Source organism: Mesorhizobium sp. WSM4823 (genome assembly GCF_055811195.1).
Genome location: NZ_JBVVQL010000004.1, coordinates 196926 through 252981, shown reverse-complemented (window position 1 = coordinate 252981; position 56056 = coordinate 196926). Strand labels below are relative to the sequence as shown.

Genomic DNA, 56056 nt, shown 5'->3' with positions numbered 1-56056 from the left:
GATCGGCCCGCAGCCGGTCCTGCTGGACGCTGTCCTCGATCGCGTCGGCCAGCTTGCGCATATCGGCCGAATTCATGTCGGCATCGTCGTCCATGCCGACGCGCAAGGCATCGAGCACCGTGGTGATGCCGGCGGTCGCCACTTGCGCATCATGGGCGAGCACGGCGGCGATCGGGTTCCAGCGTACTTTCGGCCGTGGGGCGTAATGGCCTTCGAGATGGTCGGTATGGAGCTCGACCAGCCCGGGAATGATGAAATCGCCGCCCATGTCTTCGCCGCTCCGGCCGGCACCGGCATCGATCCCGGCGATCAAGCCGTCGCGCAGCACGATCGATCCTTCGACAATCTCGTCGGCAAGCACGATGCGGGCATTGTTGAGAACGGTTTCGGCGGTCATTTCAGGGCAGTCCTTGGAGCATCTTGCAGCCAGTTGGGATCAATTGGCGTCGGACAAATGCGGTTAAAACAAATGGTCATTTCAGGCAGTTTTTCTGGCCGGGCGACGTCCGAGCGCGTGATGGGACAGCACCATGAACGGGGCGCCAGGTTCGGTTTCGACAAACAGGGTCAGCGCGTCCACCGGCACCGGCTTTTGCAGGACCTGCGCGAACAGGCTGTCGATTGCTAAGCGAAGACGTGGGCTTTCCTGTGGCGAGGCACGGCCGGACAGGGTCATATGGAACCGAAAGGTCTCGAACACATAGGGGTAGCCCCACTGGCAGAGATTGCGGAATTCAGCCGGCTTCAGCGAATCGGGGCTGCGCCGCTCGATTTCCGCCTCGCTCAGCGGCGCGCGAAAACGGTCGAAGTTGCGCACGACGTCGTCGGCGAAGCGGTTGAGCGCCGGCAGCGGTCCTTCCGGCACCAGCGCGAAGAAGCCATCGATCTGGCTGACGACCAGACGCGGAATCGTCACCACCGGCGTCGTCTCGGCGAAATCGTCGAGGGCCGCGCGAAGCGAGGCCTCCGTCTCGTTCGAGGCCAGCCGGAAGGGCGCCTTCAGCGTCGCATGAAAGCCGTAGCGGCGCGCCGAAGCGGTATGAAAGGCCACCTCCGCCGCCGACAGCTCGCCCACGGCCTCGACCGGCCTTGTGGCGGCGCCGAATGGGTCGCGACCGAGCCAATTGGCGGCGATCCGCGCCAGCGGTTCGTCCTGCCGGGGGGTGAAATAGATGGCGTAGCGCATCGAAAGTCCTCGTCAACTCCCGCTGCCATAGGCGATTTGCATGACGAAATGACGAAGCTGATGATCGCTGCTGATAACAAAGTTGTTCAGGCGGGTCATTAGCCGACGATTTTTTCGCTTTGGGCCAGTTTGCCGACCCGGAAGAGCCGCGCGGTCAGCTCTTCATCAGCCATTCGTGCTCGGGCGCGTTGTGGAACTTCCACGTCCGCTTCGGCCCGGCCATGACGTTGAGATAGTAGAGGTCATAGCCATGGCAGGCGGCACAAGGGTGATAGCCCTTTGGCACCAGCACGACGTCGCCGTCCTCGATCGCCATCGTCTCATCGAGCGAACGAGCGCCATTCCTGTCGGCATCGGTATAGACGCGCTGAAAGGCAAAACCCTGCGGCGGGTTGAGCCGGTGATAGTAGGTCTCCTCGAGATAGGACTCATCAGGCAGATTGTCCTGGTCATGCTTGTGCGGCGGGTAGCTCGACGTATGGCCTCCCGGCGTGATGACCTCGACCACCAGCAAGGAATCGGCCGGCTTGCCCTCCGGCAGGATGTTGGTGACGTAGCGCGTGTTGGTGCCCTTGCCGCGAACCTCCTGCCCGAGATCCTTCGGCGCAATGACGCGGACCGGCAGGCCGCCGCCATGCCCAGGCGCCGAGCAGACGGCGAGTTCGAGATCGGTGTCGGCGGTCACTGACCAGTCAGAGCCCTGCGGCACATAGACCGACCACGGCTTGCCTTCGAAGGGCGACATGCGTTCGCCGAGCAGGCCGAGATCCTTGTCATCCGCCCTAGCCTTGCCCTTGCCGGTGACGAACACCAGACAGACTTCGCGATCCGCTGTTTGTCCGGAGGCTGTTTCGCCTGGCCGCAATCGATGCAGATCAAAACCGACATAGGTCCAGCCGGCGCTTTGCGGCGTCACATGGGCGACGCGGCCATGGCCCTTATCGGCTTTGACGAGCAGTTCTGACATTGTCGCTCTCCTATTCCTCGACACTCGATTGGCGCAGCCAAGATTTCGATGGATTGTCGCGAAACCTTGGAGAGATTGGCCGAGGCCTTCCAACTTCGTCATCCTAGGGCGAAGCAGGAGCGAAGCTCCGTCGCGAAGACCCTAGGATCCATGCCGTAACCTTGGCCGAAGGGCACAGCGGAGCAGAATTCTGCACCGTCATAACACTTCGAAGTCATGGCATGGATCCTAGGGTCTTCGCCGCGTCGCTGCGCTCCTTGCTCCGCCCTAGGATGACGAAGCGAGGGGTGTTCCGGCCAATCGCCGACGCATGCGATCTATCAGTCACGCGGTATCGATCCACAAAAACTTCAGCGCCATGGACTGCTTTATTCCTTCGGTTCGGTGTCGGCCGAAGCCTTGTCCCCAGCGGCCGGCTTGTAGAGATAGAAGAACTGCCACACGGCATAGCCGGCGAAGCCGAGCGCGATCGTGCCCCAGAATGGCGCGCCGGTGGCAAACTCGACCACGGCCCAGACCAGGCAGACCGCGACGATGGCAACGCGCCGCCACAGAGGCCGGAAGAACGGATGCTCAGAGTCCTTCATCGGATCAGCCCGCCCCCGGGAACACTGCATTCAAGCATTGGGGAAGCCCTGTGTTTCAACCGTGTATCCTGCCGCCGTCATCACCCGCATCAACTCCTTGTAGCCGACTTCAGCCATCTTGAACGGCGGATTCTTTTTGGGATCCTGCTCGGCCTCGACCACGAACCAGCCTTCATAGCCGTAGTTCGCCAGCCTTTCCACAATGGCGCCAAAATCTAGCGAGCCATCTCCCGGCACCGTGAAGGCGCCGAGCGCCACGGCATCGAGGAAGGATTGCTTCTGGCGGTCGAGTTTCTCGATCACCTCCATGCGCACGTCCTTCACATGCACGTGGTTGATGCGCCGGTGATGATTGTCGATGGCGCGCAGCACGTCGCCGCCGGCAAAAGCCAGATGGCCTGCATCGAGCAGCAGCGGAATGCCTTCGCCGGAGTAGCGCATGAACGCGTCGAGTTCGGGCTCCGTCTCGACGACCGCCGCCATATGATGGTGATAGGAGAGCGGCATGCCCTGCTCGGCGCACCATTCGCCGAACTGCGTGAGGCGCCTCGCATAGGCTTTCATCTCGTCGTCCGAAAGCCTCGGCTTGGTGGCGAGCGGTTTCGAGCGATCACCCTGGATCGAGCGGCCGACCTCGCCATAGACGATGCAAGGCGCGTTCACCGCCTTGAACAGATCGATCATCGGCTGGATACGATCCTTATTCCTGGCCATGTCTTCATCGACCAGTGTGCCGGAGAACCAGCCGCCGCAAAGCGTGACGTCGGCCTCTTTCAGGATCGGCAGCATGATTTTTGGATCACTGGGAAAACGGCGGCCCATTTCCATGCCGGTGAACCCCGCCGAACGCGACTGCGCCAGGCATTCCTCCAGCGACACATCATCGCTGAGTTCCGCAAGATCGTCGTTCCACCACGCAATTGGGGACATGCCCAGTTTGGCTTTCAAGTCATTACTCCAGTTCAAGCCTCGGGATCAGCTTCAGGGACGGCTTAAGGCCGCCCGCTCAGCGCTTCCTCGTATTTCTTGCGCGCCGCGTTCACTTGCGGGCGCACCGAGACTTCCGGCACGGCGACATCCCACCAGCTTCCACCGGCTTCGGTCGAGACCAGTGGGTCGGTGTCGATGACCAGCACAGTGGTCCTGGTATTCTTCTTCGCTTGCGCCAGCGCCGTTTCCAACCCTGCGATCGACGAGACTTTCTCGGCAACCGCACCAAGGCTCGCGGCATGCGCGGCGAAGTCGATATCGGGCAGAACTTCGTGACGGGCGTCCTTCAAGAGATTGTTGAAGTTGGCGCCGCCGGTCGCCATCTGCAGCCGGTTGATGCAGCCATAGCCTCTGTTGTCGAGCAGGACGACGGTCAGCTTGAGGCCAAGCATGACCGACGTTGCGATCTCGGAATTGAGCATCAGATAGGAGCCGTCGCCGATCATCACGATGACCTCCTCGTCGGGCTTCGCCATCTTGACGCCGAGCCCGCCTGCGATCTCGTAGCCCATGGTCGAGAAGCCGTATTCGGCGTGGTAGGAGCCGGGTGCGCCCGCCTGCCAGAGCTTGTGCAACTCGCCGGGCAGGCCACCGGCGGCATGAAGCAATATCACGTCGGAGCCCATGGCGCGCTGCACGGCGCCGATCACCTGCGCGTCGGAGGGATAGGCGGCATTGGTCGACGCCGTCACCTTGCCGGCATCGGCCTGCCAGTCCTTCTTGCCCTTGGCCGCATTGTCGGTCCAGGCAGGAGGCGCCTTCCAGCCCTTCAGCGCCGCTCCGAGTTCTGCGAGCCCTTCCGCGGCGTCTGCGACCAGCGGCAACGCCTGGTGCTTCCCCGCATCGAAAGGCTGAACGTTGAGCCCGATGATGGTTTTGCCGGAATCCTTGAACAGTGCCCAGGAGCCGGTGGTGAAATCCTGCAACCTGGTGCCGACGGCAAGCACGACATCGGCTTCTTCAGCCAGCCGGTTGGCCGCCGAAGTGCCGGTGACGCCGACCGCCGCCATATTGAGCGGATGATCGTGCGGCAGCGAGGATTTGCCGCCCTGCGTCTCACAGACCGGGATGCCGGTGCCTTGCACCAGCTTCGCCAATTCGTCGGAAGCCTGGGAATAAAGCACGCCGCCGCCGGCAATCACCAATGGTTTTTTCGCGCCCGTCAGCGCCGCCACCGCGGCCGCCAACTCTTTACGGTCGGGACGCGGACGGCGCTGATGCCAGACCCGTTCGGCAAAGAAGTTCTCGGGGTACTCATAGGCCTCGGCCTGCACGTCCTGGCAGAGCGACAGCGTCACCGGTCCGCATTCGGCCGGATCGGTCAGCACCTGCATGGCGCGATTGAGCGCCGGGATGATCTGCTCCGGCCTGGTGATGCGGTCGAAATAGCGCGACACCGGCCGGAAGCAGTCATTGACCGTCGCAGTACCGTCGGAGAAATCCTCTGCCTGCTGCAGGACGGGGTCGGGGATGCGATTGGCGAAGACGTCGCCGGGGAGAAACAGGACGGGCAGCCTGTTTACATGGGCCAATGCCGCCGCCGTCACCATGTTGAGCGCGCCGGGGCCGATCGAACTGGTCGCCGCCATGAACCGGCGCCGGAAATTGGCCTTGGCGTAGCCGATCGCCGCATGCGCCATCGCCTGCTCATTATGGGCACGGAAGGTCGGCAATTCGTCGCGCACCTGATAGAGCGCCTCGCCGACGCCGGCGACATTGCCATGGCCGAAGATCGCCCAGACGCCGCCGAAGATCGGCAGTTTCCGGCCGTCGATCTCGGTCATCTGGCGGGCAAGAAAGCGGGTCAGCGCCTGCGCCATCGTCAGGCGGATTGTCTTGGTCATGGTGTTTTCCTCCGCAGTCCTTATGCCGCGCCTTCTTATGCTGCTTTGCGGCCGCGCGCGGCAAGCCACGCCTCGGTCAGTCTCTCGAAGCGAGACGCCATGTCAGCCACTGCCTCCTCGTCCGACATCTTGCCGGCAAGCCACTGCTCAGCGGCGTTGATGAAGATGGTGCGGCCGACGGCAAAACCCTTGACGATGGGCGCGTTGGCAGTGGCAGCGAAAGCCGCTTCCAGTTCGTCCTGCGGCGCTTCGAGGCCGAGCAGCACAATCCCGCGGCACCACGGATCGTTCTTCAGGATCACCGCTTCGATCTTTGCCCACGCGCCGGCTGAAGCCTGCGGTTCGAGTTTCCACCAATCGGGCTTGATGCCGAGCGCATAGAGTTCCTCCAGCGCGCGCGGAATGGTGGTGTCGTCGAGCTCGCCATGCTTGCCGGCGATGATCTCGATGAGAAGTTCTCTCCCCACTTTCCGTGCGGCCTCGAACAGGCCTTTGAGCTTCTGCTGCTGCTCGGTCTTCAGCGGCTCCGGGTCGTCGGGGTGATAGAAGCACAGGCATTTGATGCAATGGTCGACCGGCCACTCGATCAATTGCGAACCGATATCCTGCGAGAATTCGAAACGAAGCGGCCGCGATCCCGGCAGTTCGACCGGCCGTCCGAGCCAGGCGAAGGAATGGCGGGCAAATTCGAACATCGCCTCGCGGCCGTATTTCTCGTCGAGCAGCATGCCGTAACCGGCGCGGCCGGCGGCAACCTTCGCCGCCGCCTTGACAGTCAGCACCTTGAACTCATGGATGCGCGACGGGTCGGCGCCGGCTTTCGCAGCGACATCGTCAAGCTGGATACGGTGGTCGCAGGCCAGCGCCATCAGCGAGGGAATGTCGCGCCTGCGCGTCGTCGCCCAATGGATATGGCTGATCGCCTCGTCCTTGCGCAGCGCCAGGTGCCTGCTGCCGTTCTTGAGGAAAAACTGCAATTCCTCGAAGGTCGGGTATTCCGGCGCGCAGAGCAGCCGCGACACGGCGAAAGCGCCGCAGGCATTGGCCCAGGTCGCCGCCGTCTCAAGGCTTTCCTCGCCGAGCCAGCCGCGCAGGAAGCCCGACATGAAGGCGTCGCCGGCGCCGAGCACATTGTAGACCTCGATCGGAAAGCCCTTGCCGACAATGCCGTCCTCGAGATCGTCGCTGATCGGCCCGTCATAGACGATGCAGCCCATGGCGCCGCGCTTCAAGACGATAGAGGCCTTGGACAGCGAGCGGATCGTCTTGAGCGCACTCAGGCAATCGTCAGTGCCGGAGGCGATCATGATCTCTTCTTCGGTGCCGACGATCAGGTCGCAGTCGGGCAGCACTGTCTTCAGCTGGGCGGAGACCCGGTCGGATTTTACGTAGCGTTCGAAGCCTTCGGCATGGCCGGCAAGGCCCCAGAGATTGGGGCGGTAGTCGATGTCGAACACCACCTTGCCGCCCTTGGCCTTGATAGTGCGGATCGCCTTGCGCTGTGCGGCATCGCTGTTGGGGCGCGAAAAATGTGTTCCGGTGACGACGATGGCACGCGCCGAAGCGATGAACGCTTCGTCGATATCGTCTTCCGAAAGTGCCATATCGGCGCAGTCAGTACGGTAGAAAATCATCGGCGAGACGCCTTCGTCCTCGACCGACAACAGCACCAGCGCCGTCAGCCGGTCCGGGTCGGTCCTGAGGCCGGCCACGGAGACGCCCTCGCGCGTCAGCTGCTCGCGGATGAAGCGGCCCATCTGCTCGTCGCCGACGCGGGTGAGCAGCGCCGAGCGCAAGCCGAGCCTCGCCGTGCCGACCGAAATGTTGGCCGGACAGCCGCCGACCGACTTGGCAAAGGAGGTGATGTCCTCCAGGCGCGAGCCGATCTGCTGGCCATAGAGATCGACGGAGGCGCGACCGATGGTGATAACGTCGAGCGGCGCATGTTTCGCGTCCACGGCTTCGCCCATTCGAACCTCCCATCAGCCTTGTTGTCTTGGGTAACACGCGCGAGCGGCAGCGTGGCGCCGGCAATATGAAATAATAATTCCAATCCATAGTCAAGATGGAACGCGCGTTCCTTTGCTGAAAAGGTGGCGCCTAGGTCTTGCGTTTGCGGCCGGCATCGCGCCGCTTCTCGCCAACCGCGACGGTCAGCGCCATGGCCAGCGCCATCGTCGCCGACAGCGAGCGGAAGCCGGCGAAATCGGCTTCGGCGACCTCGAACCAGACCTTGGCGAACTGGGCGAGCGGCGAGAACGAGCTGTCGGTGATCGCCACGATCGGCACGCCTTGCTCCGAGATGACGCGCGCTTCCTCGATGGCCGCCGGGGCATAGGGTGAGAAGCTGATGGCGATGACGGCATCCCTGGGCGAGGCAAAGCCGATCATCTCGGCGTTGAGGCCGGCGGCCGATTCGATCAGCTGGTTGCGGATCTTGAGCTTGCCCAGCGCATAGGCGATATAGGAGGCGACCGGATAGGAGCGGCGCTTGGCCAGCACATAAATGGTCTCCGCCTTTGCCAGCAAGGCGATCGCATCTTCGAAATGGCCTTCGTTCAACCTGCCTGAAATATCGTTGAGCGACGTGCTGGCCGCGGCGACGAAGCCGTCGAAGATCGCCCGGTGACCGGCGCCTTCCTCGGCCTTGGCGCGTAAGGCCGCCAGCCTTTCATCATAGGACGAATTGCGCTCGCGCAGGCGCTCGCGAAACACCAGCTGCAGGCTGGTGAAGCCGTCGAAGCCGAGCTGCTGGGCGAAGCGGATCAGGGTCGAGGGCTGGACGCCGGCGGAGGCAGCGATGCTGGCGGCGGTGCCGAAGGCAATATCGTCGGGATTGTCGAGCGCATAGGCGGCGATCTGCGCGATACGCTTGGGTAGGCTCTGCCGCCGCTCCAGGATCGTCCTACGCAGCGTCTCGAAATCGCGGGGCACCCGTTCGTCCATCGTCGCTCCGCCCAACCCCTCAGTCGATGCTGTGTGCCCCATCATAGCGGGCCTGTGCAAGAAGGCCATAAAAAATGAGGCATGCGTTCCATTTCTGGACAAAATGGACTAATTCATCCACACAAATCGTGCTGACAGCGGAGACAAGGGAAATGGTCGGAGTGGGCCTCATCGGCACAGGCTTCATGGGCAAGTGTCACGCCATCGCCTGGAACGCGGTCGGCACCGTCTTCCCCGACGTGGCCAAGCCAAGGCTGGTCCATCTCGGCGAGGTCGATGGGGAGCTTGCCAAACGCCGTGCCACCGAATTCGGTTTCGCCAAGGGCTCCGGCGACTGGCGCGCCGTTGTCAACGATCCGGACGTCGATATCGTCTCGTTGACCACGCCAAACCAGTTCCATCCGGAAATGGCCATCGCCATCCTCGAAGCCGGCAAGCATCTATGGTGTGAAAAGCCGATGGCGCCGAGCTTTGCGGAGGCGCAAGCGATGGCGGCGGCGGCCCAAAGGTCCGGCAAAGTGGCCGCTCTCGGCTACAACTACATCCAGAATCCCGCGATCCGCCATATCGGAGCGCTGCTCGACGAAAAGATCATCGGTGAGGTCAATCATCTGCGCATCGAGATGGACGAGGACTTCATGGCCGACCCGGAGGCGCCGTTCTTCTGGAAGCACGAGGCGGCGTCCGGTTACGGCGCGCTCGACGATTTCGCCGTGCATCCGCTGTCGCTGGTCGCCGTGTTGTTCGGCCGCGTCGCCCGCGTCATGTGCGACATGGCCAAGCCCTATGCCGACCGCAAACTCGCGTCCGGCGGACGCCGCGCGGTCGAGACCTACGACATCGCCAGCGTGCTGATGCATCTCGAAAACGGCATTGCCGGCACGCTTTTGGTCAACCGTTCGGCCTGGGGCCGCAAGGGCCGGATCGCCATCCAGATCTTCGGCTCTAAGGGCTCGATCCTGTACGACCAGGAACGAATGAACGAGTTCCAGCTCTATCTCACCGCCGACCGGCCGACCGAGCAGGGCTACCGCACCATCCTGGTGGCGCCGCATCACAGGCCCTATGACGCCTTCCTGCCGGCGCCCGGCCACGGGCTTGGCTTCAACGACCTCAAGATCATCGAATGCCGGGAACTGCTGACCAGGCTGGCCGGCAAGCCGGCGCGCATCATCGATTTCGACGAAGGCCTTGAGATCGAGCGCACGGTGCACGCCATGGCGCGTTCGTTCGAGGAGCAGCGCTGGGTCGATGTGCGGTAGAGGCTGCTTCCAGCCGGCCGCCGGCCGCGCTTTCGCGGCCAACGGCGTCCGCTGTCTCAGGCAGCGCCCGGACGGCTGGCGACCATGTCGCGTCGCGCCGACCGGCGCCGCTCGACGGCGTCGGCAAGGCCGTGCAGCACCGTTTCAGTGGTGGCCCAGTCGATGCAGCCATCGGTGATGCTCTGGCCGTAAACGAGCGGCTTGCCGGGTACGACGTCCTGCCGGCCGGCGACGAGGTTGCTCTCGATCATGACGCCGATGATGCGCTCGTCGCCTGCCGCAACCTGGCCCGCCACGTCAGCTGCTACCTTCGGCTGATTCTCAGGCTTCTTGTTGCTGTTGGCGTGGCTGACATCGATCATCAGCCGAGGTGCTACGCCGATCCTGGCGAGGTCCGCACTGGCCACCGCGACGCTTGCCGCGTCATAATTGGGCTGAATGCCACCGCGCAGGATGACGTGGCAGTCCTCGTTGCCGGTGGTCGTCGCGATGGCGCTGCGTCCGCCCTTCGTCACCGCCATGAAATGATGCGGCTGCGCGGCGGATTTCACTGCCTCGGCGGCGATCCGCAAATTGCCGTCGGTGCCGTTCTTGAAGCCGACCGGGCAGGACAGGCCGGATGCGAGTTCCCGATGGATCTGGCTCTCGGTCGTGCGCGCGCCGATCGCGCCCCAGGCGACGAGGTCTGCAATGTATTGCGGAGTGGCCATGTCGAGGAATTCGGTTGCCGCCGGCAGGCCGAGATTGTTGACCGCGGAGAGCACGGTGCGGGCCAGCCTCAGTCCCTTGTCGATGTTGAAGCTGCCGTCGAGGTCAGGATCGTTGATCAGGCCCTTCCAGCCGACCGTCGTGCGCGGCTTCTCGAAATAGACGCGCATCACGATCTCCAGCCGGTCCGACAGGCTCTCGCGCAGCGTCGCCAGGCGGCTGGCATAGTCCACGGCAGCGGCCGGGTCGTGGATCGAACAGGGGCCGACGACGACGATCAGCCGATCGTCAGTGCCGGTCAGTACGGCGTGGATCGCATTGCGTGATGCGGTAACGGTACGCGTCGCCGTCAGCGTGCGCGGTATCTCCCGCATCACCTGGTCCGGCGTACTCAGTTCTCGGATTTCCTTGACCCGAAGATCATCTGTGGTGGTCAACACGGCTTTCTGCTCCTGATTGGGAGACCTGCCGGCTGAAACAAAACAGCCGCCAGGTCTGGCGGCTGTTCGGATTTTGATGCTGCAATCTTCAGATCGAGCGCAATCCTCCCGCCGCCAGCGAGCTCCTAAAGTACCAATATTTGGCGGTCAGGTTGATCATGAGGCTCATATAGTCGAAGCGAAGGCGCTTGTCACGCGTCTGATATAGGGAACGTCTCAGCTTGAAATCTGACGGCCTGCCCCTCGCGATCCAGCCCAAGCTTCGATACGTTAGGAGTATGGACCCAAATCCTGAAGAACCGGTCGATGTTTATGCGCTGCTGCGAGCGGCGGCAGAGGCGCGCCTAAGAGCAGCCAAAGCCATGCTGAGCGCGTACGAGGCCAACGCCTTCCGGACGCCAGCTACGCCGGAGGATCTCGCCTACTGGAAACAAGAGTTGGCCGACGTTCAGGTTGAGTTGGCGGGGTTGCACGATGCACACAGGACCTAATCCCCCGCCGACGTTCCAAACTGACGCTGCCTGAAGCTACTCCGGCGAGGCCCCCGCAATATTCTGGTCATAGTCGACCAGCGAGCCGGTCATGACGCCCGACTGCGGGCTGACCATATAGCTGATCAGCCGCGCAAGCTGGTCCGGCTTCACCAACTGGCCCATCGGCTGCGCCGCCTCGGCCTTTTCCAGCCAGTTGTCAGGCGCGTCGTGCCATTTCTTCTGCACGATCGCCTCGCCCTCGGTGTCCATCCAGCCCGGCAAGACCGCATTGCAACGGATGCGATTGCCGCGATAGGCATTAGCGACATTCTTGGTCAGCGTCGCCAGCGCGCCCTTGCTCGAAGAATAGGGCGCCAGGAACGACTGGCCGCAATGCGCCGACATCGACAGGACATTAACGATGGAGCCAGGCGCCTTGCGGGCGAGCAGCTGCGCCACCACGCCCTGCATCAGGAAAAACGGACCACGCACATTGGTCTGGAAGATCTGGTCGAAAAGCTCTTCACTCGTCTCGACCAGTGAACCGCGCGCCGAGGTGGCGGCTGCGTTGACCAGCGCGTTTACGCTGCCGAAATGGCGGATCGCCGTGTCGACGGCGCGCTTGCAGTCGGCCACTTTGGAAACATCGGCGCTGATGAAGATGGCGTCGACGCCCGACTCCTTGAGGGTGGCGACGGCCTTGTCACCCTTCTCCTTCGAGCGGCCGATCAGCGCCAGCGCCCGGCAGCCCTCGTCGGCCAACGCCTCGGCGACGGCGAAGCCAATGCCTTGCGCGCCGCCGGTGACGATGGCGCGTGTTTCGGTATTGCGACCGGCGGAACCGTTCATCGCCTTGCTCCTGTGCTTGATCTTCAGATTGTCTTGTCGAGGCGGACGGTCTTGCCTTCCCTAGCCGATTTCAGCGCCGCGTTCGCTAGCCTCAGCGCGACGAGACCATCCTTGCCGCTCGGCGCCGCCTTGTTGCCTGATGTCGCCGCCGCGATGAAGGCGGCGATCTCGTTGGCATAGGCGTCGAGGTAGCGGGTCATGAAGAAGTCGTGCAGCGGCGGGCGCGTATAGCCCTTCTCGTTGGCCAATTCGATCGACACCGGCCGCTGGTTCTCAGCCGCAACCATGCCTTTCGAGCCATGCACCTCGATGCGCTGGTCGTAGCCATAGGTGGCCCGCCGCGAATTGGAGATGATGCACTGCTTGCCGGAAGCGGTTTCGAGGATGACGCTGACGCTGTCGAAGTCGCCGGCCTCGCCGATCTTCTTGTCGACCAGCACCGAGGCATGGGCGCTGACCGCCACCGGCTCCTCGCCGAGCAGGAAGCGCGCCATGTCGAAATCATGGATGGTCATGTCGCGAAAAATGCCGCCCGAGCGGCCGATATAGTCGAGCGGCGGCGGGCCGGGATCGCGCGACGTGATGGTGACCATCTCGACCGTACCGATGGCGCCATCGTCGATCGCCTTGCGCACGGCGGCGAAATGCGGATCGAAGCGGCGATTGAAGCCAACCATCAAAGTGGCGCCGGCCTTGTCGACCACTTCAAGGCATTGTTCCACTCTGCCGGCGTCGAGGTCGATCGGTTTCTCGCAGAAGATCGCCTTGCCGGCCTTGGCGAACCGCTCGATCAGATCGGCATGGGTGTCGGTCGGCGTGCAGATGATGACCGCGTCGATATCCCTGGCTTTTTCGATGGCCTCAATGGTGCGCACTTCGGCGCCATAGGCCGACGCCAGATCCGTCGCCGCCTTGTCGAACGCATCGGCCACCGCGACCAGCCTGGCCTGCGGATTGGAGCCGACGGCGCGGGCGTGAACCTTGCCGATACGGCCGGCGCCGAGGAGAGCGAAGCGAAGAGTCATGGGAATTCCTTTGAGGATGGTTCGAAATGGAGTGCGTCTTTACCGCACCGTTCAGAGGAGGCGCAGTGGATTTCCTTATTGCGACAGCGACCGGCCGATGTCCCGCCGCGCCGGCGCCGCGCTAGGCCGCCAGTTCCGCCTCCCCGGTCTTGGCGCCGGTGATGTATGAGACGATATCGTTGCCGTCGGTGTCCTGCTTGCGCAGATTGGCGACGATGCGGCCGCGCCGGAAGACGACGATGCGGTCGCAAAGGTCGAACACCTGGCGCATATTGTGACTGATCAGGATCAGCGGCTCGCCATTGGCTTTCAACGTGCGGATGATGTTTTCGACCTGCATCGTTTCCTGCACACCGAGTGCTGCCGTTGGCTCGTCCATGATGATGAGCTTGGATGCGAAAGTCGCGGTTCTGGCGATCGCTACGCACTGGCGCTGGCCGCCCGACATGTGGCGGATGGTGTTGTTGAGGTTGGGAATCTTGACCGCCGTGCGGACCAACGCCGCTTCGGTCGCCTTGCGCATGAACTTTCGATCTAGGATCGAGAAAGGCCCGAGATTGAAAAGCACCTTTTCGCGACCGAGAAACAGGTTCGACGGCACGTCGAGATCGTCGGCAAGCGCCAGGTTCTGGAACACCGTCTCGATGCCCGCCTCGCGCGCCGCGATCGGGCCGGCGAAGTTCACTTCCTTGCCGTCGAACCAGACCTTGCCGCTGGTGCGTTGCTCGACGGCGGTGATCTGGCGCACGAAGGTCGATTTGCCGGCGCCGTTGTCACCCATGATGGCGACATGCTCGCCCTTGCGCAGTTCGAAATTCGCGCTTTCGAGCGCATGCACGCCGCCATAGTATTTGGTCAGGTTTTCTGTCTTCAGGACGATGTCTGACATGATCAAGCCCTCATTGCCCGCAGGCGCTGGCGCCACTGGTCGAGAACGACTGCGCCGATGATGATCACGCCCTTGACCATCTCCTGGTAGTAGGCGTCGAGGCGCAGGAAAGTGAAGCCGGAGATGATGACGCCGAAGATCAGCGCACCGATCACCGTTCCGATGATCGAGCCGCGGCCGCCCGACAGCGAGACGCCACCGATGACCGCCATGGCGATGGCGTCCAGTTCATACATCACGCCCATGCCGGCCTGGGCAGTGAGGTTCTTGGAACTCAACACCACGGCGGCGAGCGAGGCGAGGATGCCGGCAATGACGAAGACGAGGATCTTGTGGTTCTGGACATTTATGCCGGACATGCGCGCGGCATCCTCGTTGGAGCCGATGGCATAACAGTGCTTGCCGTACCTGGTGTATGACAGGATCAGCTGGAACAGAATTGCCAGCGATATGAAGATGATGACCGGCATCAGCCCCTTGCCGATGGCGGCGAAACTTTCGGTGGGAAACGAGATCGGTTGCCCCTTGGACCACCATTTGGCGATGCCGCGCGCGGTGACCATCATGCCGAGCGTGGCGATGAACGGCGGAATGCGCGTGTAGGCGATCAACGAGCCGTTGACCAGGCCCGCCAGTAGGCCGCAGCCGATCGCGACCAGCACCGGCACGATCACCGGCAGGTCGGTCCAGCCTTGCGCGAGGAACACCGCCTTGGGATTAGGGTTGCCGTTGACCGTCGCCACCTGGGCGAAACTCATGGCGATCATCGCCGTGGCGCCGACGATCGAACCAGAGGAAAGGTCGATGCCGCCGGAAATGATCACCTGCGTCACGCCAATGGCGATGATGCCGACGATCGACACCTGCAGGATGATGATCTGCAGGCGCGCCTCGTTGAAGATCGTATCGACATTGGGGCGGGTGTTGAACAGAAAGCTGTCGCCAAGAAAGACACGGCCTATCAGCTCGAAGGCGCCGACAAGGATGATGAGCGCCAGGAAAACGTTGAATTCGGCAGGCCATGTGCGCTTCTTCGCATCATAGCTGAGTCCGCCGACGCCATGGGTTGTCTGTGCCAAATCTTGCTTCCTCCGTCAGCAGTCGCCCTCCCGCCGCCTGTCTACGGCGATGAGGAAAGAGGAGCGGCGCTTTTTGTTTTTCGAACATCGCATTCTTAAAACGGTCCGATGCTCTGCCGCGCCGCTCCCTATCGAAAAACGGTCCTCTGCCTCTCAGTTCTTCTGCAGGAACTTGTCGATGTTTGCCGGCGTGACCAGTTGGAAGGGGATATAGACCTTCTGTTCGACCGCCTCGCCCTTGGAAAGCTTGAGTGCGGCGTCCAGCGCGCCGGCGCCCTGGCCGGCCGCATCCTGGAACACGGTCGCGTCGAGATCGCCCGCCTGCATCGCGGCAAGCGCGTCCTGAGTGGCGTCGACGCCGCCGACGACAACCGACTTCATGTCGACATTAGCGGCCTTCATGGCCTGGATGGCGCCGATGGCGCTTTCGTCATTGTTGGCGATCACGCCATCGAACGGCGTGCCGGTCGACAGCCAGTTGGTCATCAGGTTCTGCGCTTCCTCGCGCTTCCAGTTCGACGTCTGCTTGTCGATGATCTTGATGAAGCTGCATTCCGGCGTGGCGATCACATCGTCAATGTCCTTGGTGCGCTGCACCGCGGCCTGGTTCGACAGCTCGCCCATGATCACATAGACATTGGCCTCGGTCTTGCCGGCCTCCTTGAACAGGCGGCAGACTTCCTGCGTTTCGAGAGTGCCTGATTCAACCTCGTTCGAGGCGACGAAGGCCTGGTTGTCCGGCAGCGTGTCGACGTTGACCGGCTCGCGGTTGACATAGACCAGCGGAACCTTGGCAGCAGCGGCGGCGTCCGACATTGCCTGGGTGGCCGAGGTGTCGACCGGATTGACGATGATCGCGTCGACGCCCGAGGCGACGAAATTCTTGATCTGGTCGAGCTGCTTGGCGACGTCGTTCTGCGCGTCCTCGACCTGCAGCTCCACGCCTTCCATGCCCTTGGCCTGCTCGATCATGCCGTTGCGCAGCACGGTGAGAAAATTGTCGTCGAACAGTGCCATCGACACGCCGATCTTGGCAGCGAGAGCGGACGAACTCATCAGCGCCGAAAACACGACGCCCAAAAGCAATTTCTTCATTTTATTTTCTCCTCCACAGAATTGGTGTCCGGCTGCACCGATCTATCCGGAATCCCCGATCTCCCAGGGGATCTCTCCCGATTGCCATCTCCGTTCCCGATGGCGATTTTTGCGTCGACTGGAACGCCAGCCCTCTGCTTGAAACAGATGTTCCGGAACGAAAGAACCAAAATGCCTATCCAGTGAAATATTTATTCCATTCCGCCTGCGGGCGTCAAGGAGATTCCGAAATCGGATGGCGGATTTTCGGATAGCGCGGCTGAGGGTCGGCAAATCTTCTGCAAGAATCTATCAGGCTGATGGTTCACATCATTGCCGGCGCATCGTGATGCCCGATCAGAACCCGGACGCCTTGTCCGAGCCCAGATGTTTGCCCGAACCTAGATGTTTTCCGGCAGATAGATGTCGAAGGGCAGGAAGGTCTGGCCCGGCGCATTGGCAGCGCCTGCCTCGATGGCATGCGCCATCAGATCGACAAGCTCCCGGCACAGTGCTGGCAGTGGCGTCGAAATCACCATGGTCAGGATGTTGTCGGCGAGCGCCGCGCGCGATTCGGCGTTGATCTCGTTGCAGACGACCACCGGCATGTTTGCCGGCCTCGCCGCCCGTAGCGCGGAAACCGCGCCTTCCATGCCGCCGCCGGCCACGTAGCAGCCGGCAAGATCCGGGTACCGCGCCAGAAGATCGATCATCGCATCGTGGGTCACCTGGTTGGCCTCCAGATTGACTAGTGTCTCCAGCAACGTGAATTCCGGCGCATGCTCGCGGAAGAATGATCTGAAGCCGATCTCGCGCAGCTCATGGCCATGGAAGCGATGGCTGCCGACAAAAAGCGCGACCTTGCCGGGCCTCCTCGCCGCCCTGGCGATCATCCAGGCCGCGGTGCGGCCGACCTTGCGGTTGTCGAGGCCGACATAGCCTTCGCGGATGCCGGCGGCAAAGTCGGACAGCAGCGAGAAGACCGGTTGCCCTCTCGCTTTCAGCGCCTCGACGGCTGCCGTCAGCGTCGGATGGTCGGGGCCGACAAGGGCGACGGCCCTGGATTTCGCCGCCAGCTTGCGCATCTGGGCAGCGATCTCGCCGGGCGCCAGCGAAGTGGCGAAGTCGATGGTTGCGACGCCGCGGAAGCGCTGCGACTGCGACACCGCCAGTTCGAGTTCCCGCGCGAAATCGCCGTAGAAAACATCATTGCCCCTCAGCAGCAGAAAGCCGAGCCGGTACTCTGGCAGGTCCTGGCGCATGCGCTGCTTGATCAGCCCGGCGGCATGGTAGCCGATGCTGGTGGCGGCCTCATAAACGCGGCGCGCGGTCTCCTCGCGCACCGGCAGGCGGTTGTTAAGCACCCGGTCGACGGTGGCGACGCTGACCCCCGAAATACGCGCCAGATCGGTGATGGTTGGTCGCTTGGCCATGGCTCTCTCCGCTTGCCAACCAATTTACATCGTCCTGATAGAAAATGATAGAAACTATCTTCATGACATTGAGCCTATCATGGCTTGGGGTTATTTCTAGACTACGAGGCCTGCGACCGCGGCCCGGTCGCTGGCCGGGTAGATTGCAGGATGCTGGTGGAGGCACTCTCATGGACGCAACCTTGGACGGAGCACCGTCCCGGCGCGACTACAGCCTGATTGGCCGCGACGCCAAGCTCGCTGTCGACAACGGGCTGGCGGCGGCCGAATGGTACCATACCGACGTGCCCCGCAAGCAGATGAAGGCGCTGATGCAGCGCTCCGACGGGCCGGCGATCCGAGACACCACCATCTGGCTTGGTGCCCTGGTCCTGAGCGGCGCGGGCGGCGCCTGGTTCTGGGGCACCTGGTGGTGCGTGCCGTTCTTCTTCGTCTATGGTGTGCTCTACGGCTCTTCCACCGATTCACGCTGGCATGAATGCGGTCACGGCACCGCGTTCAGGACGCAGTGGATGAATGACGTGATCTATCAGATCGCCTGCTTCATGATCATGCGCAACCCGGTGACCTGGCGCTGGAGCCACACGCGGCACCACACCGATACGATCATCGTCGGCCGTGATCCGGAGATCGCGGTGATGCGCCCGCCGGATCTGTTGCGCGTCGTGCTCAATTTCTTCGGCATTCTCGATGCCTGGCATGCCATGAGCGACATGCTGCGCAATGCGGCCGGCATCATCAGCCCGGCGGAACAGACCTTCATTCCGGAGCAGGAGCAGCCGAAGGCAATCCGCATCGCCCGCATCTGGACCGCGATCTACGCCGCGACCATCGCGCTGGCACTTTATAGCGGCTCGTTCCTGCCCTTGATGCTGGTCGGGCTGCCCAGGCTTTACGGCGCCTGGCATCATGTCATGACCGGCCTGCTGCAGCATGGCGGCCTCGCCGAAAATGTCATCGACCATCGCCTCAACAGCCGCACGGTCTACATGAACCCGATCAGCCGCTTCATCTACTGGAACATGAACTACCACGTCGAGCATCACATGTTCCCGATGGTGCCCTATCATGCGCTGCCCAGGCTGCACGAGATGATCAAGCACGACCTGCCGGCGCCGACGCCGTCGATCCTGGCCGGCTATCGCGAGATGGTGCCTGCCTTCCTGCGCCAGCTGCGCAATGAAAACTATTTCCTCAAGCGCGAACTGCCGCCGACGGCAAAGCCCTATCGCGAGGAATTCCACAACGACAACAATGCTGTCGCGGCAGCGGCGGAATGATATGCGCCCATGCCAGGCAACATGCCGGGCAAGCTGACCAAGCAAAAACTGTGGGGGAGGAATGATGAGCGACTGGGTCGAGGCCTGTGATGCCGGAGACATCGATGAAGAGGACGTGATGCGGTTCGACCATGGCGGCCGCACCTTCGCCATCTATCGTAGTCCCGACGATGAATATTTCGCGACGGACGGTCTTTGCTCGCACGAGAAGGTGCATCTGGCCGACGGGCTGGTGATGGACGACATCATCGAATGCCCGAAGCACAATGGCCGTTTCAACTACAAGACCGGTGCGGCCAGAGGTGCGCCGGTCTGCGTCAATCTGAAGACATATCCGGTCAGGGTCGACGCCGGCAAAGTCCTGGTCCAGATCGGGTGACGGCGATGGCGAAAGGAATGGTCATCATCGGTGCCGGCGAATGCGGCGGGCGGGCTGCCTTGGCGCTGCGCGATCTCGGCTATGACGGGCCGGTGACGCTGGTCGGCGACGAGCCGCATCTGCCCTATGAGCGGCCGCCGCTGTCGAAAGAAGCGATGGCTAGCGATGCGCCGGCGATCAAGGCCATCGCCAGCGATGAAATCCTGGCCGAGAGATCGATCCGGCATATCCATTCGGTTCAGGCGGTGGCGATCGATCGCGCCGCGCATCTGGTGCGCCTGTCGGATAGCTCGATCGTGCCATACGACAAGCTGCTGCTGGCCACCGGTTCAATGCCGCGCAAGCTGCCGATGCCGGGGCTCGGGCCGCGCTGCGTCTATCTCCGGACCTTCAATGACGCGCTGGCCATCCGCGCCCATCTCAGCGCCGGAAACCGCATCGCCATCGTTGGCGGCGGCTTCATCGGCCTCGAACTCGCCGCGGCGGCGCGCAGGCTCGGGGCCGCGGTCACGGTCATCGAGGCGCAGCCGCGCATCCTGATGCGCGGCGTGCCGGCCGAGATCGCCCAGATCATCCACGAGGAGCATGAAGCCGAAGGCGTGAAAATCCTGTGTGGCGACGGCATCGCTGCGATCGCCGACGACGGCGCCGAGGTGCGTATCACGCTTGCCGGCGGGCAGGATATCGTCGCCGATCTCGCGGTGATCGGCATCGGCGCCGTGCCGGTGACCGGACTTGCCGCGGAAGCGGGGCTAACGATCGACAACGGCATAGCGGCCAACGCCGAGCTTCGCACCGACGATCCGGACATCTTCGCCGCCGGCGATTGCTGCTCGTTTCCGCTTGCCCTCTATGGCGGCCGGCGCGTCCGGCTGGAAGCCTGGCGCAACGCGCAGGAACAGGGTGCGCTTGCGGCCAGGAACATGCTGGGCACCGGCGAGGCGCACGCGGCCGTCCCGTGGTTCTGGTCGGATCAATACGGCCTGACCTTGCAGATATCAGGGCTTTCCGATGAAGGCAGCAAGGTCGTGCGCCGCGACCTCGACGACGGCGCCTTCATCCTGTTCCATCTCGCCGACGACGGCAGGCTGGTCGCGGCAAGCGGCATCGGCCCAGGCAATTCGGTCGCCCGCGACATCCGTTTGGCCGAGATGCTGATCGCAAAAAGGGCAAAGCCGGCGCCTGAGGCGCTCGGTTCGCAAACGGTCAAGCTGAAGTCGCTGCTGGCGGCGTGACGACAACCGCCGCAGCCTCAACACGTGCCTAAAACAGCGCCTTCAGCTCCAGCAATTTATCGTTGACTAGCCAGCCATAGTAATTTTCCTCGGGCAGCTTCTCCGGTTCGCCCGCGGCACGGCGCTTGTCGTTCTCGGCCTTCAGCGCGTAGGCGCGCTGTTCCGGATTGCCGACATTGTAGAGCGTCGCTGTGATGCCGGGATTGCCCGATATGTCGAAGCCGGCAATGCTTTCGTAGGCATCTATCGATTTCCGGATCGTCGCCGCGACATAATCCAATGTCAGGTCCGGATCCATGATGGTCTTGTAGACCCCGTTCGGATCGCCAACGTCGAGCTTCGGCAGGCCGGAGACCTGGTGCACGAGATCGCTCATCTGCAACGCGGTCAGCGGATTGAGCTGGCCGAGGCCGAAGGTCTGGCCGGCATAATAGGGCTGGAAGAAGGTGGCGCCGAAGCGGTCGTTGGGAAAGCTTGTCCCCTCGAAATTCTTGCCGCGAAAGGACTGGTTCCAGACCTGCTCGCGGCACGCCCAAAGCGCGTAGCTGTCCAATTCGCCGGCGCATTTGGCAAATTGCGGCCGTTGCACGAAATCGGTGATGTCCTCGCCTTCATAGGCGAAGGACAGCTTGCTCGACAGATAGGAGATCGCCTTGACGTAGTAGGTCTGCAGCCGGTCGTAGGCGTCGACATTGTAGGTGTGCTCGCCGACGATGGCGCCGACGATGTGCATCGGATCGATGCCATAGGTAGCCGCCGCTTGGCTGATCTTGCCGCGAAGACCGGCGTCGTGCTGCAGCAGCGAATAGACCTTGCGGTATTTCGCCTGGAAGGTGGTGCTGGTGGCCTGCGTGCGCCGGCTCGAGGCGCCCGGTATGTTGGGCTGCTCGGCATGGCGGTTGCCCGGCGGCACCATCGTCGCCGCTTGCGCGGCGAACATGGCGGTCGCCAGCGTCAGCCCGAGAATGACGAGAAAAAGTTTTTTCATGCGCCCGCCGCCTGTGACAGCGCATGGCCCCGAAGATCGGAATCGATTCTCGTTGGGGATCATGCGCCAAATCAAGTGCTACAGCGTCCGCTGCGCGTACAGGACGCGCGGCGCTGTAGTCGCCGGGCAAACTAGGTAAAGCTCCAGTTCGAGTCGAGAGCCCTTCGACAACTGAGACAAAAGGTGGCCAGATGCTTCCATTTGGCCACACACTGCAGAGTGTCCGGAAGTCTCCCCGTCGCCGGTACCGTCCTACAGGATGAAACGCGACAGATCCGTGTTTCTGGACAGGTCGCCGACATGCTTTTGCACATAGGCGGCGTCGATGCTGACCGACGTTCCGTGGCGGTCCGGCGCGTCATAAGAGATCTCGTCCAGAACCCGCTCCATCACCGTCTGCAGCCGCCTGGCGCCGATGTTCTCGACGCTGGCGTTGAGATCGACGGCGATGCCGGCCAGCGAATCGATGGCGTCGTCGGTGAAGACCAGGTCGACGCCCTCGGTTTTCATCAGCGCGATGTACTGCTTGATCAGGCTGGCCTCGGTCTCGGTCAGGATGCGCACGAAATCGTCCTTTTCCAGCGCCCGCAGCTCGACGCGGATCGGCAGACGGCCCTGCAGTTCCGGCAACAGGTCCGACGGCTTGGCAACGTGGAACGCACCCGATGCGATGAACAGGATGTGGTCGGTCTTCACCGGTCCGTATTTGGTCGCCACCGTGGTGCCTTCGACAAGCGGCAGCAGGTCGCGCTGCACGCCTTCGCGGGAGACACCGGCGCCCATGCCGCCCTCGCGCGAGGCGATCTTGTCGATCTCGTCGAGGAAGACGATGCCGTCGTTTTCGGTCGATTCGAGCGCTCTGCGCACCACCTCGTCCTGGTCGAGCAGCTTGTCGGACTCGTCGCCGACAAGCAGCGCGTAGGATTCCTTCACCGTCGTCTTGCGCGTCTTCGTCTTCTGGCCGCCCATCGCTTTCGACAGCATGTCGTTGATGTTCAACACGCCGATATTGGCGCCCGGCATGCCGGGGATCTCGAAGCCGGGCATGCCGCCGGTGCCGGTGTCGCTCACTTCGATCTCGATCTCCTTGTCGTCAAGCTCGCCGTCGCGCAGCTTCTTGCGGAAGGAGTCGCGCGTGGCCGGGCTCGCCGTCTTGCCGACGAGCGCTTCCAGCACACGCTCCTCGGCATTGATATGGGCGCGCGCCTTGACATCCTCGCGCATCTTCTCGCGCACCAGCCCGATGGCGATCTCGACCAGATCGCGGATAATCTGCTCGACATCGCGGCCGACATAACCGACCTCGGTGAACTTGGTCGCTTCGACCTTAACGAAGGGAGCACCGGCAAGGCGTGCCAGGCGGCGCGATATCTCGGTCTTGCCGACGCCGGTCGGGCCGATCATCAGGATGTTCTTCGGCATCACCTCTTCACGCATCTGGCCTTCGAGCTGCTGGCGGCGCCAGCGGTTGCGCAAGGCGATGGCCACGGCGCGCTTGGCGTCTTTCTGGCCGATGATGAAGCGATCGAGTTCCGAAACGATTTCGCGGGGAGAGAAGGTGGTCATGTCCCTAAATTCCACTTTGCCACTGCCGGATGGACTCGAACGGATGCAGCAGCATGATCACGTTGAGTGTCAGATTGTCCCTGATGATGTAGCCGACACCGAATTCGAAGATGAGAGCGAGGGTCACGATCACCCATATAGGAAGCTTGCGCGCCATCACAAATCCCAACACCATCGCCAGCGTGTCCGCCGCCGAATTGATGATGCTGTCGCCGTAGTAATCGAGCGAAATCGTGCCGGCGCGGTAGCGCTCGATAATCAAAGGGCTGTTCTCGAGAAGTTCCCAACCGCCCTCTATGGCGACCGCAAATGCCAGTCTGAGCCCGACCGGCGAGCGCGGGAACAGAGCCCACGCCAACGCATAGAACAGGAAGCCATGGATGATGTGCGAGAATGTGTACCAGTCGGAAATATGCTGGGAATTCTCCGAGCTCTGCACGATGCCGTGCCACAGCTTGACATAGCCGCATGTGCAGATCGGCGTCCGGCCCATGCCGTAAAGGGCTCCAGCCTGGAATATGATCAGTCCGAGGACGAGCAGAAGCCCCATCCGCCAGCTGTCTTCATAGGCCGAGACGGGTTTATCGGTGCCGGTTGTGCTCATGCTGTTTACTGCCCCTCTTCGGCGTCAATTGCCATCAGCACGGCGTCGCCATACTCCGATTGCCTGCGATCGATAGCTCTGAAACCGGCTTTTTCATAGGCGCGGATCGCTCGTCCGTTGGCCGGATCCGGGTCGATGATGACACGCGGCGCCCCTTCCTCGAACAGCTGTTCCGCGAATTGCCGGACAATTGCCGAGCCGTGGCCGCGCCCGACAAGCTCAGGCCTGCCGATCGACAGATCGATGCCGAGCGTGCCGAATGGCTGGTCGCTATAGGGGTGGCCGTCCTCCAGATGCGGATCGTAGCTCTGTAGGTAGCCGATCGGCTCGCCATCGAGCTCGATGATCAGCGGTTCGACGGAAATGCTGTCGATGTGCTCGCGGATCTGGACGATCTCCGTTTCGGGATCATCCCACCACTCGGCGACATGCGGCTCGGCGAGCCATGCCGCGATCATCGGCAGGTCCGCCTCCGTCACCGGCCGAAAATCATATCTATTCTCTTGTTTGGCCATGACCTCCTCCGAAAACCGGTTTCCACTTTTCGGGATCATGGCCAGCGGCCGGGTCAGCCGGCATCGAGCGTTTCGATGACGAAGTTGTTGTTGGTGTAGACGCAAATGTCCGAAGCGATCTGCATCGCCTTGCGGGCGATCTCCTCGGCATCCTTGTCGCTGTCCATCAGCGCGCGCGCCGCGGCCAGCGCGTAATTGCCGCCCGAACCGATGGCCATGACGCCATGTTCGGGTTCGAGCACGTCGCCGGTGCCGGTCAGCGCCAGCGAGACCGACTTGTCGGCGACCAGCATCATCGCTTCGAGCCGGCGCAGATATCGGTCGGTGCGCCAGTCCTTGGCGAGTTCGACGCATGCCCGCGTCAGTTGCTCCGGATATTGTTCGAGCTTAGCCTCGAGCCGCTCCAGAAGGGTGAAGGCGTCGGCGGTGGCCCCGGCGAAACCGGCAATGACGTTGCCGCCCTTGCCGATGCGGCGCACCTTCTTGGCGTTGCCCTTCATGATGGTCTGGCCAAGACTGACCTGGCCGTCGCCGGCGATGACCACTTTGCTGCCCTTGCGCACCGTCACGATGGTCGTGGCGTGCATGGTCAGATTATCAGACATTTTCTGCTCCGATCAGCACCGATCCGAGAAGGCGATTGGCGCGTTACGAGTGACTTGATCGGCCATATGTATGCATAGGTCCGATGATTGCAAACCGGCCATCCGCCAGCCTCGATAACGCCTGGCATGGCAACTGGCAATCGCCGGATCATGCTGCTAGAAGGCTCTCGTTTTTCAAGCAAGTGATCGCTTGGACTGAACTCTGGACAAGGATGAGGTCATGCCGCCCCGTTCCGCCAACGCAAGCCGCAAGACTGGGGAAACCGACATAACCGTGTCGGTTCAGGTCGACGGCTCAGGAAAATCCGATATTTCGACGGGCGTCGGCTTCTTCGATCATATGCTGGACCAGCTTTCGCGTCATTCACTGATCGACATGACGGTCAAGGCCAAGGGCGATCTGCACATAGACGACCACCACACGGTCGAGGATACCGGTATCGCGCTCGGCCAGGCACTGGCCAAGGCACTGGGCGATCGGCGCGGCATCATGCGCTATGCCTCGATCGATCTCGCCATGGACGAGACGCTGACGCGGGCGGCCATCGATGTCTCCGGCCGCCCGTTCCTTGTCTGGAACGTTGCGTTCTCATCCCCGAAGATCGGCACGTTCGACACCGAACTGGTGCGCGAATTCTTCCAGGCCCTGGCGCAGAATGCCGGCATCACGCTGCATGTCACCAACCACTACGGCGCCAACAATCACCATATCGCCGAAACCTGCTTCAAGGCCGTGGCGCGTGCGCTGCGCACAGCACTTGAAAGCGACCCGCGCCAGCCGGACGCGGTTCCTTCCACCAAGGGATCTCTGAAGGGATAGGTCATGGCCATCTATGTCGTGATGGAACCGCCCGGCCGCGCCGAAAAGTCTGATATGACGGCCTTTATCCGGGATGGTTTTTCCTGGCTCGGCTTCCTCGTTCCGCCGCTGTGGCTGCTCTGGCACCGCTTATGGATCGAGGCGGCCTTGGCCTTTGTCGCCATGGCTCTCCTATCGATGCTTGCCGAAGCATTGAGCCTTGGGCTGGCCGGCCCGCTGCTGTCGCTGCTCGTATCGCTTTATGTCGGGCTGGAAGGGCAGGCCTTGCGGATTGCCGCACTGCGCCGTCGTGGCTGGCATGAATGGGGCGTGGTCGAGGCTGACAGGCTCGACGATGCCGATACGCGCTATGTGCTGGAAGCCGAAACGCATCCGGACGAGCAAGCGCCCGCGCCACGCATCGTCCCGGATGCCGCCCACGCGCGGCCAGCACAGATGGGCATCGCGCTAGGGCTGAACCACACGCCGGGAAGACCCTGACATGCGGGTCGCGATCATCGACTATGGTTCGGGCAATCTGCGCTCGGCCACCAAGGCCTTCGAGCGCGCCGCGCACGAAGCCGGCATCGCCGCCGCCATCGATCTGACCGCCGATGCCGAGCGCGTCAGAACCGCCGACCGCATCGTCCTGCCCGGCGTCGGCGCCTATGCCGATTGCGCGGCCGGGCTGCGCGCTGTGCCCGGCATGTGGGAAGCGGTGGAGGAGGTCGCGATCGTCAAGCGGCGGCCGTTCCTCGGCATCTGCGTCGGCATGCAGCTGATGTCGGAGCGAGGTCTGGAAAAGACCGTTACGAAAGGCTTTGGCTGGATTGGCGGCGACGTCAGGGAGATCACCCCGGCCGATCCTGCGCTTAAGATCCCGCAGATCGGCTGGAACACGATCGAGCTTACGCGCAAGCATCCGCTGTTTTCCGGCATTCCGACCGGCACCAAGGGATTGCATGCCTATTTCGTCCACTCCTATCATCTCGACGCCAGGAAACCCGACGATGTGCTGGCGATTGCCGACTATGGTGGCCCGGTGACGGCCGCTGTCAGCAGTGACAATCTCGCCGGCACGCAGTTCCATCCCGAAAAGAGCCAGGCCCTTGGCCTGGCGCTGATCACCAATTTCCTGCGCTGGAAGCCCTGAAGGGGAAAATCATGAGCAAGAAGGGCTATTGGATGGCCATGGTCGATGTCCGCGCCCCTGAGATCTACAAGCAGTATATCGCGGCGAACGCGGCAGCTCTTGCGAAATACGGCGCAAAATTTGCCGTGCGGGCCGGGCGCCATGCGAACCCGGAAGGGCCGACAGGCAGTCGCCACGTGCTGGTGGAGTTCCAGTCCTACGATAAAGCGATGGAATGCTACGAATCGCCTGAATACCAGGAAGCCTTGAAATACAGGCTTGCCGCCCCGACGGGCCACTTCGTCATCGTCGAAGGCGCCTGAACGGTGATCCTGTTCCCGGCCATCGATCTCAAGGACGGCAAGTGCGTGCGCCTGAAGCACGGCGATATGGCGACCGCGACGATCTACAATGACGATCCGGCCGCGCAGGCCCGAGCCTTCGAAGAACAAGGCTTCGAGTGGCTGCATGTCGTCGACCTCAACGGCGCGTTCAAAGGCCAAAGCGTCAACGGCGCCGCGGTCGGCGCCATCCTCAAGGCGACGAAAAATCCGGTGCAACTCGGCGGCGGCATCCGCACGTTGGAGCAGATCGAGGACTGGCTCGACCGTGGGCTGGCCCGCGTCATTCTCGGCACTGTGGCCGTGCGCGACCCCGATCTGGTCAGGCAGGCCTGCAAGGCATTTCCGGGCAAGATCGCCGTCGGCATCGACGCCAAGGGCGGCAAGGTGGCGGTCGAGGGCTGGGCCGAGGCCTCGAGCCTGGGCGTCATCGAATTGGCGAAGAAGTTCGAGGGCGCCGGCGTCGCCGCGATCATCTACACCGACATCGACCGTGACGGCGTGCTGACCGGCATCAACTGGGACGCCACGATCGGTCTCGCCGAAGCGGTGTCGATCCCGGTCATCGCCTCGGGAGGTCTGGCCTCGGTCGCCGACATCGTGCGCATGACCATGACCGATGCGCAAAAACTCGAAGGCGCCATCTCGGGCCGCGCGCTTTACGACGGGCGTATCGACCCGGCCGAGGCACTGGCGATCCTAGCGGCCGGATCTGAGAAGGCGAGGGCGCGATGAAACTCACGATCATCCTCGCCCCCTATGACAGCGGCCTTTACCATGCGGGCTGTGGCCAGGGCCCCGACGCCATCATTGCCGGCGGCCTCGTCGATGAACTTACCTTCCGCGGCCACGATGTGGTCGTCGAGGACATCGGCGAGGTCGGCGATGCCCAGAGACGCGAAATCGCAACGGGCTTCGCGGTTTGCCGGGCAGTCGCCACCAAGGTCGATCTGGCGCGCGACGATGAGCGTTTTCCCATCGTGCTCACTGGAAATTGCCTGACCGCCGCCGGTGCGGTGGCCGGCGACGCCGCGGATTCGATCATCTGGATCGATCAGCATGGCGACCTCAACACACCCGAGACCTCCGCCTACGGCTTCCTCGACGGCATGGCGCTGGCGACGACGCTGGGTCTCTGCTGGCGCCCGATGGCAGCAACGATTCCCGGCTTCCGGGCGATAGATCCGTCCCGGTGCATGCTGGTCGATGCGCGCGACCTCGATCCCGACGAAAAGCGCCTGCTGGACACATTGCCTGTCATTCGCACCCAATATGCCGATGCGCTCGACAGTGTCGGAAGGCTGAAAGCAGCCGGCGCCGTTCAGGCACATCTGCATCTGGATCTGGACGTCCACGACCCGCATTTGCTGCAAGTGAACCGCTATACGCAGCCGGGAGGCCCAAGCCCGGATCAACTGCGGCAACTCGTTTGCGGGCTGGCCAGGGCGATCCCGATTGCTGGCGTCACCCTGTCCGCCTACGACCCGGCATTTGACGCCAAGGGCGAGGTTCCGCCTGTCGTCGGTCAATTGCTTGGCGATTTTCTTGCCGCACGTGAGAGGATCTGATGCTGAAAGCCCGCGTCATCCCCTGCCTCGACGTCAAGAACGGCCGTGTCGTCAAAGGCGTCAACTTCGTCGACCTGATCGATGCCGGCGATCCGGTCGAGGCGGCAAAAGCCTATGACGCCGCAGGCGCCGACGAACTCTGCTTCCTCGACATCACCGCGTCATCCGACAACCGCGAGACCATCTTCGACATTGTCGCGCGCACCGCAGAACAATGTTTCATGCCGCTGACCGTCGGCGGCGGCGTGCGCCAGGTCGCCGACATAAGAAAGCTGCTTTTGGCCGGCGCCGACAAGGTGTCGATCAACACGGCGGCCGTGAAGAATCCCGATTTCGTCGCCGAGGCGGCCGACAAATTCGGCAACCAGTGCATCGTCGTCGCCATCGACGCCAAGAAAGTATCCGGTGAAGGCGAGGCCGACCGCTGGCAGATTTTTACTCATGGCGGCCGCGAGAAGACCGGCATCGACGCGGTCGAATTCGCTCAGCAGATGGTCGATCGCGGCGCCGGCGAGATCCTGCTGACGTCGATGGACCGCGACGGCACCAAGGCGGGCTACGACCTTGCGCTGACCCGCGCGATCGCCGACGCCGTGCGTGCGCCGGTCATCGCCTCCGGCGGCGTCGGCACGCTCGATCACCTGGTCGAGGGCATTCGCGACGGCCATGCCGGTGCGGTGCTGGCGGCATCGATTTTCCATTTCGGCACGTACAGCATTGCCGAGGCCAAGGCACATATGGCCCGCGCCGGGCTGCCGATGCGACTGGACTCAACGGGTGATCGGCTCTAAGCATGATCGCGCAAACTGGGAACCGGTTCTCGAAAAAGATCATGCTTAAACAAGCAGATAGATGGCGCCATGACTGAGTTCTCGCTCTCCGACCTCGAGTCGGTCATCAGGGAGCGCGCGCATTCCGGCGATCCGGATTCGTGGACGGCAAAGCTGTTCGCCCGCGGCATGGACAAGGCGGCGCAGAAGCTTGGCGAAGAGGCGGTCGAAACGGTAATCGCAGCCGTTGGCGGGGACAGGCAAGCCCTCGTTTCGGAAAGCGCCGATCTCATCTATCATTGGCTGGTCGTTCTGGGTGTCGCCGGCATTCCGCTTGCCGATGTCCTGACCGAACTCGATCGCCGCACCAGTCGTTCGGGCATCGCCGAAAAGGCGTCTCGGCAGGACCGGGGCTGATCGCTGCGGAGGCAAGGAAACTCGATGGACCAGCTCGCCCCCACCGAGAAGTATTCGCCCTTTCGTTTTTTCTCGGCCGAGCAATGGTCTCAGTTCCGCGCCGACACGCCGATGACGCTGGGCGAGGACGAGATCCATCGCCTGCGCTCGCTCAACGATCCGGTCGACCTCGAAGAGGTCAAGCGCATCTATCTTTCGCTGTCGCGCCTCTTGTCGGCCCATGTCGAGGCCAGCCAGCTGCTGTTCAGGCAGCGCCAGGCCTTCTTCAACGCATTGGATATCGTCAAAACGCCCTTCATCATCGGCATTGCCGGCTCTGTCGCGGTCGGCAAATCGACCACCGCACGCGTGCTCAAGGAATTGCTGGCGCGCTGGCCGTCGAGCCCCAAGGTCGATCTGATCACCACCGACGGCTTCCTGCTTCCCAACGAAATCCTGCGCCGCAACAATCTGATGGAACGCAAGGGCTTTCCCGACAGCTATGATGTCGGCGCCCTGCTGCGTTTCCTGTCGGGCATAAAATCGGCGCAGCGCAATGTCCGCGCGCCTGTTTATTCGCACCTGACCTACGACGTCATTCCCGGCGAGTTCCAGACCATCGACCGGCCGGACATATTGATCTTCGAAGGCATCAATGTCCTTCAGCCTGGCAAGTTGCCGAAGGACGGCAAGATCGTGCCTTTCCTGTCGGATTTCTTCGACTTCGCCATCTATATCGATGCCGAAGAGGCACTGATCCATCACTGGTACATCGCCCGCTTCATGCGGCTGCGCGAAACCGCCTTCCGCGACCCGGCCTCCTTCTTCCACCGTTATTCGCAGCTTTCCGAGGACTCGGCCCGCGCCATTGCCGAGGGCCTATGGGCCAACATCAATCTGAAGAACTTGCGCGAGAACATCCTGCCGACCAGGGCCCGGGCCGATCTCATCCTGCGCAAGGGCGCCAACCATCTGGTCGAGGAGGTGGCGCTCAGGAAGCTGTAACGAAGCGGTTAACGGCGCTTTAGGCAGTATCCGCTATCGTTCGTTGCCAATCCCAAAGCATTTGTCGGGAGCAGCCGGTGATCATCATGCCTGCATTGCGCCTGCCCGACATTTCCGCCTGGCGCAGCACACTCGCCCCGCGCCGGCTTCTCAAATTCGCCTCGGTGGGCCTTGCGGCCACAGTCCTCTATGCGCTTTGTGCCGGCCTTTTCGCCAGCGCCGGGTCAAGATACGTGTCGCCGGCCCTGGCCTCCGTCGCCGCCTACGCGATTGCAGCCATATTCTCCTATCTCGGCCACAAGTTCTTCACGTTCATGTCGGCCGGCTCGCATCAATTCGAAGCGCCGCGCTTCGCTGTGCTGACCGGATTCGGTCTTGCCGCCGCCTATCTCCTTCCGATGCTCCTCGTCGGACAGTTCGGCCTGCCTGTAGCAGTTCCTATACTGCTCACTTGCATCCTCATTCCCGTCGTCAACTTTGTCGTTCTCGACCGCTGGATCTTTTCCGGCCGTTCAGCGGCGGGCCTCGACCGGTGACCCCGAAAACGGATGCCGGTTTGCCAAAATCCGATGTTTAACCAAAGGCTTGAAGGTCCGCCTCCCGGCCAGGATCTGTCACTCGCCTCAGCGTCAGATTGATCCGCCCGCCATTCCTGAGCAACGCCGAGGTCGACGGATAGATGCGGTCGACGCCGTGAAAACAGAGACGGCCTTCGCCGCCAAGCACGACGACGTCGCCGCTTTTCAGCCTGAACGATTTGGTGCCGCCTTCGCGCGTGCTTTGGCCGACCCTGAACAGGCAATCGTCACCCAGTGAGACGGAGACGACCGGCGCGGAGAAATCCTCCTCGTCGCGGTCCTGATGAAGACCCATCTTCGCGTCCGGTGAATAGAAATTGACCAGGCAGGCCTGCGGCGGATGCGGATAGGCAGACACGTCCCGCCACAGCTCCAGCAGCACGTCCGGGATCGGCGGCCAGGGCGTTCCGGTCACCGGGTGCGTCGGCTGATAGCGATAGCCGTGCTCTTTGTCGGTGACCCAGCCGAGCGAACCGCAATTGGTCATGCGCACGCTCATCTCCTTGCCGGTGCGCGGCATGGCCGGCACGAACAGGGGAGCCTCCTGCACGACCCGTCTCACATCCTCGACCAGCGCCTCCTGCACCGCGCGGGACAGATAGCCTGGCATGTGGCGGACGCCTTTGGGCAGAACGAGCATCAGTCTGGTCGCTTCATCAGCTTTATCCGGCAAACAATGCCACCAACAAACAAGAACGGCGACCCGAAAGCCGCCGTTCTTGTCCTTGGATGGCAATCGCCAGCTTAAGGTGTGGTGAGATTCAGGTCAGGCCGAGCCGAAAATCGTGGGTTGCGAAACCGGAGCGGAGCGTACTTAAGTACGTGAGCACCGGAAGCGCAGAAAATGCCGTCAGATGGCCGCCGGAGTAGAGTTTCCAAACAGTCTCTTAGTCGAGATCCGGTATGCGCAGGACCTGCCCCGGATAGATCTTGTCCGGGTGAGTCAGCATCGGCTTGTTGGCCTCGAAAATGATCGAGTTCTTTGCACCCTTGCCCTTGCCGTAGCTTTTTTCGGCGATTTTCCAGAGGTTGTCGCCCTTCTTGACCGTGTAGAAGGTCGGTTCCTTGGCCGCGGTTGCGGGTGCGCCGGATTCAGGTGTGGCGACCTGCAATTCGTCCGCTTGCACCTTGGAGACGCCGAGCGTGTTGCCGACGGCGACGACCGCCTTTTCGAAGATCGATTGATCCTTGACCACGCCTTTCAGGACGGCCGTATCGCCCTTGACGACGACTTCCACATTGTCGGTGCCGAGCGCATGCGAATCGAGCTCCTTCTTGAGCGTATCGGCGGTCGGCTCCGGCTCATCGTCGCCGATGCCGAGCTTCTTGCCGACACCCTTGACGAAATCAAATATGCCCATCTGTGGTCTCCCTTGCTCTGACGAATACCGAACTTGCCATTTGCAACCTTGAATTGGAAGCCGCTTCGTTCGCGCAATCCATGTCGCGCCTAGTCGTTCTCTACCCGGCCGCGCAGCTTCTTGATTGTGCCCCGGCCGGCTTTCGTCTTGAGGCGGCGTTCGACCGCGCCTTTCGACGGCCTTGTCTTCTTGCGCGGCGGCGGTGGCGGTTCGGCAGCTTTGGCGACCAGTGCGGTAAGCCGGGCCCGCGCATCCGCCCGGTTCTGCTCTTGGGTGCGGAAACGTCCGGCTTCAATGACGATGACGCCGTCTTTGGTGGCGCGTTGGCCGGCCAGCTTTATGGTTCGCTCGCGCACGCGCTCCGACAGGCCCGGTGCATTTGCCGCATCAAAGCGCAATTGCACCGCCGTCGCCACTTTGTTGACGTTTTGGCCGCCAGGGCCGGACGAGCGGATGAAGTCCTCATGCAGGTCACCCGGATGGATCACCGCACCGTCGGCAATGATAATCTTGTCGTCAGCGTTCATGCCCCAGTCATGGCGCGGTGGACGAAAAAAGGAAAGGCCCGATCCCGGGGTCGGGTCTTCCCGATCCTGGGTCGGGACTTGAGAAGATATTGAACCCGCGATTATTCCGCGGCTTCGCGCATGCGCGGCGCAGCGCCGAGCACGACGGCGTCGACATGAGGTTCGAATTTTTCGAAATTGACGGCGAACATGCCGACCAGCCTCGCCGCCTGCAGGTCATAGGCCGATGTGTCGGCCCAGGTCGATCTCGGATCGAGAATGGCGCGGTCGATGCCCGCAACCGCCACCGGCACATCGAAGCCAAAATTGGCGTCGGTCCGGAAATCGGCCCCTTTCAGCGAGCCGTCGAGCGCCGCCGCAAGCAGCGCCCGCGTCGCCTTGATAGGCATTCGCTTGCCGGTGCCGTAGGCGCCGCCGGTCCAGCCGGTGTTGACCAGCCAGCAATCGACGCCGTGATGGTCGATCAGCTCGCGTAGCAGATTGCCGTATTCCGACGGATGGCGCGGCATGAACGGTGCGCCGAAACAGGTTGAAAACGTCGCTTCGGGTTCGGTGACGCCCTTTTCGGTCCCTGCCACCTTGGCGGTGTAGCCGGAGAGGAAATGATACATCGCCTGCGCCGGGGTGAGCCGTGCGATCGGCGGCATCACGCCAAATGCGTCGGCGGTCAGCATGATGATGTTTTTCGGGTGACCGGCGCGGCCCGTTTTGCTGGCGTTGGGGATAAAATGGAGCGGATAGGCGCAGCGCGTGTTTTCAGTGAGGCTGCCGTCGTCGAAGTCCGGTACGCGGCCGGCGTCGAGCACCACATTCTCCAGCACCGTGCCGAAGCGTTGGGTGGTGGCGAAGATCTCCGGCTCGGCCTCGGCCGAAAGCTTGATCGTCTTGGCATAGCAGCCGCCTTCGAAATTGAAGACGCCGTGCGGACCCCAGCCGTGCTCGTCGTCGCCGACCAGCGTGCGCGACGGATCGGCCGACAGCGTCGTCTTGCCGGTTCCCGAGAGACCGAAGAAGATCGCCGTATCTCCGCCGGCGCCCTCGTTGGCCGAGCAATGCATCGGCATCACGCCTTTCGCCGGCAACAGATAGTTGAGCACGGTGAACACCGACTTCTTCATTTCGCCGGCGTAAGAGGTGCCGCCGATCAGCACGATCATCCGCGAGAGATCGACGGCGATCACCGTTTCGGTGCGGGTGCCGTGGCGGACCGGATCGGCGCGGAACGACGGCAGGTCGATGATCGTCATGTCGGGCACGAAATGCTCGAGCTCGGCGGCTTCCGGACGAATGAGCAGATTTCGGATGAACAAGGAGTGCCAGGCAAGCTCCGTGACGACCCTGGTCGTCAGCCTCAAATCGTCATCGGCGCCGCCGACCAGATCCTGCACATAGAGATCCTTGTCGGCCGCATGGGCACGAAAATCGGCGAGCAGTGCGTCGAACTGGGTCGGCGAAATCGCCTTGTTATTGTCCCACCACACATGCGGACCGGTGGTCTCGTCGCGCACGACGAACTTGTCCTTGGGCGAGCGGCCGGTATGCTGTCCGGTCTCGGCGACGAGCGCGCCATGGGCGGTGAGCCGGGCCTCGCCACGGCGGATCGCTTCTTCGTAAAGGACGGCCTCGCCGAAATTATAGCGTACAGCGCCCGTCGTTTTCAGGCCGATCCGATCGATCGCCCATGCGGGATTGCGTTTGCCGGCTTCCGACATGAGGGTTCCTTCTTCGATTTGAGCATCCTGGCCGGCGAATTTCCGGAGCCCCCACTGAGGAGACTGTAAGCGTCAGAACCAGAAAAGCCAAATGATATCAAACAATTAATCGATTTAAATATTTTGAAAGTTGTTTAAATCGTTTATATGTGCAAAAAAACAGGCGGTTGCCCAAAGGATTGGCGGTCTTTATCAGTCCAATCGATATCGAGGTGAGATTGTGGCCGCCGGCATGCCGCTCGTGACAGCGGACGAAGCCTATGCCACATTTTGTACCTAATTTGTCCTGCAAAAGCCCCTTCTCGACCAAAGAAGGGACAGCTCATGAGGGAGCCACTTGAAATGGCAACAATCGCGCTTGTCGACGACGATCGCAACATTCTGACTTCGGTGTCGATCGCCCTTGAATCGGAGGGGTATCGCGTCGAAACCTACACGGATGGGGCATCGGCGCTGGAAGGCCTGGCGGCTCGCCCGCCGAATCTCGCCATCCTCGACATCAAGATGCCGCGCATGGACGGCATGGAACTGCTGCGCCGGATGCGGCAGAAATCCGATCTGCCGGTGATCTTCCTGACGTCCAAGGACGACGAGATCGACGAGCTTTTCGGCCTCAAGATGGGCGCCGACGATTTCATCCGCAAACCCTTCTCGCAGCGTCTTCTGGTCGAGCGGGTCCGTGCGGTGCTGCGCCGTGCCAGTACCCGCGAGGCGTCGGCCAAGACGCCAAACCAGCAGGCCCGTTCGCTTGAGCGCGGCCAGCTTGTCATGGACCAGGAGCGCCACACCTGCACCTGGAAGGGCGAGCCGGTAACGCTTACCGTCACTGAGTTCCTGATCCTGCATTCTCTGGCCCAGCGTCCCGGTGTGGTAAAAAGCCGTGATGCGCTTATGGATTCGGCCTATGATGAGCAGGTCTATGTCGATGACCGCACCATCGACAGTCACATCAAGCGGCTTCGCAAGAAGTTCAAGGCCGTCGATGATGACTTCGAGATGATCGAAACCCTTTACGGAGTCGGATACCGGTTCCGCGAAGCGTGAGACAGTGAATGGTGAATGGTGAATAGTGCGCGGGTCCTTTATGGATCTGGCCTATCTTAGGCCCCCTTTTTCCATTCACCATTTACCATTCACCAGACAGGGGCTGCTATTCGATGGCAGTGGACGTAGAGCGAGTGAGACGGACGGGCGCCCGGCGCCCGTCGCGGATTCTGCCCGCATTCCTGTCGAGGATCACGGTACCGATGCGCCGCTTCCTCGGCCACCATATCTTTTCCAGCCTGACGCGGCGCATTCTCTTCCTCAACCTCGCCGGCCTGGCCGTGCTGGTCACCGGCATTCTCTACCTCAACACGTTTCGGGACGGGCTGATCGACGCCCGCGTCGAGAGCCTGATGACCCAGGGCGAGATCATTGCCGGCGCGATTGCGGCGTCGGCGACGGTCGAGACCGATTCGATCAGCATCGATCCGGAGAAACTGCTGGAACTGCAGGCCGGCGAAAGCCTGGGTCCCGGTTCCGATCAGCTCGACAATCTGGATTTCCCGATCAATCCGGAGCGCGTCGCGCCGGTGCTCAGGCGGTTGATTTCGCCGACGCGGACGCGCGCCCGCATCTATGATCGCGACGCCAATCTGCTGCTCGATTCCCGTCATCTCTATTCGCGCGGCCAGATCCTTCGCTACGACCTGCCACCGGTCGACGCGGAAGAGCCCGACCTTCTGGAACGCATCCAGAAATTCGTCTTCGACTTCTTCCGCAACACCGCGCTGCCGGTCTATCACGAACAGCCGGGCGGCAATGGCGCTGCATTCCCGGAGGTGGTCAAGGCGCTTACCGGCAGCCCGTCGACCATCGTGCGGATCTCCGAACAGGGCGAGCAGATCGTTTCGGTCGCCGTGCCGATCCAGCGCTTCCGCGCCGTCCTCGGCGTGCTGATGCTGTCGACGGAAGGCGGCGATATCGACAAGATCGTCGCGGCCGAGCGCAAGGCGATCCTGCGTGTCTTCGGCATCGCCGCCCTTGTCACCGCAATCCTGTCGATGCTGCTCGCCTCGACCATCGCCAACCCGCTGCGCCGGCTGTCGGCGGCGGCTGTCAGGGTGCGGCGCGGCGTCAAGAACCGCGAGGAAATCCCTGATTTCTCGGACCGGCAGGACGAGATCGGCAATCTGTCGATCGCCGTGCGCGACATGACCAATGCGCTCTACGCCCGCATCGAGGCGATCGAAAGTTTCGCGGCCGACGTCTCGCACGAGCTGAAGAACCCGCTGACCTCGCTACGCAGCGCTGTAGAGACCCTGCCGCTGGCCAAGAACGACAATTCGCGCAGCCGGCTGATGGATATCATCCAGCACGACGTCAGGCGGCTGGACCGCCTTATCACCGACATTTCCGATGCCTCCCGTCTTGACGCCGAGCTCGCGCGGGAAGACGCGGGAACGGTAGACCTCAAGAAATTCGTCACTGATCTGGTCGACGTTTCGCGCACGGCCACGCGCAACAAGAAGACGGTCGAGATCGAGTTCAAGATCGCCAAGCCGCCACAGGGCGTCAAAGGCTACTTCGTCGCCGGCCATGATCTGAGGATCGGCCAGGTCATCACCAATCTGATCGAGAATGCCCGCTCCTTCGTTCCTGAAGAGCGCGGCCACATCACTATCTCGCTGGCGCGCGTCGGCAAGTTCAACATCATCACCGTTGACGACAACGGTCCCGGTATAAGGGCCGACAACATCGACCGGATCTTCGAACGCTTCTACACCGACCGGCCGGCCGGCGAGGCGTTCGGCCAGAATTCCGGCCTTGGCCTGTCGATCAGCAGGCAGATCGTCGAAGCCCATGGCGGCACGCTGACCGCCGAGAACATCCCGGGCACCAAGCCCGGCGAGATCAAGGGTGCGCGCTTCGTCGTGACGCTGCCGGCGGAAGACTAAGCATGGTCCCGAAAACTGGGAACCGGTTTTCCGACAAGATCATACCTCAACCAAAAGGCATGATCCCGAAAAGTGGGAACCGGTTTTCGGACAAGATCATGCCTCAACCAAAAGGCATGGTCCCGAAAAGTGGGAACCGGTTTTCGGACAAGATCATGCCTCAACCAATTGTGCAGGCCGAGAACATTCACGGCACGGCTATCCTGATCGGCGAGCGTGGCGTCCTCATCACCGGAGCGTCCGGCTCGGGCAAGACGACGCTGGCGCTCGCCCTCATCGATCATTGTCGCCAGCATGGATTGTTTTCGCGGCTGATCGGCGACGACAGGCTGCTCGCTGCCGATCACGCGGGGCGGCTTGTCTGTAAGGTGCCCACCACCATAGCCGGCCTCGCTGAGGTGCCTGGTTTCGGTCCGCGGCCATTGTCGTTCGAGCCCGGCGGCGTGATAGACCTCCATGTCCGGTTGGTGCCGGCAAGCGAGATGGCCCGCTTCCAGGAAGTTGTCAGCGATCCCGTCGCCGGCGTGCTGGTGCCTCGAATTGATCTCGCCGAACGCAACGTTCCCGTCGCCTTGCTGGCCATGACAGCGCGGCTGTCGATCGCGCCGTTTTTATGATCCGGTTCCGGTTTTTTGCTGCAATGCGTCAAAATGGCCTAGGCCTATGCAATTTTGGACTTGTCAACGCGTCCCGCGTCGACAAGATAGCGCTCCCGCCGCCTGGAATGGCCGGCGAGCACGAAATACGCCTATAATGCGGCGATGACGGGAGCCACCAAAGAATGATCGGACTCGTGCTTGTAACGCACGGTCAACTGGCCGCCGAATTCCGCCATGCCGTGGAACATGTCGTCGGGCCACAAGACAGTTTCGAGACCGTGGCGATCGGTGCCGATGACGATATGGAGCAGCGCCGCAGCGACATCGTCGACGCCGTTGCCCGTGTCGACACCGGGGCGGGCGTCATCGTGTTGACCGACATGTTCGGCGGCACGCCCTCCAATCTCGCCATATCGGTGATGGAATCGGGTCGAACCGAGGTCATTGCCGGCATGAACCTGCCGATGTTGATCAAGCTGTCCAGCATTCGCAAGGGCGACAATATGAGCGCAGCGCTGGACGAGGCGCAGGCAGCCGGCCGTAAGTACATCAATGTCGCCAGCCAGCTTCTGAGCAGCAAATGAACGCGTTGTCGACCAAGAAGGGTGACATCGTCCGGGAGTTTCCAATCGTCAACCAGCGCGGGTTGCATGCCCGCGCCTCGGCGAAGTTCGTTCAGGTCGCCAGCGGCTTCGACGCCTCCGTCGAGGTCGAGAAGGACGGCGTCAAGGTCGGCGGCACCTCGATCATGGGCCTGATGATGCTGGCGGCGAGCCCCGGCTATTCGATCCGCGTCACCGCCAGCGGCCCGGAGGCCGAGCAGGTGATCGACGCACTGGAGCAACTGGTCGCCTCTCGCTTCGGCGAGGAGTCCTGACGCCTAGAGCGCCGCGCGTCCTTTGGACGCGAATTTGCGCATCGTGCTTTCCGAAAAACGCTTCCGAAGACATGCACGGATAAAGATTTCTTTATATCCCATTGTCGTCCGACCGGCGATCTGCTAGTCAGGCCGGCAACTCGCGCCCTTCGACACGCCTTTGGCGCGGGCGCATCCCGAAGACAAATTCTTGATCGGAGCACTGCCATGACGGGTAGCAAAGACTATGTGGTCGCCGACATCTCGCTTGCCGGCTGGGGCCGCAAGGAGATCGAGATCGCCGAAACCGAAATGCCGGGCCTGATGGCCTGCCGCGAGGAATTCGGCAAGAAAAAGCCGCTCAAGGGCGCGCGCATCACCGGCTCGCTGCACATGACCATCCAGACTGCGGTGCTGATCGAAACGCTGAAGGAACTCGGCGCCGACATCCGCTGGGCCTCCTGCAACATCTTCTCGACCCAGGACCATGCGGCCGCGGCCATCGCCGAGGCCGGTATTCCGGTCTTCGCCATCAAGGGCGAGACGCTCGAAGACTACTGGGTCTACACCGACAGGATCTTCCAGTGGGCCGATGGCGGCACTTCCAACATGATCCTCGATGATGGCGGCGACGCCACCATGTACATCCTGATCGGCGCGCGCGCCGAAGCCGGCGAAGATGTGCTCTCCAATCCGGGCAGCGAGGAGGAGGAAATCCTGTTTGCCCAGATCAAGAAGCGTATGGCGGCTTCGCCCGGTTTCTTCACGAAGCAGAAGGAAGCGATCCGCGGCGTCACCGAAGAAACGACGACCGGCGTCAACCGGCTCTATCAGTTGCAGAAGAAGGGCCTGTTGCCGTTCCCTGCGATCAACGTCAACGATAGCGTGACAAAGTCGAAATTCGACAACAAATATGGCTGCAAGGAATCGCTGGTCGACGGCATTCGCCGCGGCACCGACACGATGATGGCCGGCAAGGTTGCGGTCGTCTGCGGCTATGGCGACGTCGGCAAGGGTTCTTCGGCTTCGCTCAAGGGCGCCGGCGCCCGCGTCAAGGTCACCGAGGTCGATCCGATCTGCGCCTTGCAGGCGGCGATGGATGGTTTCGAAGTCGTCACGCTTGAGGATGCAGCACCGACGGCCGACATCATCATCACCACCACCGGCAACAAGGACGTCGTCACCCTCGACCACATGCGGTCGTTCAAGGACATGGTGATCGTCGGCAATATCGGTCACTTCGACAACGAGATCCAGGTGGCGTCGCTGCGCAATCTGAAGTGGACCAACATCAAGCCGCAGGTCGACATGATCACCTTCCCGGACGGCAAGCGGATGATCCTGTTGTCGGAAGGCCGCCTGCTCAATCTCGGCAACGCCACCGGCCATCCGAGCTTCGTCATGTCGGCGTCCTTCACCAACCAGGTGCTGGCGCAGATCGAGCTTTACACCAAGCCCGGCCAGTACGAGAACCAGGTCTATGTCCTGCCCAAGCATCTCGATGAAAAGGTCGCGCGCCTGCATCTCGACAAGCTCGGCGCCCGGCTCACCGAGCTGTCCGGCGAGCAGGCCGCCTATATCGGCGTGACCCCGCAGGGACCGTTCAAGCCGGAACACTACCGCTATTAACCACGGCCGAAATTGCCACTAGATATTGATGCCGGGCGATTGACTTTTCGCCCGGCTTTATTTTTGCGCTGAATGATTCTTCACGCCGATTCGCGCAAGCGCTATGGTGCTGATTCGCGGGTTCGGGGACGAGGGCCGATACCCGCATCAGGGCGGTCTTGCATTCAGGCGGCGAAGAGGACCAGGACATGCCGGGGGATTACCCGCCTTGCGCGGGACAGGCCGTTTCCGGCGGCCGCAACGATTCAGGTGCCACCGGTTCCGCTGCCAGAGGCGGAAGCCCTCTGTGGCGCGCTGGCACTCGCATCGGGAAATTGCTTGCTTCGTCCGCGCTCGCAGGTCCGCTATTCGGCTTCGCGGCACATGCTCAAACGGTTGCTGCGCAAAAAGCCGGGCTGTCGGTCAGCACGGTTGAGGTCATGCAACTGGCCATGTTTGTCGGTGTCATGGGCGCGGCACTTGTCTCGGCTATTTTCCTGATCCGTGAAAGAGCGCGCACTGCCGCTCAGAACGTCGAACTCAGAGCCCGTTTGGCCGACGTCAACGCTGCGCTGCGGCGCTCCGAGGCGTTGCTCAATCTGCGCGACCAGCGTGTTATCGTATGGGCCTCGGAAAACAAGAAACCCGAGCTCGTCGGGACATTGCCGATCGAGAGCGGCGCCCCGGAAGACCGTGCCGCCTTCCTCGCCTTCGGCCGTTGGCTGATGCCGCGCTCGGCGGCGGCGCTCGAACATGCCGTGGCTGGACTGCGGGACAAAGCGAAGTCATTCGATCTCGTCATCGAATCGCAGATCGGTGCGCCGCTCGAAGTGCACGGGCGCAAGAGCGCAGCACACGTGCTTGTACGCTTCGTCTCGCTTTCTGAAACGCAGCGAAGCGAGGCCAGGCTGAGGATCGAGAACCAGCGCCTCGCCGCCGACCACGATACCATGATCGGCCTGCTCGACGCGCTCGGCATGCCGTCATGGCTGCGCACGGCCGACGGGCGGCTGAAATGGGTCAACCGCGCCTATGCCAAGGCAGTCGAAGCGGAAAGCGCCGAGGCGGCGGTGCGCGACGCGAAGGAATTCCTCGGTGGCCAGGCACGCGACGCGATCGCTGCGCAGCACAAGTCGCATCCCGTCTTCGAGCAGGCGCTTTCCACCGTGATCGAAGGCGACCGCCGCATGTTCGCCGTGACCGACTTTGCCGGCGCCGACGGTTCGGCCGGTCTTGCCTGCGACACCAGCGCCATCGAAACGATCCGTAGCGAATATGAGCGGACAGTGCGCAGCCATGCCGACACGCTCGATCAGCTCAACACCGCCGTGGCGATTTTCGATGCCGACGAAAAACTGCGGTTTTTCAACCAGGCGTTCCAGAAACTATGGGGTCTCGACAGCGGTTTTCTGCACAGCGCTCCCGACAACGCCTTGCTGCTCGACCGGCTGCGCAGCGAAGGCAAGATCGCCGAGCAGCCCGAATGGCGGCGCTGGAAGGAGAGCCTGCTTGGCGCCTATCGCGCGGTCGAGTCGCAGGAGCATTGGTGGCATCTGCCGGACGGCAAGACCATCCGTGTCGTCGCCAATCCGCAGCCCAAGGGCGGCGTCACCTGGGTGTTCGAGAACCTGACCGAAAAGATGGACTTGGAAAGCCGCTACCAAACCGCGGTGCGGGTCCAGGGCGAGACGCTCGACAATCTTGCCGAAGGCGTGGCCGTGTTCGGCCCGGACGGAAGGCTCAGATTGTCAAACCCGGCATTCGCCGCACTTTGGGGACTGGACACCGACGCCGCCAAGCCCACCGTCCACGTCTCGACGATCCGCGATCTTTGCGACCGGCGTGCCGCCGACAGTCCCTGGGGCGGGTTCGTTGCCGCCATCACCGGTTTCGACGATGAGCGCCGCGACCGCCACGGCCAGACCGAATTGAACAACGGCACCGTGCTGCGCTACGCGATGATCCCGCTGCCCAACGGGCAGGTGATGATGACCTTCGTCGACGTCACCGACAGCGTCAATGTCGAGCGGGCGCTGAAGGACAAAAACGAGGCACTGGAAAAATCCGATCAGCTCAAGAACGAGTTCGTGCAGCACGTCTCCTACGAATTGCGCTCGCCGCTGACCAACATCATCGGCTTCACCGAGCTTCTCTCGCTGCCGTCGACCGGGCCATTGAGCCAGAAGCAGCGCGAATATGTCGAGCATGTCGGTTCGTCTTCCTCGGTCCTGCTCACCATCGTCAACGACATCCTCGACCTGGCGACGGTGGATGCCGGGATCATGCAGCTCGATATTTCCGAAGTGCATGTCGACCGGACCATCGCCGCCGCCGCCGAGCTTGTTGCCGACCGGCTGGAGGAGCATGCGATCAGGCTCAAGATCGAAGCGGCCGCCGCGCCGAAGACCTTCCATGGTGACGAGACCCGCATCCGCCAGATTCTCTATAATCTCTTGAGCAACGCCGCCAATTATGCGCCCGAGGCGAGCACCATCACGCTCGCCTGCCGCCAGCTTGCCGAAGGCGTCGAATTCTCCGTTCATGACGATGGTCCTGGCATGCCGCCGGACCTGCTCGATTCGGTGTTCCGTCGTTTCGAACCGCGCACCAATGGCGGCCGCCGGCGCGGCGCCGGCCTCGGCCTGTCGATCGTCAAGAGCTTTGTCGAGCTGCATGGCGGCAGCGTCCGCATCGAGACCGGCAAGGACAAGGGCACCACGGTCATTTGTGCCTTTCCCGATACGCCGTCCGGCATCCGCGCGGCGGCCGAGTAGCGCGTTCGATGGCAGGCGTGGTGCTGGAGCGTTTTCTCGCCGACGAGGCTGCGACCGCAAGGCTGGGCGAGGACCTGACCATGTCGCTGCGCCCTGGCGACGTTTTGGCGCTCAAAGGCGATCTCGGCGCCGGCAAGTCGAGTTTGGCGCGGGCGCTGATCAGGGCAATGGCCGACGATTCCAGCCTCGATGTGCCGAGCCCGACCTTCACGCTCGTCCAGAGCTATGAGGCGCGCGTTCCCGTCCATCATTTCGACCTTTATCGCCTGTCCTCGGCATCCGAACTGGACGAACTGGGTTTCGACGAGGCACTGGCGCAAGGCGCTGCCCTGGTCGAATGGCCGGAACGGGCAGAGCACTATCTGCCAAAGACTTCAGTGCTGATCGAACTGATCCACCAGGGCGACGGGCGCCTGGCGAGATTATCGGGACAAGGCGCCGCCTTCGAGCGCGCGGCGCGATCGCTGGCGATGCGCGATTTCCTGGACGAGGCCGGATGGGGTGAAGCGCAGAGACGATACTTTATCGGCGACGCCTCGGCCCGCTCCTATGAGATCGTCTCGCTGGCCGGCTTGCCGCCGCGCGTGTTGATGAATTCGCCGCGGCTGGTGCTCGGGCCGCCGGTCCGCGACGGCAAGCCCTATGCGGTGATCGCCCACACGGCGCAATCCGTCTCGGCGTTCGTCGCCATCGACCGCGCGCTGCGGGCCGGCGGCGTCAGCGTCCCGGAGATCCACGCGCAGGACCTGGACCAGGGCTTTCTTCTCCTGGAGCATCTCGGCTCGGAGGGATTTCTCGGCCAGCGGGGTCAGCCGGTGGCCGCACGCTATGAGGCGGCGGCCGAACTGCTGGCCATGATGCATGGCAAAACATGGCCCGATCGCATGGAGGCCGCGCCCGGCGTCTTTCACGACGTGCCGCCTTTCGACCGCGACGCCATGATGATCGAAGCCGAATTGCTGCTCGACTGGTATGTGCCGGCGATATCGGGCGGCCCGGCAAGCGATGCCTTGCGCGCCGGCTATAACAGCGAGTGGAATGCGGTACTCGACCTGCTGGAAGGGCGCGAATACACGCTGATGCTGCGCGACTTTCATTCGCCCAACATCATCTGGCGCGGCAATCGTACCGGTCACGACCGCCTTGGGATCGTCGATGTCCAGGATGCGCTGGTCGGTCCGTCCGCCTATGACCTCGCCTCGCTTGCCATGGATGCGCGCGTCACGGTTTCGCCTGAGATCGAGAAGCGGACGCTCGAAGCCTATATCGCCGCCCGCCATAAGACCGGCGCCTTTGACGAAGACGAATTCGTCGAGACCTATGCGATCATGGCCGCGCAACGCAATTCGAAGATACTCGGCATTTTCGTTCGGCTCGAAAAGCGCGACGGCAAGCCCTATTATCTAAAACACCTGCCGCGCATTCGCGATTATCTCCGGCGGGCGCTGGCGCATCCGGCGTTGGCGAGCCTCCGGGATTTCTACATCGCCCACGGCTTGCTGGAGGAGCGGGCGCTGTGACGGCGCACCCCAAAACCGCGATGATGCTCGCCGCCGGTCTTGGCAAGCGCATGCGGCCAATCACCGATACGATGCCGAAACCGCTGGTCAAGATATCGGGCAAGACATTGCTCGACTGGGGCCTGGACAGCCTGGCCGAGGCAGGCGTCACCAAGGCTGTCGTCAATGTCCATTATTTCCCTGCGCAGATCGTCTCGCATGTCGCCGGGCGCAATGCGCCGAAGGTGGTCATATCGGACGAAAGCGAAGCACTGCTCGATTCCGCCGGCGGTATTGTCCATGCCTTGCCGGAATTGGGGGAACGACCCTTCTACATCGTCAACGCCGACACGTTCTGGATCGATGCCGGTTCGCCAAACCTTGCTCGTCTCGCCCTTGCATGGGATGCGACGAAAATGGATATTCTGCTGATGCTCGCAGATATCAAGTCAGCAACCGGACACAGCGGCGGTACCGATTTCCTGATGGCGCCCGACGGTGCCTTGTGGCGTTCGGAGGGCGATCCGGCAGGCCTGATTTATGCAGGTGCGGCCATTGTCCATCCGCGCCTTTTTAGGGATGCGCCGGCCGGGCCGCATTCGCTCAACGCCTATTTCGATGCCGCCATTGCCACTGGGCGCCTGTTCGGCATAGCGATGCAGGGCCATTGGATCACCGTCGGCACGCCCGATGCCATTCCGCTTGCGGAAGCCGCGGTCGCCGCCGCTCTTGTTCGGTCGCCCAGCGCTCTTACTGAGTTGACCAGCGCTCCTACCGAGTTCAAATGAGCGGCTCCCGCCGCGTTTTCTCGATCCCGCCCGGAGCGCCGTTCCTGCCGACGCTTGCCGAGGCCCTGCTGTCAGGGCGGCTCGTTTCCGGCTTCCGGTTCGATGGCGACCCGCTGGCGTTGGCAGACGCGACCATCTACGTGCCGACGCGCCGCGCTGCGCGGGCGCTGCGCGGCGTCTTCGTCGACCGTCTCGGCGGGCGTTCGGCGATTCTGCCGGTCATCCGCCCGCTTGGCGAGTTCGACGAGGACGAAGCTGCATTCGAGGCCGATGCATCGGCAGCGATCGATCTCGCGCCGCCGATCGCCGCGATGGAGCGGCTGCTGCTGCTGGCGCCGCTGGTGCGCGCCTGGAAGCGCCGCCTGCCGGCCCATGTCGCAGCGCTTTTCGACGAGGAGATCGTTGTGCCGGCATCCGCCGCCGACGCCATCTGGCTGGCGCGCGACCTGGCCCGGCTGATGGACGAGATCGAGACCGAAGGCACGGACTGGACCAGGCTCGCCGATCTGGTGACCGGCAATCTCGCCGGCTGGTGGCAAGTGACGCTCGACTTCCTGAGCATCGTCACCGAAAACTGGCCAGATATCCTGGAGGAACGCAACCGCTCCAACCCCGCCGCGCATCGCAATGCGCTGATCAGGCTGGAGGCGGCGCGGCTGAAGCGCAACCCGCCCACTGGGCCGGTGATCGCCGCCGGCTCCACCGGATCGATCCCGGCCACGGCGGAATTGCTTGCCGTGATCGCTGGCCTGCCCGGCGGCGCTGTCGTGCTGCCCGGCCTCGACACGACGCTGGACGAGCCGTCCTTCCAGGCAATCGCGGCACCCGGCGCGCGGCCTGCCTTGCTTGGCCATCCGCAATACGGCCTGGCAAAACTGGTCGGCAAGATCGGCGTGCTGCGCGGCGATGTCGAGGAGATCGCAATTGCCGAAAGGCCGCTCGCGCTGCGCGCCGCACTTGTTGGCGAGGCGCTGCGGCCGGCCGAAACCACCGAGTTGTGGACGCGGACGCGGCTCCGCTTTACAGCCCGAGACATCACCGACGCCTTCGCCGACGTGACGCTTCTCGAAGCCGCCGGCGAGCGCGACGAAGCCGTGGCGATCGCCGTCGCGCTCAAAGGCGTCGTCGAGCAGCCTGGTCGGCGCGCAGCGCTCGTCACCGGCGACCGCGCCCTGGCGCGGCGCGTTTCAGTCGAGCTGTTGCGCTTCGGCGTCGTCGCCGACGATTCTGGCGGCACGCCGCTCATCAACACGCCAGCCGCCGGCCTGCTCAGGCTGGTGCTTCAGGCCGCCTTCCGCCCCGGCGATCCGGTCGCCCTGCTGTCGCTGCTCAAGCATCCCTTGCTTGGCCTCGGCATGGAGCGCGCAAGCGTCCGTCATGCGGCGGAGATCATCGAACTGGTGGCGCTGCGCGGCGGTACCGGCCGCCCCGACATAGCATCGCTGCCGGAGCTCTTCGAGGCCCGCCTCACCGGCCTGGGCAGTACCCGGCCGCCCTTCTGGTTCTCCCGCCTGACCGTGCGAAACATCGAAGGCGCCCGCGAATTGCTCGTCCGCCTTGCCGCGGCACTGGCACCGCTGATTGCCTTTCGCAGTCAAGCCGAAGCCAATCTTGCCGAATTGACCCGGGCCAGTGTCGTCGTGCTCGAAAGCTTAGGCCGCACTATGGACGGCAGCGTGAGCGAACTCTATGCGGGCGATGCCGGCGAGAAACTTGCCGAGCTCTTGCGCGGGCTGGTCGCCGCCTCGGTGTCGTTCTCCTTCGCGGCTGACGAATGGCCCGATGTGATGGACGCGCTGATCGCGCCCGAGACGGTCAAGCCGGCACAAGGCACCGACAGGAACATTGCCATTTGGGGCGCGCTGGAAGCCCGGTTGCAGAATGTCGACACGCTGGTCGTTGGCGGGCTCAACGAAGGCGTATGGCCGCGCAAGCCGGAAAGCGACCGCTTCATGTCGCGGCTGATGAAGACCGGCATCGATCTCGAACCGCCCGAACGGCGCATCGGCCTGGCCGCCCATGATTTCCAGATGGCGATGGGCGCGAAGAAAGTGGTGCTGGCGCGCTCCGCCCGCTCCGGCGACGCGCCGGCGGTGCCGTCGCGCTGGCTGCAGCGCCTCCTGACCTTCATCGGCAAGGATCATGCGGCGGTGCTACGCCGGCGCGGCGATGAGCTCCTGTCCTGGGCACGTGCGCTCGATGCCGGCGAAAGAAGAGATTTCGCGCCGCGGCCGCAGCCGAAGCCGCCGCTGGCCGTGCGGCCGCAGCATTTCTCCGTCACCGAAATCGAGACGCTGCGCCGCGATCCTTATGCGATCTATGCCAGGAGGATTCTCGGCCTGATGCCGCTCGATCCGGTCATCCGCGACCCGGGCGCCGCCGAGCGCGGCACGCTGTTCCACGCCATCCTGCATCTTTTTTCGCGCACGGTCGCCGATCCGCTTGTGCCGGAGGCGCTGGACGGTCTCATCGCCGCCGGCCGCGCATGCTTTGCCGAGGCGGCTCTTCCTCCCGATGTCGAGGCGGTATGGTGGCCGCGCTTCGAAAAGCTCGCCGCCGGCATCGTCGAATGGGAGCGCGGCCGCGCCTCCGCGGTGACGATGCGGCATGCCGAGGAGCGCGCCGAGAAAACCGGCGTCGGCCGGTCCGGCGTGACGCTGTCGGGCTATGCCGATCGCGTCGACCTCCTGGCCGGCGGCATGGCCGACATCCTGGACTACAAGACCGGCTCCTCGCCATCCAAGGCACAGGCCCATACGCTGCTTTCGCCGCAACTGGCGCTCGAAGGCGCGCTGCTCAGGCGCGGCGCCTTCAAGGGGCTTGGCCCGCGCGAGCCGTCGCAACTGGCCTTCATCAGGCTGAAGCCGAATGGCGAGGTGTTCGAGGAATCCATCCTCGAACACAACCGCAAGCCGCGAACCGCCGCCGATCTTTCCGAGGAGGCCTGGGCGCGGCTCGAAAAACTGCTGGTCCACTATGCCGACCCGGCGACCTTCTATCTGTCGCGCGCGCTGCCCTTCCGTGAGGGCGAGACCGATGGAGACTACGACCATCTCGCCCGTGTGCTCGAATGGTCTGCCGACGGCGACGCCGATGATGAGGGAGGGGAGGCATGAAGAAGGCCTATCCCATCCCGACCGATACCGCCGCCAGCCAGGCAAGTGCCTCCGACCCGCAAAATTCCGCCTGGGTGTCGGCCAATGCCGGATCGGGCAAGACCCATGTGCTGGCCCAGCGCGTCATCCGGCTCCTGCTTCGCGGCACCGATCCGTCGAAGATCCTGTGCCTGACCTACACCCGCGCCGCCGCCGCCAATATGTCGAACCGGGTGTTTTCGACTTTGTCGGAATGGACAGCGCTTGACGACGCGGAACTGGCGACAAGGATAGAGGCGCTGGACGGCCGCCAGCCCGATCGCGAAACCATGCGCCGCGCGCGCCGGCTGTTCGCCGAGGCGCTGGAAACGCCGGGCGGGTTGAAGATCCAGACCATCCATGCCTTCTGCGAATCGGTGCTGCACCAGTTCCCGCTGGAAGCCAACATACCGGCCCATTTCGAAATGCTCGATCCGCAGATGGAGGCGTCGCTCTTCGCCGCCGCCCGCCGTGGCATGATCTCGGGCACTGCCGCCGGCGATGCCGGGCTGGCCGAGGCTTTCGCCACCATTCTGGAACGCGGCGGCGAACACGGGCTCGACGCGTTGCTTGCCGAGATCGTGCGCAAGCGCGACGGCTTGCGCGCCTTCATAAGCGCGGCAGGCGGCGATGGCTTCCGGGCGCTGTTCGACGAGTTCAGGTTTCGCGCCGGCCAGACCGCCGAAGGCCTGGCGGCGTCTGTCTGGCCGCTGCCGGGCTTCCTGCCGGACTATTTCATCACCTTTGCCCGCGCCGCCGAAGCCGCCGATGCCCGCCTCGTGCTGAACAATCTTCTGCCCTATGCGCGTCTTGCCTTCGCCGAGGATGATCCGGTTCGCCGGCTGCAATTGCTGGCAAAGGCCTTTCTGCGGGCGGATGGCGAGCCTTATGAGCCGGCAAAGACCTTCAAGAAGGCGCTGCTTGACCGGTTGCCGGATCTTGCCGAGCGCTATCTGGCGGCGGCCGATGCGATCCTCGAAATCTCCGACCGGCTGGCCCTGTTCAGAATGCTTGAGGGCACGCACGCCGCGCTGACCATCGCCGACTGGCTGATCGCCCGTTACGAGCACTTGAAGCGCGCCCGTGGCTTCCTCGACTTCAACGACCTCATCACCCGAACGGTCAATCTTCTGGCGCGGCCTGATGCCGGCCCATGGGTGCAATACAAGCTCGACCAGGGCATCGACCATATCCTGCTCGACGAGGCGCAGGACACAAGTCCCGACCAATGGGAAGTGGTGAAGCGGCTGGCGGAAGAGTTCTTTGCCGGGCTCGGCGCGCGCGACAATGTTCACCGCACGGTCTTTGCCGTCGGCGACGAAAAGCAGTCGATCTATTCCTTTCAAGGAGCGGCGCCCGATTCCTTCGCCGACTCGAGGCTGCTGTTTTCCGGAAGGGTGCGCGACGCCAACGCCGCTTTCGCCGATCTCAAGCTGACCTGGTCCTTCCGCTCGACCGACGACGTGCTCGCGGCGGTGGACCGTGTATTTGCCGACCCGAACGTGCGGCGCGGCATCAGCCACGATCCCGACCCGCTGAACCACAAGGCGATCCGCACTGATGCGCCGGGTTATGTCGAGGTCTGGCCGTCGCTCGGTGCAGACGTCGTCGATGAACCCGACGACTGGACGCAAGCCGTCGACCACGCTCGTGCGCCGGCGGTGCGCGTTGCCGAAAACGTGGCGGCGACCATTGCCGGCTGGATCGGCGCCGGCGAGATCATCGAAGGCCGTGGCAAGAAGCTTCGACCCGGCGATGTCCTGGTGCTGGTGCGCAAGCGCGATCGTTTCGTCCACGCGCTGACGCGCGCGCTGAAGCGCCGCGACATCCCGGTCGCCGGCGCGGACCGGCTCAGCCTGCCCGGCCATATCGCGGTGAAGGACCTGGTCGCGCTCGGCCACTTTCTCATCCAGCCGCAGGATGATCTGTCGCTGGCCGCCGTGCTGCGCAGCCCGATTTTCGATGTTTCGGAAGAGATGCTTTTTGCGCTCGCGGGCGAGCGGCCGTCCGGTCTCTCGCTGATCGCTTCGCTGCGCAGGCAGGCCGGCGAAAGCGCTGCCTTGGCCGCAATCATTGCCCAACTCGACACATGGTCTGATGAAGCCGCCTTCAAGCCGGTGTTCGAATTCTATGCCGGGGCTCTCGCCCGCGACGGCCTGCGCAAGAAAATGATCGCGCGGCTCGGGCCGGAGGCCGGCGACATCCTCGACGAGTTCCTGAGCTTTTGCCTGGCCGAGGAACGGACCGGCCTGCCGGGACTAGAATCGTTCCTGTCAACGCTGGAAAATGCCGGCCCCGAGATCAAGCGCGAAATGGACCAGACCCGCGACGAGGTTCGGGTCATGACCGTGCATGCTGCCAAGGGCCTGGAGGCGCCTGTCGTGTTCCTGGTCGATGGCGGTTCCGCTCCGTTCAGCGACCAGCATCTGCCGAGGCTGATGCCGTTCGACGGCTCGGGCGACCATTGGGGCGGCAAGGGCTATCTCTGGCGCTCGGCCAGCGATGTCGCCAATGGATTTTCGCGGGCCGCTTCGGTCCGCGCTCGCGAACTGGCCGACGACGAATACCGTCGGCTGCTCTATGTCGGCATGACCCGCGCCGAGGACCAGCTGATCGTCTGCGGCTATCACGGCAAGCGGGCGCCGAATGCCGGCACCTGGCATTCGATCGTCAGCCGCGCGCTGGTCGGCGCTCCCGAAAGCGCTGCACGGCAGCACCCTGCCACCGGCGAGACGGTGCATCGGTTTCACGTGACAAAATTGCCGCCGGTCGCACATGCTGCTGCCGAGGAGGCGGCGCAGACGCAACAGTTCGAGCCGTTGCCGAAGAGCCTGTTCCAACCCTTGCCGCCCTTCGAGGACCTGCCGCGGCCACTGTCGCCGTCCGGTGCCTCGGCGTTGGTCGACGAGGCCAAGGAGGCCGTGATCGACACAGGCTCGCCGGTGCTGGACACCGAGGCGGAGCCCGGCTTTGCGGTCATGCGCGGATTGGCGCTGCACAAATTGCTGCAGATGCTGCCCGGCATTGCCGAGGCCGAACGCCGGGTTGCCGCGGAGCGCTATCTCAGGCGGGCCGGCGCGCAATGGCCTGATGCCGAGCGCGACAAGGCCCTGGCCTCGGTGGCGGCAATTCTTGCCGACAGCCGCTTCGCGCCGCTGTTCGCATCATCGTCGCGCGCCGAAGTTGCGATCATGGGCAGCCTGGAGGTGAAGGGCAAATTACGCTCCATCTCCGGCAAGATTGACCGGCTGGCGGTCACATCAGGCAAGGTGTCAATCGTCGACTACAAGACCAACCGGCCGGCGCCTGCAAGCTTGGCAGACGTTCCGCCAGCCTACGTTCTGCAACTCGCGCTCTATCGCGCGCTGCTCAAGCCACTTTACCCCGGCCATGAGGTCTCCGCGGCGCTGCTGTTCACGGAAGCGCCACGGCTGATCGAGCTGCCACCGGCGGCCATGGACGATGCTCTTGCCCGACTCACGGGAGCGTGACACAACAGCTGCTTGAAGAAGGGCACGATCACCACCACATTTGGTGCGACAATAACTCTCGAAAGGATTTTCGCATGGCCACCGTCAAGGTCGACAAGAGCAATTTCCAGACTGATGTGCTTGACGCCAAGGAGCCGGTCGTGGTCGATTTCTGGGCGGAATGGTGCGGCCCGTGCAAGATGATCGCGCCGGCGCTGGAAGACATCGCCATCGAACTCGGCAGCAAGGTGAAGATCGCCAAGCTCAATATCGACGAGAATCCCGAGCTGGCCGCGCAGTTTGGGGTGCGCTCGATCCCGACGCTGATGATCTTCAAGGGCGGCGAAATGGCCGACATGAAGGTCGGCGCAGCCCCCAAGACGGCGCTGTCGCACTGGATCAACGGCAATCTCGCCTGATCCGACCCGAAATTCCGCAGACAAGCCCGGCCATCGCGCCGGGCTTTTCTTTGGCGTTATCGCTCAACGCCGCTGGCCCTCGCGCGCGATGCCTCCATGTCTTCTGCTTAGAGCAATCCCAGGAAAAGTGCGTAGCGGTTTTCCCGGGAAAAGCGCGTAGCGCTTTCCCTGAGGAATTGCGTAAAAACAAACACTTAGAGCGGGTCAGCGTTTCTATCAAAGCTGAACCGCTCTAGGAAAGACAGGAGAACCCCATGACCGGATCCGCCAAGGCCACCGTCTTCATCGACAATGAACGCGTCATCGTCACCGAATACCGTTTCCAGCCCGGCGACAACACCGGCTGGCATCGCCATGGCCATGACTATGTCATCGTGCCGTTGATGGACGGCAGGCTGAAGATCGTGACCAAGGACGGCGAATCCTTTGCCGAGATGAAACAGGGCGCCCCCTATTTCCGCAAGGAAGGCGTCGAGCACGACGTCATCAGCGCCAATGAAAGCGAATACGCCTTCATCGAGATCGAGCTGAAGTAGACCGGGAGCGGACCCTCGCGGCATCTCCGGTTGAGGCGGGACCGTAGAGCCCGCCTTGAATGCCACTCATATTGACGCTATACTGCGTCATAACATGCGTGAATTAAAGGAATGTGGAAATGGCTCTGGTCCAGTACGCGGACGGTGGGTTCTTTGCCCCACGAAAAATTGCCGAGGCGCTGCGCACCACCAGCGAGGAAGTGGCCCGAACTGCCGGGCTCGGTCGCGACGCCGTCCAGCGCAAGGAACGCATCCGTTCCGACAAGACGCAGCGCCGCCTGCGCGAGATGATTGAAATCATCAACAAGGTCGAACCGCGCTTTGGCTCCGCGCTGATGGCGTATGCCTGGTACCGGTCCGAGCCTCTGCCCGGCTTTTCGGGGCAGACGGCCATGCAGCTTGTGCGCGGCGGGCGGGCCGCTGAGGTGCTTGAATATGTCGATGCGATCGATGCCGGCGTTCACGCCTGACAGAGCTGATGCACTATCGCGGCAAACTGTTTCGGGCGATCAACCCGATCTACGCACGTGAACCGCTCTCAGGGCGCGGCGCCGCACTGTTCGGCGGGCGTTTCAACCCGAAAAGCATGCCGGCGCTCTACACGTCGCTGACCGTCATGATCGCTCTGCGCGAGGCCAATCAGGTCGGCAATCTCCAGCCGACGACGCTCGTTTCCTATGACGCCGAAATCGCAAGTGTTTTCGACAGCCGGGACGAGGCCGCGCTCAAAGAAGAAGGGCTGGATGCAACAGCTCTTGCTGACAGCACCTGGCGGGATCAGATGCAGGCAAGCGGAGAAGCAAGAACGCAGGCTCTGGCACGCCGATTGATCGCGAAAGGCTATCAAGCCTTGCTCGTTCGCAGCTTTGTGGCCGGCTCTGTCGAGACGGACCTCAACCTCGTTCTATGGAAATGGGGCGATGATCCCCCGTCGCAGCTCGCGCTGATCGACGACGAAGGCAGACTGTCGAGAGAAGCACAATGACGCAGCAATCCGGCTCCTCGTGAAAAGCGCCCACGACGGCTGAGCTTCTCAGAAGAATTCGTCGATCTCGCGCGCGAAACAGTATCCGCGTTGCGCGGACAACTTGCGGTTCAGGCACCGGCAAAGATCAAACCGGCGGCGTGCCGTTTTCGGCCAGGACCGCGCCGGCCAGATAGAGCGAACCGCCGATCAGGATGCGCGGCGGCGGTCCGTCCCATGTGTCGCGCAACAGCATCAGCGCATTGGCAACGGAGCTCACCGGTTCAGCCGACAGGCCAGCCTCGACGGCGCGGACCGCCAGTTCGTCATTTGGCACGCTAGCCTCGCTGAGGCTCACCGGGACCGTGTAGACATGCCGCACCAGACCTTTGAAGGCGCGGAAATAACCGCTCTGGTCCTTGGTGTTGATCATGCCGGAAATCAGGAACAGCGGCCGTGGGTTCTTTTCCTCCTGTTCGGCCAGCGCCTCGGCGACGACCACGCCGGCGCCCGGATTGTGGCCGCCGTCGAGCCAGATGTCGGCGCCCGCCGGCGCCAGTTCCGTCAGCCTGCCTGGCGGCAATTTTTGCATCCGCCCCGGCCAGGCGACATTGGCCATCGCCTTGTCGGCGACGCGATGGCTGATCTCGAAGCCCGCCGCCTTGACCGCCGCAATCGCCGCCGCCGCATTGGCGAACTGGTGGCGACCCGGCAGCCGCGGTGGCGACAGGTCCATCAATCCGTCTTCGTCCTGATAGACCATGCGGCCGTTCTCCTCGAAGGCGAGGAAATCCTGGCCATAGACGAAGGCGGGACAGTCGAGCCGCTCGGCGGTTTCGATAAGCACCTGAAGCGCCGTCTCGCTCTCCTGCGCGCCGATGACCACCGGGCAACCGCCTTTGATGATGCCGGCCTTTTCGGCAGCGATCAGTTCGACACGGTCGCCGAGAAAGGATTCGTGGTCGAGCGAGACCGGCATGATCACCGATACTGCCGGCTCGGTGATGACATTGGTGGCGTCGAAGCGGCCGCCGAGGCCGACCTCGATGATGACGGCATCTGCCGGATGTTCGGAAAACAGCAGGAACGTGACGGCGGTGAGGATTTCGAAGACGGTGATCGTCCCGCCTTCATTGGCCTTGGCGACGCGGGCGATGGCGTCGGCGAAGACATGATCCTCGACCAGCCTGCCGCCCCCCGGGGCGGGCCCCCCGGGGAGCGGCATGGAAATAGAACAAAAGTGGGGGGGGGGGGGGGGGCGGGGGGGGGCCGCGGGGGGGGGGGGGGCCCGCCGCGGCCTCTTTCATCCTTCGTGGTGGGGTGGGTGGTGTGGCGGCCCCCAAATCTCCCCCGGGGT

The 56056-nt window shown here is 63.0% G+C and carries 55 protein-coding genes (1 of these 55 running past the window's edge); 30 read left to right on the top strand and 25 right to left on the bottom strand.

All coding sequences use genetic code 11. The features are described from left to right. The 8 genes from AC0L26_RS13170 to AC0L26_RS13135 all read right to left on the bottom strand — a co-directional run. A protein-coding gene (locus AC0L26_RS13170; protein WP_473632912.1) for an alpha-D-ribose 1-methylphosphonate 5-triphosphate diphosphatase crosses the window boundary here: on the bottom strand, nucleotides 1-397 show its beginning. The gene continues 743 nt to the left of window position 1, outside the view; the window shows 397 of its 1140 coding nt (coding positions 1-397); it begins with the start codon at nucleotides 395-397; its stop codon lies off the left edge, out of view. An 81-nt stretch (nucleotides 398-478) separates the two neighbouring features. Then, the gene (locus AC0L26_RS13165) at nucleotides 479-1186 is read right to left on the bottom strand and encodes a DUF1045 domain-containing protein (protein WP_354489763.1); all 708 of its coding nucleotides are present in this window, start codon (nucleotides 1184-1186) and stop codon (nucleotides 479-481) included. Nucleotides 1187-1340: 154 nt separating this feature from the next. Next, entirely contained in the window at nucleotides 1341-2153 is an 813-nt protein-coding gene (gene iolB / locus AC0L26_RS13160) for a 5-deoxy-glucuronate isomerase (RefSeq protein WP_473632911.1), read from the bottom strand. A 368-nt stretch (nucleotides 2154-2521) separates the two neighbouring features. Beyond that, complete coding sequence (locus AC0L26_RS13155) at nucleotides 2522-2740, bottom strand: DUF3329 domain-containing protein (protein ID WP_352926893.1); 219 nt, start codon at nucleotides 2738-2740, stop codon at nucleotides 2522-2524. Nucleotides 2741-2770: 30 nt separating this feature from the next. Further along, a complete protein-coding gene (gene iolE / locus AC0L26_RS13150) occupies nucleotides 2771-3688 on the bottom strand; it encodes a myo-inosose-2 dehydratase (RefSeq protein WP_473632910.1) in 918 nt (305 codons plus the stop codon). 44 nt (nucleotides 3689-3732) lie between these two features. Continuing rightward, nucleotides 3733-5574 carry a 3D-(3,5/4)-trihydroxycyclohexane-1,2-dione acylhydrolase (decyclizing) gene (gene iolD, locus AC0L26_RS13145; RefSeq protein ID WP_473632909.1) on the bottom strand — a complete coding sequence of 614 codons (1842 nt, stop codon included), beginning with the start codon at nucleotides 5572-5574 and terminating at the stop codon, nucleotides 3733-3735. A gap of 35 nt (nucleotides 5575-5609) precedes the next feature. Continuing rightward, nucleotides 5610-7544 carry a bifunctional 5-dehydro-2-deoxygluconokinase/5-dehydro-2-deoxyphosphogluconate aldolase gene (locus tag AC0L26_RS13140; protein WP_473632908.1) on the bottom strand — a complete coding sequence of 645 codons (1935 nt, stop codon included), beginning with the start codon at nucleotides 7542-7544 and terminating at the stop codon, nucleotides 5610-5612. A gap of 130 nt (nucleotides 7545-7674) precedes the next feature. Beyond that, nucleotides 7675-8520 carry a MurR/RpiR family transcriptional regulator gene (locus AC0L26_RS13135; RefSeq protein ID WP_473632907.1) on the bottom strand — a complete coding sequence of 282 codons (846 nt, stop codon included), beginning with the start codon at nucleotides 8518-8520 and terminating at the stop codon, nucleotides 7675-7677. 152 nt (nucleotides 8521-8672) lie between these two features. Between AC0L26_RS13135 and AC0L26_RS13130 the strand changes: the two genes are divergently transcribed. Beyond that, entirely contained in the window at nucleotides 8673-9782 is a 1110-nt protein-coding gene (locus AC0L26_RS13130; RefSeq protein ID WP_473632906.1) for a Gfo/Idh/MocA family protein, read from the top strand. 56 nt (nucleotides 9783-9838) lie between these two features. Here the strand turns inward: AC0L26_RS13130 and AC0L26_RS13125 are convergent, their stop codons facing one another. Beyond that, entirely contained in the window at nucleotides 9839-10930 is a 1092-nt protein-coding gene (locus tag AC0L26_RS13125) for a 3-deoxy-7-phosphoheptulonate synthase (protein WP_473632905.1), read from the bottom strand. Nucleotides 10931-11151: 221 nt separating this feature from the next. On the opposite strand from AC0L26_RS13125, the gene AC0L26_RS13120 reads away from it, so the two are divergent. Then, complete coding sequence (locus tag AC0L26_RS13120; protein WP_473632904.1) at nucleotides 11152-11421, top strand: hypothetical protein; 270 nt, start codon at nucleotides 11152-11154, stop codon at nucleotides 11419-11421. Nucleotides 11422-11457: 36 nt separating this feature from the next. On the opposite strand, the gene AC0L26_RS13115 is transcribed toward AC0L26_RS13120, so the two are convergent. From AC0L26_RS13115 to AC0L26_RS13090, 6 genes are all read right to left on the bottom strand, one after another. Then, nucleotides 11458-12252: an SDR family oxidoreductase gene (locus AC0L26_RS13115; RefSeq protein WP_473632903.1), complete on the bottom strand. Its 795-nt coding sequence runs from the start codon at nucleotides 12250-12252 to the stop codon at nucleotides 11458-11460. Between the two features lie 23 nt (nucleotides 12253-12275). Beyond that, the gene (iolG, locus tag AC0L26_RS13110; RefSeq protein WP_473632902.1) at nucleotides 12276-13277 is read right to left on the bottom strand and encodes an inositol 2-dehydrogenase; all 1002 of its coding nucleotides are present in this window, start codon (nucleotides 13275-13277) and stop codon (nucleotides 12276-12278) included. A gap of 121 nt (nucleotides 13278-13398) precedes the next feature. Next, nucleotides 13399-14166, bottom strand: coding sequence for an ATP-binding cassette domain-containing protein (locus tag AC0L26_RS13105; RefSeq protein ID WP_292724675.1), 768 nt, complete (start codon nucleotides 14164-14166; stop codon nucleotides 13399-13401). 2 nt (nucleotides 14167-14168) lie between these two features. Then, on the bottom strand, nucleotides 14169-15245 hold the full coding sequence (locus AC0L26_RS13100) for an ABC transporter permease (RefSeq protein ID WP_473632901.1): 1077 nt from the start codon (nucleotides 15243-15245) through the stop codon (nucleotides 14169-14171). 153 nt (nucleotides 15246-15398) lie between these two features. After that, the gene (locus AC0L26_RS13095) at nucleotides 15399-16340 is read right to left on the bottom strand and encodes a sugar ABC transporter substrate-binding protein (protein ID WP_473632900.1); all 942 of its coding nucleotides are present in this window, start codon (nucleotides 16338-16340) and stop codon (nucleotides 15399-15401) included. A gap of 380 nt (nucleotides 16341-16720) precedes the next feature. Further along, nucleotides 16721-17752: a LacI family DNA-binding transcriptional regulator gene (locus AC0L26_RS13090; RefSeq protein ID WP_473632899.1), complete on the bottom strand. Its 1032-nt coding sequence runs from the start codon at nucleotides 17750-17752 to the stop codon at nucleotides 16721-16723. Between the two features lie 170 nt (nucleotides 17753-17922). Between AC0L26_RS13090 and AC0L26_RS13085 the strand changes: the two genes are divergently transcribed. The 3 genes from AC0L26_RS13085 to AC0L26_RS13075 all read left to right on the top strand — a co-directional run bounded on the left by AC0L26_RS13085 (nucleotide 17923) and on the right by AC0L26_RS13075 (nucleotide 20646). Then, on the top strand, nucleotides 17923-19032 hold the full coding sequence (locus AC0L26_RS13085; RefSeq protein WP_473632898.1) for a fatty acid desaturase family protein: 1110 nt from the start codon (nucleotides 17923-17925) through the stop codon (nucleotides 19030-19032). A gap of 64 nt (nucleotides 19033-19096) precedes the next feature. Then, complete coding sequence (locus tag AC0L26_RS13080; RefSeq protein WP_473632897.1) at nucleotides 19097-19411, top strand: MocE family 2Fe-2S type ferredoxin; 315 nt, start codon at nucleotides 19097-19099, stop codon at nucleotides 19409-19411. Between the two features lie 5 nt (nucleotides 19412-19416). After that, on the top strand, nucleotides 19417-20646 hold the full coding sequence (locus AC0L26_RS13075) for an NAD(P)/FAD-dependent oxidoreductase (protein ID WP_473632896.1): 1230 nt from the start codon (nucleotides 19417-19419) through the stop codon (nucleotides 20644-20646). A 28-nt stretch (nucleotides 20647-20674) separates the two neighbouring features. Here the strand turns inward: AC0L26_RS13075 and AC0L26_RS13070 are convergent, their stop codons facing one another. The 5 genes from AC0L26_RS13070 to hslV form a co-directional block, all read right to left on the bottom strand. After that, on the bottom strand, nucleotides 20675-21634 hold the full coding sequence (locus tag AC0L26_RS13070) for a DUF1402 family protein (protein ID WP_473632895.1): 960 nt from the start codon (nucleotides 21632-21634) through the stop codon (nucleotides 20675-20677). Nucleotides 21635-21886: 252 nt separating this feature from the next. Next, nucleotides 21887-23200 (bottom strand): ATP-dependent protease ATPase subunit HslU, encoded by a 1314-nt coding sequence (gene hslU / locus AC0L26_RS13065; protein ID WP_352926853.1) that lies wholly within the window; start codon nucleotides 23198-23200, stop codon nucleotides 21887-21889. Nucleotides 23201-23204: 4 nt separating this feature from the next. Next, nucleotides 23205-23804 (bottom strand): DUF2585 domain-containing protein, encoded by a 600-nt coding sequence (locus tag AC0L26_RS13060; protein WP_473632894.1) that lies wholly within the window; start codon nucleotides 23802-23804, stop codon nucleotides 23205-23207. A gap of 5 nt (nucleotides 23805-23809) precedes the next feature. Beyond that, complete coding sequence (locus tag AC0L26_RS13055) at nucleotides 23810-24319, bottom strand: GNAT family N-acetyltransferase (protein WP_473632893.1); 510 nt, start codon at nucleotides 24317-24319, stop codon at nucleotides 23810-23812. A 53-nt stretch (nucleotides 24320-24372) separates the two neighbouring features. Continuing rightward, nucleotides 24373-24924, bottom strand: coding sequence for an ATP-dependent protease subunit HslV (gene hslV, locus AC0L26_RS13050; protein WP_473632892.1), 552 nt, complete (start codon nucleotides 24922-24924; stop codon nucleotides 24373-24375). A 220-nt stretch (nucleotides 24925-25144) separates the two neighbouring features. Here hslV and hisB point away from each other — a divergent pair, with 220 nt between their 5' ends. The 10 genes from hisB (at nucleotide 25145) to AC0L26_RS13000 (ending at nucleotide 31471) form a co-directional block, all read left to right on the top strand. Beyond that, nucleotides 25145-25744, top strand: a complete 600-nt coding sequence (gene hisB / locus AC0L26_RS13045) for an imidazoleglycerol-phosphate dehydratase HisB (protein ID WP_473632891.1) — start codon at nucleotides 25145-25147, stop codon at nucleotides 25742-25744. A gap of 3 nt (nucleotides 25745-25747) precedes the next feature. Continuing rightward, complete coding sequence (locus AC0L26_RS13040) at nucleotides 25748-26224, top strand: DUF2628 domain-containing protein (protein ID WP_473632890.1); 477 nt, start codon at nucleotides 25748-25750, stop codon at nucleotides 26222-26224. A 1-nt stretch (nucleotide 26225) separates the two neighbouring features. Next, a complete protein-coding gene (gene hisH / locus AC0L26_RS13035) occupies nucleotides 26226-26876 on the top strand; it encodes an imidazole glycerol phosphate synthase subunit HisH (protein WP_473632888.1) in 651 nt (216 codons plus the stop codon). An 11-nt stretch (nucleotides 26877-26887) separates the two neighbouring features. Continuing rightward, nucleotides 26888-27178 carry a DUF1330 domain-containing protein gene (locus AC0L26_RS13030; RefSeq protein ID WP_473632887.1) on the top strand — a complete coding sequence of 97 codons (291 nt, stop codon included), beginning with the start codon at nucleotides 26888-26890 and terminating at the stop codon, nucleotides 27176-27178. A gap of 3 nt (nucleotides 27179-27181) precedes the next feature. Next, the gene (gene hisA / locus AC0L26_RS13025) at nucleotides 27182-27931 is read left to right on the top strand and encodes a 1-(5-phosphoribosyl)-5-[(5-phosphoribosylamino)methylideneamino]imidazole-4-carboxamide isomerase (protein WP_473632886.1); all 750 of its coding nucleotides are present in this window, start codon (nucleotides 27182-27184) and stop codon (nucleotides 27929-27931) included. Continuing rightward, nucleotides 27928-28764, top strand: coding sequence for an arginase family protein (locus AC0L26_RS13020; RefSeq protein WP_473632885.1), 837 nt, complete (start codon nucleotides 27928-27930; stop codon nucleotides 28762-28764). Before hisA ends, AC0L26_RS13020 begins: the two co-directional genes overlap by 4 nt. Then, complete coding sequence (gene hisF / locus AC0L26_RS13015) at nucleotides 28761-29555, top strand: imidazole glycerol phosphate synthase subunit HisF (RefSeq protein WP_473633204.1); 795 nt, start codon at nucleotides 28761-28763, stop codon at nucleotides 29553-29555. Before AC0L26_RS13020 ends, hisF begins: the two co-directional genes overlap by 4 nt. A gap of 69 nt (nucleotides 29556-29624) precedes the next feature. Next, nucleotides 29625-29951 (top strand): phosphoribosyl-ATP diphosphatase, encoded by a 327-nt coding sequence (locus AC0L26_RS13010; RefSeq protein ID WP_473632884.1) that lies wholly within the window; start codon nucleotides 29625-29627, stop codon nucleotides 29949-29951. A gap of 24 nt (nucleotides 29952-29975) precedes the next feature. After that, nucleotides 29976-30935 (top strand): type I pantothenate kinase, encoded by a 960-nt coding sequence (coaA, locus tag AC0L26_RS13005; RefSeq protein WP_354489722.1) that lies wholly within the window; start codon nucleotides 29976-29978, stop codon nucleotides 30933-30935. A gap of 86 nt (nucleotides 30936-31021) precedes the next feature. Further along, nucleotides 31022-31471 carry a GtrA family protein gene (locus AC0L26_RS13000; RefSeq protein ID WP_473633203.1) on the top strand — a complete coding sequence of 150 codons (450 nt, stop codon included), beginning with the start codon at nucleotides 31022-31024 and terminating at the stop codon, nucleotides 31469-31471. 37 nt (nucleotides 31472-31508) lie between these two features. On the opposite strand, the gene AC0L26_RS12995 is transcribed toward AC0L26_RS13000, so the two are convergent. The 4 genes from AC0L26_RS12995 to AC0L26_RS12980 all read right to left on the bottom strand — a co-directional run bounded on the left by AC0L26_RS12995 (nucleotide 31509) and on the right by AC0L26_RS12980 (nucleotide 35113). Further along, nucleotides 31509-32153: an alpha-ketoglutarate-dependent dioxygenase AlkB family protein gene (locus tag AC0L26_RS12995; RefSeq protein WP_473632883.1), complete on the bottom strand. Its 645-nt coding sequence runs from the start codon at nucleotides 32151-32153 to the stop codon at nucleotides 31509-31511. 247 nt (nucleotides 32154-32400) lie between these two features. Next, a complete protein-coding gene (gene lysM, locus AC0L26_RS12990) occupies nucleotides 32401-32874 on the bottom strand; it encodes a peptidoglycan-binding protein LysM (RefSeq protein ID WP_473632882.1) in 474 nt (157 codons plus the stop codon). 89 nt (nucleotides 32875-32963) lie between these two features. Beyond that, complete coding sequence (gene arfB, locus AC0L26_RS12985) at nucleotides 32964-33401, bottom strand: alternative ribosome rescue aminoacyl-tRNA hydrolase ArfB (protein WP_473632881.1); 438 nt, start codon at nucleotides 33399-33401, stop codon at nucleotides 32964-32966. 101 nt (nucleotides 33402-33502) lie between these two features. Then, nucleotides 33503-35113, bottom strand: a complete 1611-nt coding sequence (locus tag AC0L26_RS12980) for a phosphoenolpyruvate carboxykinase (RefSeq protein WP_473632880.1) — start codon at nucleotides 35111-35113, stop codon at nucleotides 33503-33505. A 342-nt stretch (nucleotides 35114-35455) separates the two neighbouring features. On the opposite strand from AC0L26_RS12980, the gene AC0L26_RS12975 reads away from it, so the two are divergent. The 15 genes from AC0L26_RS12975 (at nucleotide 35456) to AC0L26_RS12905 (ending at nucleotide 54720) form a co-directional block, all read left to right on the top strand. Continuing rightward, entirely contained in the window at nucleotides 35456-36157 is a 702-nt protein-coding gene (locus tag AC0L26_RS12975; RefSeq protein ID WP_354489712.1) for a response regulator transcription factor, read from the top strand. A gap of 113 nt (nucleotides 36158-36270) precedes the next feature. Beyond that, complete coding sequence (locus AC0L26_RS12970) at nucleotides 36271-38052, top strand: stimulus-sensing domain-containing protein (RefSeq protein ID WP_473632879.1); 1782 nt, start codon at nucleotides 36271-36273, stop codon at nucleotides 38050-38052. Nucleotides 38053-38207: 155 nt separating this feature from the next. After that, entirely contained in the window at nucleotides 38208-38669 is a 462-nt protein-coding gene (locus AC0L26_RS12965; RefSeq protein ID WP_473632878.1) for an HPr kinase/phosphorylase, read from the top strand. A 164-nt stretch (nucleotides 38670-38833) separates the two neighbouring features. Beyond that, entirely contained in the window at nucleotides 38834-39235 is a 402-nt protein-coding gene (locus AC0L26_RS12960; protein WP_029347440.1) for a PTS sugar transporter subunit IIA, read from the top strand. Further along, nucleotides 39232-39528: an HPr family phosphocarrier protein gene (locus tag AC0L26_RS12955; RefSeq protein WP_473632877.1), complete on the top strand. Its 297-nt coding sequence runs from the start codon at nucleotides 39232-39234 to the stop codon at nucleotides 39526-39528. The genes AC0L26_RS12960 and AC0L26_RS12955 overlap by 4 nt, the downstream gene beginning before the upstream one ends. 207 nt (nucleotides 39529-39735) lie before the next feature. Then, nucleotides 39736-41136: an adenosylhomocysteinase gene (ahcY, locus tag AC0L26_RS12950; RefSeq protein ID WP_473632876.1), complete on the top strand. Its 1401-nt coding sequence runs from the start codon at nucleotides 39736-39738 to the stop codon at nucleotides 41134-41136. A gap of 188 nt (nucleotides 41137-41324) precedes the next feature. Then, complete coding sequence (locus AC0L26_RS12945; protein ID WP_473632875.1) at nucleotides 41325-43889, top strand: sensor histidine kinase; 2565 nt, start codon at nucleotides 41325-41327, stop codon at nucleotides 43887-43889. A gap of 8 nt (nucleotides 43890-43897) precedes the next feature. Continuing rightward, nucleotides 43898-45409 carry a tRNA (adenosine(37)-N6)-threonylcarbamoyltransferase complex ATPase subunit type 1 TsaE gene (tsaE, locus tag AC0L26_RS12940; protein ID WP_473632874.1) on the top strand — a complete coding sequence of 504 codons (1512 nt, stop codon included), beginning with the start codon at nucleotides 43898-43900 and terminating at the stop codon, nucleotides 45407-45409. Further along, a complete protein-coding gene (locus tag AC0L26_RS12935; RefSeq protein ID WP_473632873.1) occupies nucleotides 45406-46176 on the top strand; it encodes a nucleotidyltransferase family protein in 771 nt (256 codons plus the stop codon). The genes tsaE and AC0L26_RS12935 overlap by 4 nt, the downstream gene beginning before the upstream one ends. Further along, nucleotides 46173-49292, top strand: coding sequence for a double-strand break repair protein AddB (gene addB, locus AC0L26_RS12930; RefSeq protein WP_473632872.1), 3120 nt, complete (start codon nucleotides 46173-46175; stop codon nucleotides 49290-49292). Before AC0L26_RS12935 ends, addB begins: the two co-directional genes overlap by 4 nt. Further along, a complete protein-coding gene (gene addA, locus AC0L26_RS12925) occupies nucleotides 49289-52801 on the top strand; it encodes a double-strand break repair helicase AddA (protein WP_473632871.1) in 3513 nt (1170 codons plus the stop codon). The genes addB and addA overlap by 4 nt, the downstream gene beginning before the upstream one ends. Nucleotides 52802-52875: 74 nt before the next feature. Beyond that, entirely contained in the window at nucleotides 52876-53199 is a 324-nt protein-coding gene (trxA, locus tag AC0L26_RS12920; protein WP_027152031.1) for a thioredoxin, read from the top strand. Between the two features lie 254 nt (nucleotides 53200-53453). Further along, complete coding sequence (locus AC0L26_RS12915; protein WP_352926777.1) at nucleotides 53454-53735, top strand: cupin domain-containing protein; 282 nt, start codon at nucleotides 53454-53456, stop codon at nucleotides 53733-53735. 119 nt (nucleotides 53736-53854) lie between these two features. Then, nucleotides 53855-54205, top strand: coding sequence for an MbcA/ParS/Xre antitoxin family protein (locus tag AC0L26_RS12910; RefSeq protein ID WP_473632870.1), 351 nt, complete (start codon nucleotides 53855-53857; stop codon nucleotides 54203-54205). Nucleotides 54206-54213: 8 nt separating this feature from the next. Next, nucleotides 54214-54720, top strand: a complete 507-nt coding sequence (locus AC0L26_RS12905) for an RES family NAD+ phosphorylase (RefSeq protein ID WP_473632869.1) — start codon at nucleotides 54214-54216, stop codon at nucleotides 54718-54720. A 127-nt stretch (nucleotides 54721-54847) separates the two neighbouring features. Here AC0L26_RS12905 and AC0L26_RS12900 read toward each other — a convergent pair whose 3' ends face one another. Then, nucleotides 54848-55924 (bottom strand): bifunctional folylpolyglutamate synthase/dihydrofolate synthase, encoded by a 1077-nt coding sequence (locus AC0L26_RS12900; protein ID WP_473632868.1) that lies wholly within the window; start codon nucleotides 55922-55924, stop codon nucleotides 54848-54850. Between the last annotated feature and the right edge of the window lie 132 nt (nucleotides 55925-56056).

Excerpts from the sequence above, each read along its gene's own strand:
- AC0L26_RS13165 (WP_354489763.1), bottom strand. The coding sequence starts at position 1,186 with ATGCGCTACGCCATCTATTTCACCCCCCGGCAGGACGAACCGCTGGCG.
- AC0L26_RS12910 (WP_473632870.1), top strand. The coding sequence starts at position 53,855 with ATGGCTCTGGTCCAGTACGCGGACGGTGGGTTCTTTGCCCCACGAAAA.
- ahcY (WP_473632876.1), top strand. The coding sequence starts at position 39,736 with ATGACGGGTAGCAAAGACTATGTGGTCGCCGACATCTCGCTTGCCGGC.
- AC0L26_RS13000 (WP_473633203.1), top strand. The coding sequence starts at position 31,022 with ATGCCTGCATTGCGCCTGCCCGACATTTCCGCCTGGCGCAGCACACTC.
- AC0L26_RS12965 (WP_473632878.1), top strand. The coding sequence starts at position 38,208 with ATGCCTCAACCAATTGTGCAGGCCGAGAACATTCACGGCACGGCTATC.
- AC0L26_RS13055 (WP_473632893.1), bottom strand. The coding sequence starts at position 24,319 with ATGGCCAAACAAGAGAATAGATATGATTTTCGGCCGGTGACGGAGGCG.
- AC0L26_RS13060 (WP_473632894.1), bottom strand. The coding sequence starts at position 23,804 with ATGAGCACAACCGGCACCGATAAACCCGTCTCGGCCTATGAAGACAGC.
- iolG (WP_473632902.1), bottom strand. The coding sequence starts at position 13,277 with ATGACTCTTCGCTTCGCTCTCCTCGGCGCCGGCCGTATCGGCAAGGTT.
- AC0L26_RS13155 (WP_352926893.1), bottom strand. The coding sequence starts at position 2,740 with ATGAAGGACTCTGAGCATCCGTTCTTCCGGCCTCTGTGGCGGCGCGTT.
- AC0L26_RS13105 (WP_292724675.1), bottom strand. The coding sequence starts at position 14,166 with ATGTCAGACATCGTCCTGAAGACAGAAAACCTGACCAAATACTATGGC.
- AC0L26_RS12900 (WP_473632868.1), bottom strand. The coding sequence starts at position 55,924 with ATGCCGCTCCCCGGGGGGCCCGCCCCGGGGGGCGGCAGGCTGGTCGAG.
- AC0L26_RS13090 (WP_473632899.1), bottom strand. The coding sequence starts at position 17,752 with ATGGCCAAGCGACCAACCATCACCGATCTGGCGCGTATTTCGGGGGTC.
- AC0L26_RS12955 (WP_473632877.1), top strand. The coding sequence starts at position 39,232 with ATGAACGCGTTGTCGACCAAGAAGGGTGACATCGTCCGGGAGTTTCCA.
- AC0L26_RS12960 (WP_029347440.1), top strand. The coding sequence starts at position 38,834 with ATGATCGGACTCGTGCTTGTAACGCACGGTCAACTGGCCGCCGAATTC.
- AC0L26_RS13075 (WP_473632896.1), top strand. The coding sequence starts at position 19,417 with ATGGCGAAAGGAATGGTCATCATCGGTGCCGGCGAATGCGGCGGGCGG.
- AC0L26_RS13115 (WP_473632903.1), bottom strand. The coding sequence starts at position 12,252 with ATGAACGGTTCCGCCGGTCGCAATACCGAAACACGCGCCATCGTCACC.
- AC0L26_RS12915 (WP_352926777.1), top strand. The coding sequence starts at position 53,454 with ATGACCGGATCCGCCAAGGCCACCGTCTTCATCGACAATGAACGCGTC.
- AC0L26_RS13010 (WP_473632884.1), top strand. The coding sequence starts at position 29,625 with ATGACTGAGTTCTCGCTCTCCGACCTCGAGTCGGTCATCAGGGAGCGC.
- AC0L26_RS13085 (WP_473632898.1), top strand. The coding sequence starts at position 17,923 with ATGGACGCAACCTTGGACGGAGCACCGTCCCGGCGCGACTACAGCCTG.
- addB (WP_473632872.1), top strand. The coding sequence starts at position 46,173 with ATGAGCGGCTCCCGCCGCGTTTTCTCGATCCCGCCCGGAGCGCCGTTC.
- hisB (WP_473632891.1), top strand. The coding sequence starts at position 25,145 with ATGCCGCCCCGTTCCGCCAACGCAAGCCGCAAGACTGGGGAAACCGAC.
- arfB (WP_473632881.1), bottom strand. The coding sequence starts at position 33,401 with ATGAACGCTGACGACAAGATTATCATTGCCGACGGTGCGGTGATCCAT.
- AC0L26_RS13070 (WP_473632895.1), bottom strand. The coding sequence starts at position 21,634 with ATGAAAAAACTTTTTCTCGTCATTCTCGGGCTGACGCTGGCGACCGCC.
- trxA (WP_027152031.1), top strand. The coding sequence starts at position 52,876 with ATGGCCACCGTCAAGGTCGACAAGAGCAATTTCCAGACTGATGTGCTT.
- AC0L26_RS13130 (WP_473632906.1), top strand. The coding sequence starts at position 8,673 with ATGGTCGGAGTGGGCCTCATCGGCACAGGCTTCATGGGCAAGTGTCAC.
- AC0L26_RS12905 (WP_473632869.1), top strand. The coding sequence starts at position 54,214 with ATGCACTATCGCGGCAAACTGTTTCGGGCGATCAACCCGATCTACGCA.
- AC0L26_RS13095 (WP_473632900.1), bottom strand. The coding sequence starts at position 16,340 with ATGAAGAAATTGCTTTTGGGCGTCGTGTTTTCGGCGCTGATGAGTTCG.
- AC0L26_RS12945 (WP_473632875.1), top strand. The coding sequence starts at position 41,325 with ATGCCGGGGGATTACCCGCCTTGCGCGGGACAGGCCGTTTCCGGCGGC.
- hisH (WP_473632888.1), top strand. The coding sequence starts at position 26,226 with ATGCGGGTCGCGATCATCGACTATGGTTCGGGCAATCTGCGCTCGGCC.
- AC0L26_RS12970 (WP_473632879.1), top strand. The coding sequence starts at position 36,271 with ATGGCAGTGGACGTAGAGCGAGTGAGACGGACGGGCGCCCGGCGCCCG.
- addA (WP_473632871.1), top strand. The coding sequence starts at position 49,289 with ATGAAGAAGGCCTATCCCATCCCGACCGATACCGCCGCCAGCCAGGCA.
- lysM (WP_473632882.1), bottom strand. The coding sequence starts at position 32,874 with ATGGGCATATTTGATTTCGTCAAGGGTGTCGGCAAGAAGCTCGGCATC.
- AC0L26_RS13080 (WP_473632897.1), top strand. The coding sequence starts at position 19,097 with ATGAGCGACTGGGTCGAGGCCTGTGATGCCGGAGACATCGATGAAGAG.
- tsaE (WP_473632874.1), top strand. The coding sequence starts at position 43,898 with ATGGCAGGCGTGGTGCTGGAGCGTTTTCTCGCCGACGAGGCTGCGACC.
- hslV (WP_473632892.1), bottom strand. The coding sequence starts at position 24,924 with ATGTCTGATAATCTGACCATGCACGCCACGACCATCGTGACGGTGCGC.
- AC0L26_RS13020 (WP_473632885.1), top strand. The coding sequence starts at position 27,928 with ATGAAACTCACGATCATCCTCGCCCCCTATGACAGCGGCCTTTACCAT.
- iolB (WP_473632911.1), bottom strand. The coding sequence starts at position 2,153 with ATGTCAGAACTGCTCGTCAAAGCCGATAAGGGCCATGGCCGCGTCGCC.
- hslU (WP_352926853.1), bottom strand. The coding sequence starts at position 23,200 with ATGACCACCTTCTCTCCCCGCGAAATCGTTTCGGAACTCGATCGCTTC.
- AC0L26_RS13030 (WP_473632887.1), top strand. The coding sequence starts at position 26,888 with ATGAGCAAGAAGGGCTATTGGATGGCCATGGTCGATGTCCGCGCCCCT.
- AC0L26_RS12975 (WP_354489712.1), top strand. The coding sequence starts at position 35,456 with ATGGCAACAATCGCGCTTGTCGACGACGATCGCAACATTCTGACTTCG.
- AC0L26_RS13135 (WP_473632907.1), bottom strand. The coding sequence starts at position 8,520 with ATGGACGAACGGGTGCCCCGCGATTTCGAGACGCTGCGTAGGACGATC.
- AC0L26_RS12980 (WP_473632880.1), bottom strand. The coding sequence starts at position 35,113 with ATGTCGGAAGCCGGCAAACGCAATCCCGCATGGGCGATCGATCGGATC.
- AC0L26_RS12995 (WP_473632883.1), bottom strand. The coding sequence starts at position 32,153 with ATGCTCGTTCTGCCCAAAGGCGTCCGCCACATGCCAGGCTATCTGTCC.
- AC0L26_RS13140 (WP_473632908.1), bottom strand. The coding sequence starts at position 7,544 with ATGGGCGAAGCCGTGGACGCGAAACATGCGCCGCTCGACGTTATCACC.
- coaA (WP_354489722.1), top strand. The coding sequence starts at position 29,976 with ATGGACCAGCTCGCCCCCACCGAGAAGTATTCGCCCTTTCGTTTTTTC.
- AC0L26_RS13040 (WP_473632890.1), top strand. The coding sequence starts at position 25,748 with ATGGCCATCTATGTCGTGATGGAACCGCCCGGCCGCGCCGAAAAGTCT.
- iolD (WP_473632909.1), bottom strand. The coding sequence starts at position 5,574 with ATGACCAAGACAATCCGCCTGACGATGGCGCAGGCGCTGACCCGCTTT.